Source organism: Pseudofulvimonas gallinarii (assembly GCF_004343305.1).
In the GTDB taxonomy this organism is placed as follows: domain Bacteria; phylum Pseudomonadota; class Gammaproteobacteria; order Xanthomonadales; family UBA2363; genus Pseudofulvimonas; species Pseudofulvimonas gallinarii.
In genome coordinates this window covers 112,312-168,926 of record NZ_SMAF01000001.1, presented here as the reverse complement: position 1 = coordinate 168,926, position 56,615 = coordinate 112,312, and the positions used below count along the sequence as shown (strand labels likewise).

Below are 56,615 nucleotides of genomic sequence, written 5' to 3'. Positions count from 1 at the left end.
GAAGCCATTGTCGAACGCCTGGAGCGATTCGGAGGTTGAGACACGCCGGCTGCGCCTGAACGCCGTGCGGACGGTGACACGCACTGTCGCGGTGCTTGGCTAGAATCGCCGCATGAGCCTGCGTATCGCCATTCCCGCCCGTTTCGCGTCCACGCGCCTGCCGGGCAAGCCCCTGCGCCTGATCGCCGGCAAGGCACTGATCGTGCACAGCACCGAACGGGCGCTGGCCTGCGGCGCTGACGAAGTCGTCGTCGCAACCGACCACGAAGGCATCGCCGAGGCGGTGTCCGCGCTGCCGGTGCGCGTATGCATGACCCCGGCCGATCTTGCGACCGGTTCGGACCGCCTCGCCTGGTGTGCGCGCGAGTTCGGCTGGGCGGAAGAAGACCTGGTCATCAACCTGCAGGGCGACGAGCCGCTGGTGCCGGTCGCGGCCGTCCAGCGCGTGGTCGAGACGCTGCGCCGGAGCGCGGCGCCGGTGGCAACGCTGGCGACACCGATCCACGAGGCGGCCGAGGTGTTCGATCCCAACGCGGTCAAAGTGGTGTGCGACAGCGCCGGCCATGCGCTTTATTTCAGCCGCGCGCCGATTCCGTGGCAGCGCGACGCCTTTGCGCGCGACCGCGAACGGCTGCCCGACGGAGCGGGTTTCCTGCGCCACCTTGGTCTTTACGGCTATCGGGCCGGCTTCCTCCGCGGTTTCCCGGCACTTCCGGCGAGCGCGCTGGAAACGGCCGAATCGCTTGAACAACTGCGCATCCTGGCGGCCGGATTCCGCATCGCCGTGGCGGTCGTTGCCGAACGCCTGCCACCGGGCGTCGATTCCGAAGCCGATATCGCCGCCGTGGAAGCGGCGCTGGCAGGGCAGGCGGTATGAGTCGCCGGGACGGCAACCCGTCGCCACTGCGGATCGCCTTCGTCTGCACAGGCAACATCTGCCGCTCGCCACTGGCCGAGGCCTTGGCCCGTCACCACCTCGATCGGGCCGGCATCGGCGCGCGGTTCGTCGTCGAGTCCTTCGGTACGCATGACTACCACGTCGGTGACGGCGCCGACCCACGCACGGTGGCGACGGCCGCCCGCCGTGGCATCGACCTGTCCACGCATCGCGCGCGGCAGGTCTCCGCTGCGCAGGTCGGCGCGGCCGATCTGGTCTTCGCTATGGACAGCGGTCACCTGGCTTTCCTGAAGCGGATGATCGCCATTACCGACCAGGGCCGCCTGCATCTGTTCCTGCCATGGACGGGTGCACCGGCGCGTGTCCCGGACGTGCCCGATCCCTATTACGGCAGCCAGGAAGGCTTTGACGCCGTCCACGACCTGCTTGACGGAGCGGCGGCGCGGATGGCGGCGAAGTGCGCTGCGTTCACCGGCGGCGGGCATGGCTGAGAACGGGCCGGCGCGCCTGAGCCACCAGGCCGAGAAGTTCGGCTCGCGCGACGATATCGCCGCCTTCCTACGCACGCTGCCGGTCAGTCCCGGCGTCTATCGCATGCTGGGCAACAAGGACGAGGTGCTCTACGTCGGCAAGGCGACGCGCCTGAAAAACCGCGTCGCCAGCTATTTCAGCCGGCCACGGCTCGATCCGCGCCTGGCGTCGATGATCAGCCAGATCGTCCGCATCGAGATCACCGTCACCCGCACCGAGGCCGAGGCGCTGCTGCTGGAAAACCAGCTGATCAAGTCGTTGAAGCCGCGCTACAACATCCAGCTGCGCGACGACAAGAGCCATCCCTATGTCCACCTGAGCCCGGGTGATTTCCCGCGCATCGCCTTCCACCGCGGGGCCAAGCGCGAGGGCCGCTACTTCGGGCCGTATCCCAGTGCCGGTGCCGTGCGCGAATGCCTGGACCTGATGCACAAGCTGTTCGGTCTGCGCAGCTGCCGCGACAGCGTGTTCCGGAACCGCTCGCGGCCGTGCCTGCAGTACCAGATCAAGCGCTGCAGCGCGCCCTGCGTCGGCTTGATCGACGAACGCGAATACGCCGAAAGCGTACGCCTGGCAACGCTGTTCCTCGAAGGCCGCAGTGGCGAACTGGTCGATTCGCTGGTCAGCGAGATGGAAACCGCCAGCGCGCAGCTGGCCTTTGAACGGGCGGCACGCCTGCGCGACCAGGTCGCGCTGCTGAAGAAAATGCAGGCGCGGCACTACGTCAACGCCGCCAGTGGCGACTGCGACGTGCTCGCCTGCCGTATCGACAAGGGCGTCGCCTGCGTCTACCTGCTCAGCTTCCGCGGCGGCGTCGGCATCGGTGCGCGCGCGTATTTCCCAAGCCTGCCGGCGCAGGCCGATCCCGGCGAAGTGCTGTCGGCCTTCGTGCCGCAGTACTACCTCGATCGCGTCGCGCCCGCCGAAATCCTGCTCGGCCATGCCGTCAAGGACGCGGACCTGCTGTCGAGCGTGTTCACCGAGCGGGCCGGTCGCAGGGTCGAACTGAAATCCAGTGTCCGCGCCGAGCGGGCGCGGCTGCTGGGACTGGCAGACGACAACGCGCGCGAGGCGCTGTCCATGCGCCTGGCCAGCCGCAGCAACCAGCGGCAGCGGCTGGAAGCGCTGGCGAGCCTGCTTGGCATGGACGAGCCACCGGTGCGCCTGGAGTGCTTCGACATCAGCCATACGCTGGGCGAGGCCACCGTCGCCTCCTGTGTGGTGTTCGGACCGGAAGGCCCGCTGAAGGCACTGTACCGGCGCTACAACATCACCGGCGTCGCCGCCGGCGACGACTATGCGGCCATGCACCAGGTGCTGGAGCGGCGCTTCCGCAAGGCACTGGAGGAGGGCGGCGAGCTGCCCGACGTCCTGCTGATCGATGGTGGCAAGGGCCAGGTCGCGCAGGCGCTGGCGGTACTGGCCGAACTCGGCGTCGAACAGCAGCGCATCATCGGCGTCGCCAAGGGACCGGAGCGCAAGCCGGGCGAGGAAACACTCTACCTGCCGGAAACCGGCGAGGAGATCCGGCCCGGTGCCTCTTCGCCGGCCTTGCAGCTGATCCAGCAGATCCGCGACGAGGCCCACCGCTTCGCGATCACCGGCCACCGCGGCCGTCGCGAAAAGGCACGGTCGACCAGCCGCCTGGAAGACATCCCCGGCATCGGCGCCAGTCGACGTGCCGCCCTGCTCAAGCAGTTCGGCGGCTGGCAGGGCGTGGCCGCGGCCGGCGTCGAGGAACTGATGCAGGTGAAAGGCGTTTCTCGCGAACTGGCCGAGCGCATCTACGGCAGCCTGCGCTCCACCTGAGCGCTGAACGGGCCGGGGCACAGGCGCACCACGCTGAGCTAACATCCCGGCCATGGCCATCACCTTGCCCACCTGGCTCACGTTGCTGCGCATCGCACTGGTGCCGGTACTCGTCGCCTGCTTCTACCTGCCGATGCGCGGCACCAATTTCCTGGCCGCGATGCTGTTCATCGTGATCGCTGTCACCGACTGGCTGGACGGCTGGCTGGCGCGGCGCTATGGACTGACGTCGAGCTTCGGCGCATTCCTTGATCCGGTGGCCGACAAGCTCACGGTGACCGTCGTGCTGTTCCTGCTGGTGCAGCAGAACCCGACCGCATGGATGGCGATCCTCGCGTCGATCATCGTTGGTCGGGAGATCTCGATCACCGCGTTGCGGGAGTGGATGGCGACCATCGGCCAGCGCGCGATGATCCGGGTGGCCGGCATCGGCAAGATCAAGACCATCGTGCAGATGGTGGCCTTGACGCTGCTGCTGTACAGCCACGATTTCGTCGGCCTGCCGATCTACAAGATCGGCGTCGGCATGCTGATCGCCGCTGCTGTCCTGACGCTGTGGTCGGCATGGGTGTACATGCGTGCGGCATGGCCACACATGCGTGACCGTGCCGCCGAGGAGGATTCGGCCGCGCGTGCGGCGGTCGTCGACGCGACGGCCGCAAAGAAGTTTGCATCAGGTAGTTGACATCGGCTCAGCAATCCGTAAGATGCGCGTCCTCAGGCGGGAATAGCTCAGTTGGTAGAGCACGACCTTGCCAAGGTCGGGGTCGCGAGTTCGAGTCTCGTTTCCCGCTCCAGTTTCAAGGCAAAACCCCGGTGATCGCCGGGGTTTTGTTTTTCCGGGAAGTGCCTGGACTTCCCGGATGAAGCGGAGGGCGCTAAGCTTTCCGGCCCGGCGACGTGATGTCGCTGGATGCCTCCGGCCTGGTGGCAGAGTGGTCATGCAGCGGCCTGCAAAGCCGTGTACGCCGGTTCGATTCCGACCCAGGCCTCCATCTTCAAGACGATGCACCCGCACGGCGGCGAATGCGCACGCACGTGCTCGCGGGTGCATGCACCATTTCCGATGCAACAGTCCGCTGGCCGGACGCGAGCAGATGCGCACATCGCGCGAGCAGCTGGACGATGGCGACGCATATAATCTGGATCTTTCCTGATCGGAGTCGCGACATGGGTGCAGACACGCGCGTCGACCTGGGCCGGCAGATCCGTGCGCCGCGTGGCAGCACGCTGAACTGCCGCAGTTGGCTGACGGAAGCCGCCTACCGGATGATCCAGAACAACCTCGACGGCGAGGTCGCGGAGAACCCGTCCGAACTGGTGGTCTATGGCGGCATCGGTCGCGCCGCCCGCGACTGGGCCAGCTACGACGCGATCCTCGACACACTGAAGCGACTGGGCGACGACCAGACGCTGCTGGTACAGTCCGGCAAGCCGGTCGGCGTGTTTCCGTCGCATCCGGACGCGCCACGGGTGCTGATCGCCAACTCCAATCTCGTGCCCGCCTGGGCGAACTGGGAGCACTTCCACGAGCTCGATCGCAAGGGCCTGATGATGTACGGCCAGATGACGGCCGGCTCATGGATCTACATCGGTTCGCAGGGCATCGTGCAGGGCACCTACGAAACCTTCGTGGAAATGGGACGCCAGCATTACGGCGGCGACCTCACTGGCAAATGGATCCTGACCGCCGGCCTGGGCGGCATGGGTGGCGCACAGCCACTGGCGGCATCGCTGGCCGGCGCCTGCTCGCTCAACATCGAATGCCAGCAGAGCCGCATCGACATGCGCCTGCGCACCCGCTACCTGGACGAACAGGCCACCGACCTGGATGACGCGCTGGCGCGCATTGCCGCGCACACGGCAGCCGGTCGCGCCATCAGCGTCGGCCTGCTTGGCAACGCCGCGGAGATCCTGCCGGAGCTGGTGCGCCGTGGCGTGCGGCCGGATGCGGTCACCGACCAGACCAGCGCCCACGATCCGGTCAACGGATACCTGCCGCTGGGCTGGACGGTGGAACAGTGGTTCCAGCGACGTCGCGACGATCCGGCCGGCACGGCGAAGGCGGCGAAGGCGGCCATGCGCGTGCATGTGGAAGCGATGCTGGCGTTCAAGGCGCAGGGCATCCCGACCTTCGACTATGGCAACAACATCCGCCAGGTCGCCAAGGACGAGGGCTGCGCCAACGCCTTCGATTTCCCCGGCTTCGTGCCGGCGTATGTGCGACCGCTGTTCTGCCGCGGCATCGGGCCGTTCCGCTGGGTCGCGCTGTCGGGCGATCCGGAAGACATCTACAAGACCGACGCCAAGGTCAAGGAACTGATTCCCGACGACGCGCACCTGCACAACTGGCTCGACAATGCGCGCGAGCGCATCGCCTTCCAGGGCCTGCCGGCACGCATCTGCTGGGTGGGACTGGGGCAGCGGCACCGCCTGGGCCTGGCCTTCAACGAAATGGTCCGCAACGGTGAGTTGAAGGCGCCGGTGGTGATCGGCCGCGACCACCTGGATTCCGGCTCGGTGGCGTCGCCGAACCGTGAGACGGAAGCGATGCTCGATGGCAGCGACGCCGTCAGCGACTGGCCGCTGCTCAACGCCATGCTCAACGTCGCCGGTGGCGCCACCTGGGTGTCGCTGCACCACGGCGGCGGCGTCGGCATGGGTTACAGCCAGCACAGCGGCGTCGTCATCGTCTGCGACGGCAGCGAGGCCGCCGACCGTCGCATCGCGCGCGTGCTCTGGAACGACCCCGGCACCGGCGTCATGCGCCACGCCGACTCCGGATACGACATCGCCCGCGAGTGCGCGCGCGAACAGGGCCTCGACCTGCCCATGCTGGGTCGGGAGGACTCATGAGCGAGGTCCATGTGCCGGTGTCCTTCGGCGAACTGATCGACAAGATCACGATCCTCCAGATCAAGTCGGAACGGATGAGCGATCCGGCGAAACTGGCAAACGTGCGCACCGAGCTGGCCGCGCTCGAGGCGACCTGGTCCGCGGCGCCGGAATCCACGCTGGACATCGCTGGGCTGTGGGCCGCCCTGAAGGCCGTGAACGAAAAGCTCTGGGACATCGAGGACGCCGTGCGCGCGCAGGAGGCGGCCGGAAACTTCGGCGCCGGCTTCATCGAGCTGGCGCGCTCGGTGTATATCAACAACGACGAGCGCGCGCGCATCAAGCGCGAAATCAACCAGGTGCTGGGGTCCGACCTGGTCGAGGAAAAGTCGTACCGCGACTACCGCAACAGCAACGCGTCCTGACGCCTTTCAGGCGTCCATGGCGGCCAGCACCGGACGCACGCAGTTGCGACCGCCACTCTTGGCGCTGTAGAGCGCCTCGTCGGCACGCCGCAGCGCATCGTCGGGACCGGCGATGCGGTAGGCGTCGAGTGCGTGCACACCGATGCTGACGGTCACCTTCACCAGATCCGCGCCGGCGGCGACCGGTTCGGCGGCGACGCTGGCCCGGACCTCCTCGGCTACGGCGACCGCCTGCGCGGCGTCCAGGCCGGGCAGGGCGGCCACGAATTCCTCGCCACCGAAGCGGGCCAGTACGCCGCCGTGGGCGGCGACCACCGCGCTCATGCGAGCGGCGGCGGCGCGCAGGCATTCGTCGCCGACCAGGTGACCGTAGGTGTCGTTGATGCGCTTGAAGTGGTCGAGGTCGATCATCAGCACCGCCAGGTGCTGCAGGTCCTCGCGCGCGTCATAAAGCTGCCGCTCGAGCAGCTCGTGGAAGTAGTGCCGGTTGTAGATGCCGGTGAGGCTGTCGCGCTGGTTGGATTCCTGCAGGCGCGTGTTGGCGCTGGCCAGCTGGTCCAGCGCCCGGGACAGTTCCGCAGTGCGTTCCTCGACCTTGATCTCCAGCTGCTCGTTGGCGTCCTTGACGATGCGCTCGTTCTCGTTACGCAGCGCCGCGTAGCGGTATGCCAGGGCGAAGGAAAGCAGGATCATCTCCAGCGCCGAGCCGATCTGGACGCCGTACTCGGTGAAGAAAAGCTTGGGCAGGATGCCGAAGGCGACCAGCGTGAAGGCGGTCGTGCCGGCGAGGAACATGAACCAGGCGAACAGGAACATGCGCGCAGGCTCGTAGCCGCGACGATTGGCGACCAGCGACACGGCGACAATCAGCGCCACGCTCGGCAGCACGCCGGCCGATGCAACCGGCGTCGCGATGCGGTAGGGAATGAACAGCGATGCGATGCCCCACAGCACGAAGAACACGATCATGCCCTGGCACAGCCGGTCACCGCTGCGCCAGAGGTTGCGCAGGCCGAGGAAGTCGCGGGTGAACTGCTGCATGCCGACCTGCGCGATGCAGATCGACACCGGCACGCAGCGATCCTGGAGCCAGGTCGAATTGGGCCAAAGGTATTCGAACGCCAGCCCGTTCAGGCAGAACAGCACCATGCCGAAGCCGGCGATATGGAACATGTACCAGAAATAGCTGGCGTCGCGCAGGCTGGCCCAGAGGATCAGGTTGTAGAAGAACAGCGCGAGCAGCACGCCGTAGTACAGACCGATGCCCAGCTGCGCGTCGCGCGCCTGTTCGGTGAAGGCGGCCTGCGTGAACAGGCGCAGCGGGACCTGCATCGAGCTTTCACTCTGGACCCGCACCAGCAGGTCGACCGGCTCGCCATGGGGCAGGTCGATGCGGAAATTCGGGTGCCGATAGCGGATGGCGCGATTCCGGAACGGGAGCTGGTCGCCGGACGCCTGGTGCACCCAATAGCCGCCGGTCGGGCGGACATAGATGTCGATGTGGTCGCTGAGCGGATACTCCTGCACCAGCAACCAGCGCGGCTCCATCGGGTCACCGTTCACGATGCGGACATGGAACCAGAAGGCCCCCCGGCGGAAGCCGAAGGTCGGGTTTCCGTTCGGCAGCGGGTCGAAAAGCCCTTCCGCGAGCTTCGCCATGATACTGTCGGGATCACGGCTGGCCTGGTCGTCGTGGTACCAGCGCAGCCAGGCGTCAAGCCCGTAGGAGGGCACGCCGGGATGAAGGGTCAGGGTCGACTGCGCGACGGCGGGTGCCGGCGTCCACAGAAATACCAGGCCAAACAGCAGCCACATCCATGCAGTGCGTGCAGGCATGCTCGCGATCACTCTCTCCCATTGCGCGAACCCTATCCGATGTGTCCGCCTGCGTCCAACCGTGGTGCCCCCGCAGTCAGGGCCTTGACGTGTCGGACACCCAGGCATCCAGCCGTTCGATCACGGCATCGGTTTCGATCAGGTCCATGACGCCGGGCACTTCGATCTTCCGTCCCCAGGGCAGCTGGTCGGTGCCCTTGCCCAGGAAGCGTTCGGCCGCCGCGGCATAGCGGTCCACCGTCCAGCGGCGGTCGGAATACGGCCCGCTGCGCCGGGGATCGGTGGCGGCGTACAACCCGAGCACCGGAGTGCCGACTGCGTTGGCCATGTGCACAGGGCCTGAGTCCGGACTTACCACCAGATCGGCCCGCTGCAGCAGGGCCAGTGCGCGCTTGATGGTGTCCTTGCCGATCAGGTCGACGACCGGTTCCGTGCAGTGGGCGAGGATGGCGTCGCCCATCGTCCGTTCGGCCGGGCTGGGGCCGCCGCAGAGCACTACGCGAAGGCCGTGCCGGCGGATCGCATGATCCGCGACCGCGGCATAGCGCTCCGGACGCCAGTTGCGGAGCGCGTGGCTGGCGCAGGGACTGATGACCAGGGTGCGCTGGCCATCATCGGGAATGTGGCTGCGTGCGAAGTCCACCGCCTCGTCCGGAACCGGCAACGACCACCGCGGCGGTTCGTCGGCGGGCAGTCCCAGCGGCTGCAGGAAACTGCCCAACGCGTCCAGCACATGTTGTCCGTCGCACGGCGGGATACGGCGGTTGATGAACAGGCCGTGTCCTTCCTTGCTGCGCGCTCGGTCGTACCCGACACGGACATCGGCACGAATGGCGGTCGATACCAGATTGGCGCGAAGGGCCAGCTGCATCAGCAGCAGCGCATCGAAACGCCGGCCTTTCAGGCGTCGCCTGAGCCCGGACACGCCGCGCCAGCCACTGCGCTTGTCATAGGGAATGAACTCGACGCCCTCGATGTCGCCGACCAGCCTGCTCTCGAACTGGCCGACGATCCAGGTGATGCGGGTGGCCGGCCAATGGCGCTGGACCGTCCTGACAAGGGGAACGACGTGGCTGACATCGCCGAGCGCCGAAAGACGCAGGATGCACAGGGAATCAGGTGGGGCGATCACGCGTTCGCGCAGGCTCTTGTTAGACTGGCGCAGCCTAGCAGGGAGTCCCGCCGCCGCGTGAGTGTCGCCGAACATCGCCACAGCGAAGGCCGGGGCGAAGTGCTGCTTGCCGCCGCTGCTGTCGAAGCCTACCGCCCGCAGTGGTTCGCCGCGCCGGCCGCCACCGGTCAAGGCGGACTGCAGGGCGGGCGCGGGAACGTGCGCGTAATCGATACCGACATCGGTCCACTTGTGCATCGCGGCTACCGGCGTGGGGGCCTGCCCAGGCACTTCATCCGGGACCGCTATCTCTGGCTTGGCGCCGATCGCACGCGCTCGTTCCAGGAGTTCCGGCTGATGCGGCGCCTGCATGCGCTTGGATTGCCTGTGCCGATGCCCGTGGCGGCCCGTTACCAGCGCAGCGGCCTGGCCTACACGGCGGATCTGCTGACTTGCCTGATCCCGGACGCGACGCCGCTGGCCGTCCTTCTGGCTGACGATGGCAGTGGGCAGGACAACACACTGGAAAGCGTGGCCCGGTCGATCGCGGCGATGCATGCGCGCCAGGTCTGGCACGCCGACCTCAACGCCCACAACATCCTCGTCGATCGCGAGGGCAGGGCGTGGCTGATCGATTTCGACCGTGCCCGTGAGCATGTGGAATCGCCGGTACAGCTGGCCGGCAACCTGCACCGGCTGCTACGCTCGCTGCGAAAGCTGCTGCCGCCGCAGCGCCTGGCCGACGTCGAAGCGGTCTGGCCGCGCTTCATCGATTCCTACCGGCGGGCACTGGCTACGACCTGATCGACCGGAGTCGCCATGGCATCGATTGCGCTGCAGTTCCTGGGTGTGGGTAATGCCGGCGCCGTCGACCTGGGGGAATCCTCGGCGGTCATCCTCCGCGACGGCCGGCCGATGCTGCTGATCGATTGCGGTCCGCAAGTGCCGGCCCGTTTCCGCGAAAAGTTCGGCGCGCCGCCACCCGCGCTGTTCGTGACGCATACGCATCTGGACCATGTCGGCGGATTCGAGCGACTGTTCGTCGAACAGTGGTTCGACCGCGAACGCCGTGGCCGCCTGCCGGTCTTCGTGCCGGTGTCGGTGCTGCCGCTGCTGCACCAGCGGGTCGCCGACCATCCCAATGCCCTCGCCGAGGGCGACGTCAATTTCTGGCAGGCGTTCCAGCTGGTACCGGTCAATCGCGGCTTCTGGCTGGACGGCCTGTGGTTCGACATTTTTCCCGTACGCCACCACGCCGTCGGCGCGGCCTACGCGCTCGGCCTGCGCGGCAGCTTCGTCTATACCGGCGACACCCGCCCGGTTCCCGAGATGCTGTCGCATTACGCCGCCGATGGCGAAACGGTTTTCCACGACTGTGCACTGCAGGGCAATCCCTCGCACACCGGGCTGGATGACCTGTCGCGTGAATATCCCGCGGCATTGCGTGAACGGTTCGTGCTGTATCACTTCGGCAATGAGGCCGAAGCCGACGCCCTGCGGCAGGCCGGTTATCGCGTGGCCACCCGCGACGCCGCCATCGCGGTGCCCGCGCCCATGCCGCAGTCCGCGGACGCTGCCGTCCGTCGCACGATCTCCTGACCGCGGGGCGCACGCAACCCCTGCGCACTTGCCAGCCCTGCCTTCGGCACGCCGTCATGACAGAATGGCTGTCTTCCATGTTGGCGATCTCCACCTGTGCCTGATCCGCGATTCGACATGCTTGTGGATGGCCGAGCCTGGCGCAGCGGCCCCTGGCTCGTCGATGCCGCCGCCCGCGCCCTTTACCGCAACGGCGAAGAAGTACCGGTGCCGCCGAAGGCGCTGTCGTGCCTGATCTACCTGGTCGCACACCATCATCGCGCGCTCGGTCGCGATGAACTCATCAACGCGGTCTGGGGACATGCCCACCTCAGTGATGGCGTGCTGGCGCAGACGATCTTCCAGTTGCGCGGCCTACTCGCGGGCGGTGTCAGCGACGGACCGATCCGGTCAATCCGCGGCTTCGGCTATCGCTGGATCACGCCGGTGGAAGTCTGCAGCGAGGCGGAACGTGTCCTTTCACCACCCCCATCCGGGACGACGGCAGAAGGGCCGGCGACAGGCCCTTCTGCCGCGGTGGCCGAACCGGCAAACGCGCGCCATACCGGCGCAGTGGCCGACGCGCCGGCCGGGGTGCCGCAGGCGCCCGCCAGGCGCCTTGCCGGCGCAACCTTCGCACTGGGCGCGGCTGCGCTGTTCGTGCTGATGGCGCTGGCATCCTGGCTGTTGCAGGACCAGCCCGCCCATCGCGTCATTCCGGGCACGGCGGCAAGCGATGCCGTGGTCACGGACGGCCGAGCACTGCTGGTGCTGCCCGTGGTGGCCCCGGATGGCGCCGATACGACATGGATGCGCCTGGGGCTGATGGACCTGGTCGCCGCCCGATTGCGCGCCGCTGGGGCGACGACCGTGCCGGTTGAAACCGCGCTGTTGCTCGACCGCTCGGGATCGGGCGAGGGCGACCGTTATGCGCGCTGGTCCGCGGCCACCGGCGCGCGGGTGGTGGTGACGCGCATCAGCCACGCCAACGGCGTGTGGGTCGTCCATGTCGAGGCGCTGCAGGGCGATGATGCGGATGTACGCGTCATGGCCGAATCGGCCGATGCCGTCGCCGCTGCCCGCGAGGCTGCCGATCGGCTGGCACTCGCGCTGGACCACGTGCCGGCGCCGGTGCCCGGTGAATCCACGCAGGTACTGGCGCTGCTGCAGCAGGTCGATGCCGCACTGCTCGAGCGTGACCTGGAGCGCGCCACGCGACTGATCGCTGCGGCCGCACCGGAGGTCCGCGAGCATCCGCGCCTGCGAATGGCCGACGCCATGGTCGCTTTCCATGGCATGAAGCTGGATCACGCCAGGTCCCGTTTCGAGTCGCTGGTGGAGACGCTGGACCCGGAACTTGACCGCCGTCTTTCCGCACAGGCGCTCACGACGCTGGCGAGTGTCAACGCGCTGCTGGGGCGGCCGGAAGAAACGCGACGACTGCTGGAAGGACTGGCCACCCGCCTCGACGCGGCCGTTGATACCGATCTGCTTGGCATCGTGCAAATGAACCTCGGGCTGCTGGCGCAGGAGCGTGGCGATCTTGCCGAAGCCGACCTGCATCTGGCGCGAGCGCGCCAGTTGCTTGAAGGGGTGGGCGACCTGCAACGGCAGTCCGTGCTGGCCAGCAACCTCGGCGTCCATGCGCTGCGCAGTGAACGGCTGGCGGAAGCCGGCAGCGAGCTTGACCGGGCGCTCGCCGGCTTCGAGGCGCTGGCCGACCGCTCCGGCCGTCTGCACGTGCTGGCGTCGAAACTGGAGCTGGAACTGGCCAGACTGGACGTGTCCGCCGCGACGGCGTCGGCTGCACGCCTGCAGCCGGACGGCAGTGAGAGCCTGCTGGCCCGGACCTATGCCAGGACCGCACAGGCCATGGCCCTGCTTGAACAGGGTCGCCTGCGGGAAGCGGCGGCCGCGATCGATACGCTGCATGCCGCAAGCGCGGGGCAACCGGGCCTGACCGCCTATGAAGCAGTCGAGGCCCTGCTGCGCCTGAGATGGCTGGTTGCTACCGGCGCATCGGCCGGCCAACGGGCAGTCCAGGCGGAACGTGCCCGCCAGTTGCTGGCGCCGCACCGCAATCTGCGCGCATTCCAGGCGGAAGCCTGGCACCTGCTGGTCAAGGCCACCCTGGAGAGCGGCGATGCTGCCGTCGCGAAGGACGTGTCGGGCGCCTTCCTCGACTGGGCGGAGGCGGTCGAGCTCCGGGGTGTCCGCCTGCGGGCGCTGATGGCGAACGTCGCCGTGGCCCGGCAAGCAGGGGACCATGATGCGGTCGCACGTGACATTGCACTGGCATGGACACTGCTGGACGATGCAGCCAGTCCGTGGCATTGGCTGGTGGTCGCCGAAGGCATGCTTCCGCTTCCCGCCAGCCGGCCGGACCACGAATCGCAGCTGCTCCGTCTCGCGCAGCGGCTGGCACCGTCGGCATCGCATCATTTCGGGGCGGCCTGCGCACGCGTACGCCTGCTCGATGAACTGGGTCCGGACAGTGCCCGCCCGGCGGCGGTCGCCCGGGCCCGCGCGCTCGCTGGCGAACGGGCGCTTCCGGCCGATCTGGTCCCGGCTTCCCGCCTTGGCCCAGCGCGGTCGGGCGAAATGGCAAGCGCCGACTGATCGAATCCTGATCGCCAACTGATGTGTCGCACCGTGCTCCGGCTCGGCCGCAGCGCAACCGGATATCCGGCTGGCCACTCCCGCGTCTCCTGCAAACCGGCGATGGCTGAGCGGCGCCCATGAGGGCGTGTTGCTGATCAATTCCTGATTCTTACCTGATGCAACCCTCAAGCAGTGGTGGCATGGCCGGGCCAGTCTCGTCCCGGGTTGGAGACGACACCGGAGCCATCCGGGCTGTCCCGTGATGCGACCGCAGCCGTGGGGGCTGGCTCGCACCCGGGCTCCGTGCGCCCCAACCCGCTGCCGACACCACACCGCGTAATCAGGGGGATCACGCACCATGACTCATATCCATCGTTCTACCCGGAAGGCATTGCAGTCGATCCGGCGCCAGCTGGCCGGTCTGGCGCTGGTGCTGGCGGCCACGGGCCTCGCCCATGCCGGCGACGTGATTTCGGTCGCCGACTTCAATCTTCCACCGCAGGACAGCCAGGGCTGGTCGATCCTCACGCCCTCGACAGACAGCCGCCTGGTCTACGTTGATTCCACCGGCGGCAATGACGGCAACGGACAGGTCTATTCCCCTTCGAGCCCGCAGATCGGGCCGGACCCGACGCGTCCGGTCGGTCAGGTGCAGGCGTTCCGCACGCTGTCCGCGGCCGCCCAGCATCTGCGCGACCGCGAGCCGGACTGGCTGCTCCTGCGGGCCGGTCGGGTCTGGCAGGAATCCCTGCCCACCCGTCGTGGCCGATCGCCCTCCGAGCGCATGGTCGCGACGTCTTGGGGCGAGGGGCCCAGGCCGGAACTGCGCACCGGTGCCCAACGCGGCATCACGGCACGCAATCCGGAAAACCAGGCGATCATCGGCCTGCGCTTCTGGGCCCATACCCGCGACCCGGAAGGGCCACACTTCACCGATTACGCCGGCAGCACCGGATTCGACTTCATCACCTCTGCGCCCGGGAACGCCAACCAGGTGCGCGACGTGCTGATCGAGGACTGCTTCTTCCGTTCCTATACCAACAACGTCCTGACCGGTGGGGCAGGGCGCGAACCCATCGTCCGCTTCGTCCTCCGCCGCAGCATCGTCTCCCGCAACTTCAAGCACACCGACGGCCATTCCCAGGGCCTATACCACGCCGGCGGCAGCCATGAAGGCAACACGGTGGCGACGATCCTGCTGCAGGAGAACCTGTTCGACCACAACGGCTGGCGCATCCAGTCGATCAACGCCAACAACCAGATCGATCACGGCCAGGCGACGATCTTCAACCACAACACCTACTTCTCCGAACCGCGCAACGTGCTGTTCCAGCGCAACATGTTCCTGCGTGCCTCGTCCATCGGCACCAAGTGGACGGGGGGTCCGACGCCGGATTACGTCGCCACGAACATCGTCCTCGAGGACAACCTCTACGCCGAGGGCGAGATCGGTATCAGCATGGGCGGAAACACCGCCGGTCCGCGCCGATTCAAGGACATCCACATCCATGACAACGTGTTTACCGACATCGGTCGCAGCCGTCCTACCAACCGTTCGCTGTCCTGGGGCATCGAGGCCATCGACTGGGAAAGCGGTACGATCCAGCGCAACCTGCTGATCCACCAGCGAACGCCGATCACCAACACCTGGGCGATCCAGGTGAGGTCACCGGACGAGACCGGCACGATCCTGATCCAGGACAACGTGATGGCCAACATCCGGGCCGGAACGGGCGGCGGTATCGTCCAGTTGCAGCACGGCAGCGTCATCGACGACGTGCTGTTCCAGGGCAATACCGTGCAGACACCGACCAGTTCCGCGGTGGTCTCACTGACACCTGGCGGTTATTCCTTTTCGGGCCCGAACCGCTACCACACCGCGGCTGCGGCGGACCGGGTGTTCCGCATCAACGGCACCAACACGAGCCTGGCTCAGTGGATCACGGCTACTGGCGATACCGGGGCGACCACCGCTGCGATCGAGTTCCCGGCACCGCAGCGCGACCTGGAAACCTACGTCGAACACGTCGGCATGGGCTCCGGCTTTGACGATTTCCTTGCCGCCATCTACGGACAGTCACGCGCGAACTGGAACCCGGCACTGACCGCAGGCGTGATCAACGACTGGCTGCGTGGAGGTTTCGGCATGCCGCCCGCTGGCGCAGGTGACCGTATCTTCGCGCACGGCTTCCAGCATTGATCCCGCAATGCAGTGCCTTCGGGCTCTGCATTTCCGCGAAAACTTCGTGCGAGGAAAGCACAATGACCAGCAAGACATCGTCCATGCCGGAACGGGTCCGGGCGCCTCTTGGCCCGCAGCCGGCGCGTGCCGTACGCCATCTGCTTGCCCTGTTCTTCGGTCTCTTCGTCCTGTCCGCTGGCACGGCCTGGGCCGGAGGCGGGGAGCTGACCGCTGCCGACTTCAACCTGCCGCCGCAGGACGCGCAGGGCTGGTCCGTCCTCACGCCCTCGGTCGACAGCCGGCTGATCTACGTCGATTCCACGAACGGCAGCGATGGCAACGGCCAGGTCTACAGCCCTTCCAGCCCGCAGATCGGACCGGATCCGACCCGGCCGGTGGGCCAGGTGCAGGCGTTCCGGACACTTTCCGCGGCGATCCAGCAGGTTCGCAACGGGCAGCCGGACTGGATGCTCCTGCGTGCCGGCCGGGTCTGGCAGGAGTCCCTGCCCATCCGGCGGGGCCGCTCTCCAGCCGAACGCTCGGTAATCACATCCTGGGGCGACGGGGCGCGTCCTGAACTGCGGACAGGAACGGGGCGGGGCATCAGCGGCAATTACCCGGAGAACCTGGCCATCATCGGTCTCCGGTTCTGGGCGCACACCCGCGACCCTGAGGGCCCGTTCTTCACCAGCTATGACGGCAGCGACGGATTCAGTTTCATCAGTACGCCGCCCGGCCAGAGTGGCAAGGTGCGCAATGTGCTGATCGAGGACTGCTTCTTCCGTTCGTATGAGAGCAACGGCATCAACGGCGCACTGCCGCGTGAACCGGTCGAGCGCATCGTGATCCGACGCAGCATCATCTCGCGCAACTTCAAATCCGCGGGAGAGGGGCATTCGCAGGGGCTGTACCACACCGGCCGTGGCCAGACGACCGCGGTACCCGTCCTCATGCTGCAGGAAAACCTGTTCGACCATAATGGCTGGCGCATCCAGTCGACCAGCAACAACGGCAAGGAAGATGGGCAGGCCACCATCTTCAACCACAACACCTACTTCTCCAGCACCCGGAACATCCTCTTCCAGCGCAACCTGTTCCTGCGCGCCTCATCCATCGGCAACAAGTGGACGGCCTACCACGATGACGGCTCCCTGAGCGAAAACATCGTCATCGAGGACAACCTCTATGCCGAAGGTGAAATCGGCATCAGTATCGGCGGCAATGAGGACGAACCCTTCCGCTTCGATCGCATCGGCATCCGCAACAACGTGTTCACCGACATTGGCCGGACACGACCGACCAATCGCTCGCTGTCCTGGAGCGTCGAGGCCAAGGACTGGCATACCGGCGAGATCACCGGCAATCTGTTCATCCACCAGCGCGCGGCGATGAGCAACGTCTACGGCCTGGCCGTGGTGGCCATCGGCCAGGCCGGAACCATCCTGGTGGAGAACAACGTCTTCGGAAACATGCGCGGGGGTAGCGACGGCATCGTCCGCCTGCTCAACGGCAACAACGTCGAAAACGTGCTGTTCCACAACAACGTCGTGCAGTCACCCACGGCCACGCCGCTCGTGGCACTGCAGCCGGGCGGCTATGTGTTCAGTGGCAACAACCTCTACCACTCCACTTCCGACGAGGAGCGCATGTTCCGTGTGAATGGCGACCGCGTCGGCCTTCCGGAGTGGATCGCTGCCAGCGGGGACACCGGCGCGACAGTCGCCCCGATCGGATTTCCGGCCCCTGAGCGCGATCTGGAAACCTACGTGGCCCATGTCGGACTGGGATCCGGATTCGAGGATTTCCTGACGGCGGTGTATGGCCAGTCGCGGTCGAGCTGGAATCCGGCCCTGACCGCCGGCGTCATCAACGACTGGCTGCGCGCTGGGTTCGGCATGCCGCAGACGGGCGGTGACGTGATCTTCGCGGACGGCTTCCAGCCTTGAACCACCCGAATCGACCTTGAGCGTTCGCCACGGCCCAGTGGCGAACGCTTCCGCGCTGGACCGTGTCCTGTAAAGGACGCAGGAACAGGCAGGGTCCTGAATCTGGCGTGGAATCGTTGGCCGGACTGTTGGCGGCTGCAGGCCGGTCTTTCATCTGCAAGCTGCGAATCGCTCGACCTGGACGCTGCGGCGCCCGATCAGTGGCCGGTCCGGCCGGTCTTTCGCAACGGGCACGAAAAGGAACCTGATCTCATGTTTGCCATTGTTCGCAATGCCGGCGAGGCTTCACCCACCCCAGGTGGTCGATCCCTCGTCGCCCTCGTGCTTGCCTTGTCTGGCCTGGCCAGCGGCAATGCCCTCGCCGTGTCGGTCGCCGACTTCCATCTGCCAGACCAGGACAGTGAAGGCTGGTCGATCCTGGTCCCCGCGTCCGACAGTCGCCTCATCTACGTCGATTCGACAGCGGGCAACGATGCCACCGGCGAGTACCACCTGCCATCCAGTCCCCTCGTCGGTCCGGATCCGACGCGGCCGGCCGGAAATGTCCGTGCCTTCCGTACGCTGGCCGCTGCCCAGGCGCAGCTGCGCCAGGATGCGCCGGATTGGCTGCTGCTGCGGGCTGGCGGGGTCTGGGAGGAATCATTGCCCACACGTCGCGGACGATCGCCCTCCGAACGCATGGTCGCCACGGCATGGGACGAGGGGCCGCGGCCCGAGCTGCGAACGGGCGCCAACAGGGGACTGGCCACTTACCAGCCGGTGAACCAGGCGGTTGTCGGCCTGAAATTCTGGGCACATACGCGCGATACCGATGGCGCGTTCTTTACCGGTTACGAAGGATCGTCGGGCTTCTCCTTCACCACCTCGTTCGCCGGCGATCCGCGCCAGGTGCGCGACCTCCTGATCGAAGACTGTGTATTCCGAAGCTATGCCGTCAACGACATCAATGGCAACGCGCCGAACGAGCCGGCGGTGCGCGTGGTGATCCGCCGCAGCATCATCTCCGGCAACTACAAGTCTTCGGGCCACTCGCAGGGCCTCTGGTTCAAGAGCTCCGGACATGCGCCGCACAATCTGGGCGGCATACTGCTGCAGGAAAACCTGTTCGATCACAACGGCTGGCGGATCCAGTCGCAATCCGGCAACGATGATCCGGAAGGGGGACAGGCGACCATCTACAACCACAACACCTATTTCGGCGGCTCGCGGAACGTCGTCTTCCAGCGCAACCTTTTCCTGCGTCCCTCCTCGATCGGCAACAAGTGGACGGCGGAGGACGCGCCGGAAAGGATGTCGACATCGCTGCTGGTCGAAGACAACCTGTTTGCCGACAGCGAGCAGGCCATCAGCCTGGGGGGCAATGCGCCATTCGGTCCGAAGCGGTTCGCGGATGTCACGCTGCGCGACAACGTGATCATCGACCCCGGCCGGTCGAGGCCGACGAACCGTTCCCTGGCCTGGGGGATCGAAGTGATCGACTGGCACAGCGGCAGCATCAGCCGAAACTTGATGATCCACCAGCGTACGCCGATCACCAATACATGGATGCTCAAGGTGCACACGGCCGACGCCATCGGCACCATCCTTGTCTATGGCAACGTGATCGCCAACATCCGCAGCGGAAGCTCGCCCTTGATCGACTTCCGCAACGGCGGTGCCGTCGACGATGTCCTGTTCGCCGGGAATATCGTGCAGTCACCCACGGCTACGCCACTGGTCAGCCTGTCTACCGGTGGCTACGGCTTTGCAGGACGGAACCGCTACCACTCGCTGGCGCCGGCGAACGCCTTGTTCCGCATCAATGGCGCCAATGCCAGCCTCGCGCAGTGGATCGCCGGTAGCGGCGACAGCCAGGCCAGTGTCGAACTGCCCCAGTTCCCGGAACCCGGCCGCGATATCGAAGGCTACGTGCAGCACCTCGGCCTGGGAACGGATTTCGACGACTTCCTGACGGCGGTCCACGGTCAGTCGCGCGCAAACTGGAATCCCGCCCTGACCGCGGGCGCGATCAACGACTGGCTCCGCGCCGGATTCGGGATGGCGCCTGCGGGCGCTGGTGACCGGATTTTCGCCGACGATTTCGAACCCTGACCCCGTGGCGCGTACTGGAGCCGGGCCGGAGGATCCCCCACCGGTCCCGTCGTGCCGCCAGGCCCGGCAAGGCATCGCGGACCCACGTGGCCCGGTCCGGCGTTGCCGAGGCGAGGCACGAGCCGGGCCGGGCAACAGCCAGGTCCGGAAGGATCGGGGCGGGAAGGGTGGCAGCCTCCGCCGACGGATCCCGTCGCCCGAATCGATGATTACGGTTGCTTCCTTCCGGACCTGGCCGAGTTCACCATCTATCGCCGCGGGGGCCGACGGAGGCCACCATAGAGCATTGCAGGCCGGGCGCGTTGGACGTCGCGCGATGCGGAACTGCGGAATCTGGCGGAGAGAGAGGGATTCGAACCCTCGATACGGTGTTAAGCCGTATACACACTTTCCAGGCGTGCGCCTTCAACCACTCGGCCATCTCTCCGGGTCACGCGGCACAAGGCGGTGAAGCCTTCGCAGCGAGCGCGCAAGCATACCGGAGGGCAGGGCATACCGACAAGCCAAACCGCGACGGCGCCCCATCCGCGGGCCAGTTCGCCCGCAGTCTGGCAGAATCGACCTCCCCCGTGATGCGCCGAAAGGCGACATCCGCGCACAGGACCGATCCCGCCCATGAGTTATCTCGCCCTGGCCCGCAAATGGCGGCCGCGGACATTCACCGAACTGGTTGGCCAGGAACACGTGGTCAAGGCCTTGCGCAACGCGCTCGACACCGGCCGCGTGCACCATGCCTTCCTGTTCACCGGTACGCGCGGCGTCGGCAAGACGACGATCGCGCGCATCTTCGCCAAGTCGCTGAACTGCGAGAGCGGGGTGTCCAGCGAACCCTGCGGCCAGTGTCCGGTCTGCCTGGAAGTCGATGCCGGCCGCTTCGTCGACCTGATCGAGATCGACGCTGCTTCGCACACCGGCGTCGACGACGTGCGCGAGCTGATCGACAGCGCGCAGTACGCGCCGTCGCGCGGCCGCTACAAGGTCTTCCTGATCGACGAAGTGCACATGCTGTCGAAGAACGCCTTCAACGCGCTGTTGAAGACGCTGGAAGAGCCGCCCGAACACGTCCGTTTCCTGCTTGCGACGACGGACCCGCAGAAGCTGCCGGTCACCGTCCTGTCGCGCTGCCTGCAGTTCAGCCTGCGGCGCCTGCGCGAGGATGAAATCGCCGGCCAGTTCGCGCACATCCTGGCCGCCGAAGGCATCGCATCGGAACCGTCATCGCTGGCGCTGATCGCGCACGCCGCCGACGGCAGCCTGCGCGACGGCCTGAGCCTGCTTGACCAGGCGATCGCCCATGGCGGTGGACAGCTGGCCGAATCGGAAGTCCGCGCCATGCTGGGCACGCTCGACCAGGACATCGTGCTGCGCCTGCTCGAAGCGGTTGCCGACGGCGACGCGGCGGCACTTTACGCGGCGGTCGAAGCGGTGGCCGGCTTCGTTGTCGACTACGGCAGCGTTCTTGGCGACATGGCAGTCGCGCTGCATCGGGTGCAGGTCTGCCAGTTGCTGCCAGCGGCGGGTGAGGCGGCCGACCGCTTCGATGTCGCGCGCACCCGGACGCTGGCGGAACGCCTGGCGCCCGAGGATGTGCAGCTGTACTACCAGATCGCCACGCAGGGCGCCCGCGACCTGTCGCTGGCACCGTCGCCGCGCATCGGTTTCGAGATGAGCCTGCTGCGCATGCTGGCCTTCAGGCCCGAGGCTGAACCGGGCGGCGACAGCGGTTCACAGGCACAGCGCAGTGCGGTGACCACCGCGGCGGCGGTCCCGGCGGCGCGTTCGGCGTCTGCAGGGCCGGCACCACGCATCGCCGCGCCTTCTGCCAAGGTGGCCGCACCGACTACGACGGCGCCGGCCGCGCCTTCGATGCCGGCGCGTGCCGTCGCGGCGCCGGGTGTTCCTGATCCGATCCCGGCGCGTATCCCGGCGAGCGAGCACGTCATCCCCGATCCGATCGCGCTGCCCGCCGATACCTCGAGCTGGATGTCGGCGATCGAACAGATGGGCCTGCGCGCCTCGACGCGGCAGGTGGCCGATCACTGCACTGTGCTCGGCTGCGAAGGTGATGCCCTTCGCCTCGGTCTGCCGCGCGCCCTCGATGCCCTGTGCACGCCAGGCATCCGCCAGGAACTTGAGCAGGCGCTGTCGGCGGCGGTCGCCCGGCCGGTGCGCATCGCCATCGAATTCGTTGCCGAAGCGGGCGACACGCCCGCGCAACGAAGCGCTGCGCAGCAGCAGGCCCGGCAGCAGCAGGCGAGCAACGACTTTTCCACGCATCCGGGTGTGCAGGCGGCGATGGCCGCCTTCGATGCCGAGCTGGCACCCGGATCGGTGCGGCCGCTCTGAGGCCATTTCCACCCACTCCCAGGAACCCGACATGTTCAAGAACCAGATCGCCGGCCTGATGCAGAAAGTGCAGAAGGCCCAGGAAGACATCCAGAAAGCGCAGGAGCAGCTGGCGCAAACCGAGGTCACCGGCAGTGCCGGCGGCGGCATGGTCGAAGTGGTGATGACCGGCAAGCACCAGGTACGTCGCGTGCGCATCGACCGGCAGATCCTCGCCGACGATCCGGACATGGCCGAGGACCTGGTCGCCGCGGCGGTCAATGATGCCGTCAACAAGGTGACGGCATTGACCGAAAAGAGCATGGCGGAAGCCACTCAGGGCATGCCGATTCCTCCCGGCATGAAGATCCCGGGCCTGTTCTGAGCGCGTCCCGGAACGGTCCGCGACGATGAGTGCCCTGCTCAGGCGCCTGATCGACGACCTGCGCTGCCTGCCGGGGGTCGGCCCGAAGTCGGCGCAACGCATGGCCTACCAGCTGCTGGAGCGTGACCGTGACGGCGGCCGGCGGCTGGCGGCGACGCTGGCCGAGGCGATGACAGGCATCGGGCATTGCCGGCGCTGCCGTGACTATAGCGAGAACGAGCTGTGTGCGATCTGCCTGGGCGGCAATCGCGACCAGCAGCTGCTGTGCATCGTCGAAAGCCCGATCGACCTGGCCGCCATCGAGCAGGCCACCGGCTACCGCGGCAACTATTTCGTGATGCATGGCCGGCTCAGTGCCATCGACGGCCGCGGCCCGCGTGAACTGGGCCTGGACTTGCTGGCCAACAGGCTGCTGGAGGAAGGCGTCCAGGAGCTGATCATCGCCACCAATGCCACCGTCGAAGGCGAGGCCACCGCGCACTACCTGGCCGAACTGGCGCGCAGCGCCGATGTGCGTGCCACGCGCCTGGCGCACGGCGTCCCGTTGGGCGGCGAACTGGAGTTCGTCGATCGCGGCACGCTGGCGCTGGCCTTCGGCAGCCGGCAATCCCTCTGATTCCATGACGCACAGGACGAACCCGATGTCCGACACCCTGTTCACCAAGATCATCCGCCGCGAGATTCCCGCAGACATCGTCTACGAGGACGACGACGTGCTGGCGTTCCGTGACATCAACCCGCAGGCGCCGGTGCATGTGCTGTTCATTCCGAAACAGCCGATCGAGACGCTCGACGACGCTACCGACAAGCACGCCGGGCTGCTCGGCCAGCTGATGCTGGCGGCTGCGCGCTATGCACGCGAGCAGGGCTTCGCGGAAAACGGCTACCGGGTGGTGATGAACTGCCGTGACGATGGCGGGCAGAGCGTGTACCACATCCACCTGCACCTGCTGGCGGGACGCCGTCTGGCCTGGCCGCCAGGCTGAGCGGCAGGCGAGGGCAAGCGCGGGCAGGTGGGGCCCGCTGGCTATTGCACGGTCGCGAGGCTGCGACCGAGCAGTCGCTGGGCCGTTTCCACCAGCCGGCCGCGGCGCAGGATGAGATGCCAGCCCTTGCCGCCCAGCTGTCGCCAGAGGCTGGCGCTGCGCAGTGCCGCCAACAGGCAGGCGCGGATCTGTGCGATATTTGACGGCTCTTTCAATATCAATGGGTTGCCGGGTATTTTTACCCGCGGCGTGAGCGTTGAAATCGTTGCCAGATAGGCGGCGGCCAGCCCGGTGACCGCCTCCGGCGAAGACGCGTCGTCGGGACCGTGAAGGTTCGCCAGGGTCAGCAGCCGCCGGCGCAGCTCGCCCTGCATGGCGTCATGGCGGCTGTAGCGGCGTTCGACCTGGAGCACGGTACCGGCCACGCGCAGCAGGTCGGCATCGCGCTGCTCGCCGCGCAGCTGGCTGACCAGCAGGCGGAGCCCGCTGCGCACGCCGCCCAGTCCGCCATAGACCGCGTCGGGCGAATCCACCGACAGGCGCAGGATGCTGGCCAGGCTGGCGTCGCGGGGTTCAGGTTCCGCTTCGCCGCGACGGGCGACGAGCAGCGCCTGGTGGACGGCCTGGACGACACCGGCCAGCGCCAGGGTCTGGGCTTCGAAACGGTCCAGCGCACGATCCATGCTCAGTGCTCTCCTAATCTGTCTTTGAGTCCGCCGTAGGCGGCGTTGGTGGCCTCGATGACGCCGCCACCGAGGCAACGCTCGCCCTGGTAGAACACCACCGATTGCCCCGGAGTCACGGCGCGCTGCGGCTGCGCGAACCGCACGCTGCAGCGACCGCCCCCGAGCATCGTGACCGTGCAGGCCTGGTCGGGCTGGCGGTAGCGGGTCTTCGCGGTGCACTCGAAAGCGGCAGCCGGGACGGCACCCGCCACCCAGCTGAGCTGGCAGGCTTCGAGGCGATCGGAATACAGCAGGGGGCTGTCGCCCTGGTCGACCCAGACGGTGTTCGAGGCTGGATCCTTGCCGACCACGAACCACGGCTCGCCGTTGCCATCCGCCCGTCCTCCGATGCCCAGACCCTGGCGTTGTCCCAGCGTGAAGAAGTGCACGCCCGGATGTTCGCCCAGCTTCGTGCCGCGGACGCTGCGGATCTCGCCGCTGCACGGCGGCAGGTAGCGCGCAAGGAAGCCGGCGAAATCGCGTTCGCCGATGAAGCAGATCCCGGTCGAGTCCTTCTTCCGCGCCGTTGCCAGGCCGGCACCCGTGGCCAGTTCGCGCACCTGTGGTTTCGGCAGGTCGCCGATCGGGAACTCGGTGACCGCCAGTTGCGCCTGGCCCAACGTGTACAGGAAGTAGGTCTGGTCCTTGTTCTGGTCGGCGGCGCGAAGCAGCAGCCATTGGCCGTCGGCAGCGCGGCCGACGCGGGCGTAGTGACCCGTCGCGATCCGGGCAGCGCCGAGGTCGTGGGCGTGGTCGAGGAAGGTTTTGAACTTGATTTCGCGGTTGCAGAGCACGTCGGGATTCGGCGTGCGACCGGCCCGGTGTTCGGCGAGGAACTGCTCGAACACGCCGTCCCAGTATTCGGCGGCAAAGTTGCGCGTGTGCAGGACCATGCCGAGATGGTCGGCGACCGCCTGTGCATCGGCCGCGTCGGCTTCGGCGGAGCAGGTACCGCTGACGTCGTCCTCCTCCCAGTTCTTCATGAACAGGGCGGCGACATCGCGGCCGGACTGGCGCAGGCGCAGCGCGGCGACCGACGAATCGACGCCGCCCGAAAGGCCGATGATGATCGGATCCGGAGTCATGGACAGTTGATGGGGACGTTCAGCCGCCAATCGACGGCAGCAATGACAGCGGCGCAGGCTGTCCATTCAGGAAATCATGCAGGCTGCGGGCGACCAGCGGGCTGCGCAGCCTGTGCCCGCCGCCAAGCAGCTCGTCCTGGCGCAGCCATACGGCGCGCACGATACCCGTGTCGAGCGGGCGACCAGGATCGTGGGAGAGGGGGCGTGCGGCGAAGGTGAAACGCAGGACGGGCTTGCGGTCAGGGGGATCCGGCCAGTGGTACACCGCCACCAGACCGGTCACTTCGACCTGCCAGCCGGTTTCCTCCAGTGTTTCGCGGACGGCTGCCTCGACCAGGGTTTCTCCCGGCTCGAGGTGGCCGGCGGGCTGGTTGATCACGAGCGCACCGGCGACCGACTCCTCCACGTACAGGAAGCGGTCGCCATCGGGGACGACGGCGGCGACGGTGATGCGGGGCAGGGCGGAGACGTCCGGACGCGGGACGGGGGCAATCGAATCCTTCATCGGGCCGCATGTTACCGCGTGGACGCGCCCTGATCGCGGCGCGCCTTGCGCGGCCAGGGCGACGGCTCCGCGCAGGACAGCGTAAAATCGCGGCATTGCAGCCAGATTCTTCCTTCACGATGGCAACCCACCCGGACAAGGACCCTGACCACGGCGTCGCCGTGGAAACCGCACCGCCCGAGGTCGCCCGACCGCCGATGTACCAGGTGGTGCTGCTCAACGACGACTACACACCCATGGATTTCGTGGTCAGCGTGCTGCAGCTGTTCTTCTCGATGAACCGGGAACGCGCCACCCAGGTCATGCTGCACGTGCATACCCGGGGCAAGGGCATCTGCGGCGTCTTTACGCGGGAAGTGGCGGAAACCAAGGTCACCCAGGTCAACGAGTTCTCGCGCAAGCACCAGCACCCGCTCCTGTGTACGCTGGAGAGGATCAGCGACGGCTGAACCGCCGTCGGCGACGGATTGAAAACTGCCCGCCCCGGACGCATAGTCAGGTCAACGCCAGGAACCCACATGTTCAGCAAAGACCTCGAACTCACCATCGGCCAGTGCTACAAGAGCGCCCGCGAACAGCGTCACGAGTTCATGACCGTGGAGCATCTGCTGCTGGCGCTGGTCGACAATCCGTCGGCAGCGCCGGTTCTGCAGGCCTGCGGCGGTGATCTCAAGCGGCTGGCCAGCGACCTGCGCGGCGTCATCAGCGAAACCGTGCCCGTCCTGCCCGAGAGTGACACCCGCGACACGCAGCCGACGCTGGCCTTCCAGCGCGTCCTGCAGCGGGCCGTGTACCACGTGCAGTCGTCGGGCCGGAAGGAAGTGACCGGCGCCAACGTGCTGGTGGCGATCTTCGGCGAAAAGGACTCGCACGCCGTCTACTTCCTCAACCAGCAGGATGTCGGCCGCCTCGACGTGGTCAACTACCTGTCGCACGGTGTCGCCAAGATCGGCCATGAGCCGGCCGAGACTCCTGATGCGAAGCAGGAAGGCGAGGCCGGCGACGGCGAGTCCCGCCGTGACCCGCTGGCGGAATTTGCCAGCAACCTCAATGAACTCGCCGAGTCTGGCCGGATCGATCCTCTGATTGGCCGTGCCGCCGAGATCGAGCGGACCGTGCAGGTGCTGTGCCGGCGCCGCAAGAACAATCCCTTGTACGTCGGTGACGCCGGCGTCGGCAAGACCGCGCTGGCCGAGGGCCTGGCGATGCGCATCGTCGCCGGCGAGGTGCCGGACGTGCTCGCCGATGCGGTGATCTATTCGCTCGACCTCGGCGCGCTGGTCGCCGGGACCAAGTATCGCGGCGATTTCGAGAAGCGCCTGAAGGGCGTGCTCGCCGAGCTGAAGAAGCGCCCGAACGCGATCCTGTTCATCGACGAGATCCACACGGTGATCGGCGCCGGCTCCGCCTCCGGTGGCACCATGGATGCCTCCAACCTCATCAAGCCGGTGCTGTCGAACGGCGAACTGCGCTGCATCGGGTCGACCACGTTCCAGGAATACCGCGCGGTCTTCGAGAAGGACCGGGCGCTGGCGCGTCGTTTCCAGAAGATCGACGTCGTCGAGCCGTCGGTGGCCGAGGCCGTGGAGATCCTCAAGGGCCTGAAGGGCAAGTTCGAGGAACACCATCAGGTCGAATACAGCCCCGATGCGCTGCAGGCGGCGGTGGATCTGTCCGTCCGGCACATCGGCGACCGCCTGTTGCCGGACAAGGCCATCGATGTCATCGACGAGGCGGGTGCCCGGCAGCGCCTGCTGCCTGAAGCCGAACGCGACGGAAAGGTCGACGTCGACGACATCGAATACGTCGTGGCGCGCATGGCGCGCATTCCCGAGAAGCAGGTCTCGGCATCGGACCGCGACGTGCTGCGCAACCTCGACCGCAACCTGAAGATGGTGGTGTTCGGGCAGGACCCGGCCATCGACACCTTGGCGGCCGCGATCAAGATGGCGCGTTCGGGTCTGGGCAATCCGGCCAAACCGATCGGCAGCTTCCTGTTCGCCGGGCCGACCGGCGTCGGCAAGACCGAGGTGACGCGCCAGCTGGCGATGCAGCTCGGCATCGAGCTGATCCGCTTCGACATGTCCGAGTACATGGAACCGCATTCGGTATCGCGCCTGATCGGCGCGCCGCCGGGCTACGTCGGCTTCGACCAGGGCGGGCAGCTCACCGAAGCGGTGACCAAGCATCCACACGCTGTGATCCTGCTGGACGAGATCGAGAAGGCGCATCCGGATGTGTACAACATCCTGCTGCAGATCATGGACCGTGGCGCGCTCACCGACAGCAACGGTCGCGAAGCCAACTTCCGCAACGTGGTGCTGGTCATGACCACGAACGCGGGTGCGGCGATCGCGGCACGGCGCAGCATCGGCTTCATCGACCAGAACCACGCCACCGACGCGATGGAAGTCATCCGCCGGGTGTTCACGCCGGAGTTCCGCAACCGCCTGGATGCGATCATCCAGTTCGCCCCGCTGGATTTCGAACACATCCTGCGCGTGGTCGACAAGTTCATCATCGAGCTGGAAGCACAGCTGGCCGAGCGCCAGGTGGTGCTGACCGTGACCCCGGATGCCCGCCGCTGGCTGGCCGAGCATGGCTTTGATCCGCAGATGGGTGCGCGACCGATGTCGCGGATCATCCAGGACCATGTCAAGCGCGCGCTGGCGGACGAACTGCTGTTCGGCCGTCTGGTGAACGGCGGCAAGGTGCTGGTGGACGTGGTCGACGGGACCCTGAAAGTCGACGTCGAGGAAGAGGTGCCGGCCGAGCCGGTCGGCGTCTGACGCCAACGCAACCGGATGCGTCACTGCCGCAGCATGCGCCCATCAGGGCGCATGATGCGTTCTGGTCATCCCTGTGTTCGGTCCGTCCAGGTTGTTCGGCGCTGCCATTCAGTGGTGCTGCGAAGGCTGTATCACTTCGAGGCTGATGTCGTCCAGCCACAGCGTGCCGGCACCAAGGAGCATGACGCCGATTTCCACGCGGGTTTTCTGATCGGGAACATCAAACTCGTGGTGCAACTCCTGCCAATCGAACGAGGCGCCCAGATTGCTGAATACGTGATCCACAGGCATGGCCATCGTGTCCTTGAATACGACAATGAACTGAACACCCTCGACCAGCCCGGTCCCCTTGGCCCAGGCAGTCAGGCGCATTCGTTTGCCGGCCAGATCACCACTTCCGGCATTCTGGATGATACCGCCCCAAGGCTCGCGTCCGTCGCCCTGGATCTTGAGCGTGTGTCTTCCACTACGGATGGCATCCGTGACAATTTGAAAGTCGTAGGATTGCGGGTTGGCATGAATGGCTGTGCCCCATGGCTCGATCGTTCCAGATTCGAATCCTGGATTCTGGATGAGCGCGGCGCTGTCGGTGGAGGGTGGCGATGAGGTTTCCTCGGGCGTGCGTTCAGCGCGCTGGGTGCATGCACAGAGTATCCAGACACAGAATGTCACGGTAATGAAATGCTTCATGATCTATCCCTTTGTTCGTGCAAATTGACGAGGCGGATCAACCCTTCCTGCGCGGTGGATGCCACCAGCGCACCGTCACGGCTGTAGATGCTGCCGCGCGCCAGGCCACGCGCACCCTGAGCGCTCGGGCTGTCGCAGGAATACAGCAGCCATTCGTCGGCTCGGAACGGGCGATGGAACCAGATGGCGTGGTCGAGACTGGCCATCTGCACGTTCGGATGCAGATAGGAAATGCCGTGCGGCAGGGTGGCGGTACCGATGAGATGGAAGTCGGAGGCGTAGGCCAGCAGGCTGCGGTGCAGCACCGGATCATCCTCGACCGGATGCGTGAGCCGGAACCACACATGCTGCAGCGGCGGCCGCTTCGGCGGATTGACCTCGTCCCGCGGCCAGACGTGGCGGAATTCGAACGGACCGGCGCGCATCAGCCAGCGACGCAGCTTGACCGGCACGTTGGCCAGCGCCTGTTCCGACAGCGGCTCCGGCGGAGAGAGGTCTTCGGGACGCGGCACCTCGGGCATCGCGACCTGGTGTTCGGCGCCCCCTTCGTCGATCTGGAACGACACCGTGGAGACGAAGATCGGCTTGCCGTGCTGGACGGCCGTGATGCGGCGGACCGAGAAGCTGCCGCCGTCGCGGGTGTGGTCGACCGTGTAGACGATCGGGCGCTCGTTGTCGCCGGCGCGCAGGAAGTAGGCATGCATCGAATGTGCGAAGCGCGGGCCATCGATGGTCTGCTGCGCAGCGGACAGTGCCTGGCCGAGCACCTGTCCGCCAAACACGTATTTCGTGCCGATGTCGCGGCTCTGGCCGCGGAACAGGTTGTCTTCCAGTCGCTCCAGGCGCAGCAGTTCGGTGAGTTCGGAAACGACAGCCTGGTTCATTCGTCGGACTTTGCAGGAAATGGGAGCGGGGAATCAGGGTCCAGGCGCGCCAGCCCGGAGGCCGCAACCACGCGCGGCCACGGAAAGCCGGGACCCGGATCGATCTTGCGCCGGACGGACTGGTCCGGCGCGTCACTGGCGGCAACCTGTTCGCGGTCGAGATCATCGTGGCCCGCGATCCAGCGCAAGGACGGCAGCGACTCGCGCAGGCCCCGGAGCAACGCGGTCAGCGCATCGATCTGGACGTCGGGGTAGGGCTCGGTGGGCACCTGCCGGCGCGAATGGTACCAGTCCGGCCAACGGCCCGTGTGCACCAGTTCGATGCCGATGCTGCGCGTGTTCCAGCCGCGGACATGGTGCGCGACGTGATCCTCGGGAACCCAGCGCTCGATGCGGCCGTCGCGGTCGATGTAGTAGTGGCCGCTGTTGCCGGTGCCGCTGTCGTAATGTACCCGCTCGCCGAACTCGCGTGCCGTCGCCAGGTCGGGCAACTCCGTGCAATGGATGACCGCCAGGTCGATGTCGGACGTCGCGCGCGTGGCCAGTTTCTGCGCGTAGGGGAGCCGACGGTCGATGACCGGGCTCAACGTGGGATTCGGGGGGGCGTGCGACATGGACGAATGCTAACAGCCGGCTGGCCGGCGGGTCTGCGCATCATGCGTCGTCTGATAGCATGGCCGGCTGCAGAAACGCGATGGTCGACAATGAAGGGACAGGTACTGCTTTCGCACGGGATGGAGTCCGGCCCGCAGGCGAACAAGGTGAGTGCCCTGGCGGCCGTTGCGGAGGCGCGTGGCTGGCGCAGCAGCCGTCCCGATTTCCGCGATCTTGATGCGACACGCGATGTCCGCCGGCTTGAATCGCGCATCGAACGCCTGCTGGCGTCGGTCGAGCCGGGCCAACCGCTGGTGCTGGCCGGATCCAGCCTGGGTGCCTTCTGTTCGGCGCGGGCCTCGCTGAGCGTTCCCTGCAGGGGCGTCTTCCTGATCGCGCCGCCGCTGGGCATCCCCGGCTTCCCGCTGTCGCTGGACCTTCCCGCTGTCCGCGCCGAGATCGTGCATGCCTGGGGTGATGAATTGATCCCGGCCGCTGACGTCGTCGCCTTCGCTTCGCGGCGGCGCCTGCCGCTGCACCTGCTCGATGACAACCATCGTCTAGAAGCCCATGTCGATGTGATCGCCGCGCTGTTCGACCGCTTCCTGGGATCCTGCGAGTGAGCGCGGTCCGTTATTTCGCGACCTGCGCGAAGGGCCTGGAATACCTGCTCGTCGACGAGCTGAAATCCATTGGCGCCGTCGACGCACACGAGGCGCTGGCCGGCGTCCATTTCTCCGGTGCCGGGGATCTGGGGCTTCGCGCCTGTCTTTGGTCGCGGCTGGCCAGCCGCGTGCTCCTGCCGCTGGCGGAGTTCGATGCCGACGGTCCGGACGCGCTGTACGAGGGCGTCATGGCGGTGGACTGGTCGCGCCACCTCGACGCCGGCCGCAGTTTCGCCATCGACGCCACGGCGCGCGCCTCGACGATCAACCAGGGCATGTTCGCCGGCCAGCGCGCCAAGGACGCGATCGTCGACCAGCTGCGCGCGCGCGACGGACACCGCCCGGACGTCGATCCGGACAACCCCGACGTGCGCCTCAATCTCAGGCTGGTGAAGAACAGGGCCGTCCTTGGCCTGGACCTTTCCGGCGAGCCCCTGCACCGGCGCGGCTGGCGACAGGGGCAGGGCGAGGCACCGCTCAAGGAAACCCTCGCCGCCGCCATGCTCCTTCGCGCCGGGTGGCCCGCCGACGCGGCGTCAGGCGCACACCTGCTTGACCCGTTCTGCGGCATTGGAACCATCGCCATCGAAGCGGCCTGGATGGCGGCGGACATCGCGCCCGGCATCCTTCGTGCGCTTCCCGGTTGCGCCGGCTGGCCCGGGTTCGATGCCGCGGCGTGGAACGCGCTGCGCGAGGAGGCGTTCCAGCGGCGCGAAAAGGGACTGGCCGCAACCACCGTCGCCATAGAAGGCGTCGATCTCGACCCGCGCGTCGTCGATCTGGCGAAACGGCACGCGCAGACCGCCGGCGTCGGAGAGCTGGTGAGCTTCCGCCACGGCAATGCGCTGGCGCGGCCCACGCCTTCGCCCCGTCCGCCGTTGCTGGTGTCGAACCTGCCTTATGGCGCGCGTCTGGGTGATGACCGTTCGACCCGAGATCTGTACCAGCGGTTTGGCCAGAGCGTGCGCGAACATTTCCCGGACAGCCGACTTGCGCTGCTGACCCTGGCGGATGGCCGCGGCCGCGCACTGGGCCTGCGCGCCCGCAAACGCTACGCGCTGAGCAACGGCCGACTGGCCTGCGAACTGCTGCTGATCGAGCCGGTGCGGGAAGCCGAACGGGCACCGGTCGTCGAAGCACCCCTGAGCGCCGGCGCGCAGATGGTCGCCAACCGGCTGCGAAAGAACCAGGACCGGATGCGCAAGCGCCTGCAGCGCGAGGGCATCACCTGTTACCGCCTGTACGACGCGGACCTGCCGGAATACGCCGCGGCCGTCGACATCTACGAGGACCATGCCGTCGTCCAGGAATACCAGGCGCCGGCACAGATTCCCGCGGAAACCGCGCGTCGAAGGCTGGGTGAACTGATCCGTGCCGTGCGCGACGTCCTGGCCATGCCGCGTGAGCGCGTCACCGTGAAGACACGGCGGCGCCAGCACCAGGACCAGGGCGACCAGTACCTGCCCACCGGACGGGGTGACACGGTGCTCATCGCGCAGGAGCAGGGCCTGCGCTTCGAAGTCCGTCTGCGCGATTACCTCGACACCGGCCTGTACCTGGATCATCGGCCCGTGCGTGCCTGGTTGCGCGACCATGCGCGCGACCGCGACATGCTCAACCTGTTCTGCTACACCGGCGCCGGCACCGTCCACGCCGCCGCCGGCGGTGCCCGCACCACGACCAGCGTCGACCTGTCGACGACCTACCTGGCCTGGGCGCAACGCAATCTCGAGCTCAACGGCTTCACCGGTCCGCGGCACCGGCTGGTGCAGGCGGACGTGATGCGCTGGCTGGACGCGCGGCCGGGACGCTATGACCTGGTCTATGTCGATCCGCCGACCTTCTCGAATTCCAAGGGCGCCGACGATTTCGACGTACAGCGCCAGCACGTCGAACTGCTGCATGCCTGCGGGAACCTGCTGACGCCTGGTGGCGAGATCGTGTTCTCGAACCATTTCCGGCGTTTCCGCCTGGACCACGACGCATTGGCATCGCGGTTCCACATCGAGGATCGCAGTGCGGCGATGCTGCCATTCGACTTCGCCCGCGACCCCCGCATCCATCAGGTCTTTCTGCTGCGTCCACGTCGCGACTGACCCCCGGGACGGCCCAAACCACCGGCAAAAGCGCACTGTTTTGCTCAGCCGTAATTCAGTGGCACGGTGGCAGAGTAGGCGCCGTCAGACGGGCAATCCGCCTGACAGCAGATCACGATCCCTCCCTCATCGTGGTCTCGACCGCCCCGCGACGGCCCTCCCTCCGACGCGGGGCTTTTTTTTTGCACCGGGTAACCCCGAGCACGGCGCGTCGACAACTTGCCGTGGCAAGGAGTCTCTGGATGCGCCGGTCTAGGCCTGATGGCATATCGCCAGTGGACCCGCGGCTGGCTATGATCGGTCCCTGCCTGACAGGGATGTTCCGTGGAAGCCAAGAGTCCGACTTCAACCAGCCGATCCAACCGTGCCGAGCTGTGGATGTTCTTCCGCCAGTGGTTGCGTCGGCCGTTGAGCATCGCCGCGATTTCGCCGAGCAGCCGTTTCCTGGCGCGCCGGATCATCGAGGCGCTGCCGGCCGGAACCAGACGGGTCATCGAACTGGGTCCGGGGACTGGCGCCTTCACCCGGGCGATGCTGGAGCATGGCATCGCCGGCAACGACCTGCTGGCACTGGAGTACAACCCGGAACTGCAGTCCTATCTCCGCGAACAGCTGCCATCGATCCGGGTGGTGCTGGGCGATGCGCGCGACCTGCCGGGCAATCCCGAGGTCCGACGCTTCCTGGACGAAGGCGCGGTCCATGCCATCGTCAGTGGACTCGGCCTGCTGGCCATGGACCGGGAGACGCAGCAAGCGATCCTTGCAGGCGCGTTCGAGTTGATGGGTGAGGACGGCGCGTTCGTGCAGTTCACCTACGGTCCGAAAGTCCCCGTGCATCCTGACGTGATGGCGGAGCTCGGCCTGCAGGGCGAGCGCTCGGGTTTCACGCTGCGCAATCTGCCGCCGGCATCGGTGTACGTGCTGCGCAAACGCGGCAAGGCCGCCTGAGCCCCCGCGCAGCGCCGCTCAGGCGCTGCGCTCGACCACGCGCGTGAGGCGTTCGCCGAAACGCCGGCGATCCTCTGCGTCCACGCCGGCAAGATCACGCCACCGCGCCAGCAGCCCGGCCAGGTCGACGACCCCCGCGCCGCCGCCCAGGCGGGCCTGCAGTCGCTCAAGCTGCCACTGCCTGCGGGCTTCGCGCTCGTCGTCAGGCGGATCGATGCCGGCCAGTGATTCGGCCTCGAACACCAGCGCCCGTGCCGCAACACGACCTTCGTCGGTACCGCTGCCTGCGGCCGGCGCCTGCTCGATCAGGGCCAGCAGCTGTTCGCGCTGCTGGCGTGCCTTTACCCGTTCCAGCGCCAGGCGGTGGCGGGTCATGGCGTCGTCGTAGCGTTTACCCAGCGCCGCATCCCGGATGTTCATGGCCTGCCACCGCTCGCGCAGTTCGCGCACGCGGGCAGCCGCGTCGGCGGCCTGTTCTTCGCTGCCTGCCACAGCCTCCTCGATGGCTGCGACCAACGCCTCGGCCTGCGCGTGCAGGGCCTCGGCCGCGGCCGCATTCTCGCGCCGGGCCGCATCGAGGTTGGCGAAGGCCTGGTCAAGCGCGGCGCGGAAACGGCGCCATTGCTGCTGGTCGCGGCCGCGGCGGCCCTTGCCGAGTGCCTGCCAGCGCTGGTTCAGGCTGCGCGCCTCGACGCCCAGACGCTTGCCGTTCGTTTCGCCGGAGAGGCGCGTGGCCGCCTCGATCAGCCGGTCGCGCTCTTTTTCGACGCTGGCAAAGCGCGATTCGAGAACGGGCCTGATGCGATCGAGCAGCCCGCGGAGACGATCGGCCGCTTCGCGGCGGTCGCCGGGAGCAAGCCGGTCCAGCTGCCGGAGATGACCCGTGGCATCGGACTGCAGGGCGAGCAGGCGCTCCGTTTCGATCTCGCCGGCGCTTGTGGCGTCGTTTCCTTCCACGTCGCCAGCTGGGCGTGCTGCACCCAGGGCACCATGGGCGTCGGCGAAGAAGCGGTCCAGCGTCTGCCGGTAACCGTCACGCAGGGCGTCTCGTTTTTCGAAGAACCCGCGCGCCGGTTTCAGTACACGCGTGCAGGCGGCGTGGAAGCGCCGGTCGAGCCCATCGGTACCGTCGACATGGATCTGTCGCCACTGCTGTTGCAGTTCCCGCACGCGTGTCGCAAGCGCATCCGGATGCAACCCACGACCTTCGAGCGCCTCGACGTCTTCGCACAGGCGTTGCCTGGCACCCTGGCTGGCCCAGCGTTGCCACGCGCGCAGTTCGCGCAACCGGGGCTGCAGGGATTGCCACTGGCGCTGGTCGGACTGCGCCAGCAGGGCAGGGTCGATATCGGCCAGCGACTTGCCTGCGGCGGCCATGTCGCCATCGTCGAGGGCCTTTTCGAGCGACTGCAGGAGCGCGTGCTGCCCGGCGCGCCGTTCGGCCACACGCTTCTGCTGCGCTTCCTGCTCGGCCTTCTCACGGGCGCGCTGTTCGGCCAGGGCGGCGAGTTCGGCCTGCAGGCGCGTCTGTGCGGCGATCTCCTCCAGGCTTGGCGGAGGCGGCTCTTCAACGACGCCGGGCCCGGACTCCTCCGGACTGTGGTCACCGGCGGCTTCCGGCGAGGGCGCAGGCGGCGGCTGCAACTGCGCCAGGATCACCTCGCGCGCACCGGCGAAGCGGGCATGCAGTTCGGACGACAGCGCTTCGGCATCCAGCGACCGCCACTCCTCCTCGTGGCTGGCCAGGCGGGCGCGACGCGCGTCCAGCTCCATCGGTTCACGCATCACCTGTTCGAGTGACTGGCACAGGGCGAGAGCGCGGCGAGCCTGCGCAGCGTTGTCGCCGGAGGCCAGGCGCAGCGCGTCCGCGCGATCGCGGGCCGCACGCGCCAGGCGCTTGTCGAAGCGGCGTGCCTTGTCGGCGATCCGCTCCAGCACCGCCACCGTGTCGATGCGCTCGACAAGTGCCAGGCGGATACCCGCATCGGGATCGGCGAGCGCGCGCTCGTTGATGAAGCCCTGCCGGTTGATCCGCTGCAGCAGCCGCTGGCGCAGTGCAGCCGATCCATGCCGGATGGCCAGCTGTTCTAGTTCGTCACCCTCAAGCAGCGACAGGACGCCGTCGTCGGCTTCGATCCGGCCATCGGAAACCGCCGCCAGCCAGCGTTCGCGCGCCCAGTGCCGGATGCCGCCATCGCCGTCGTTCTTCATCGCGCTGGCGAACAGCGCCAAATCGTCGCAACGGCGCAGGGCTTCACGTCGGATGGATGCATCCGGGTCTTCCAACGCAAGGCGCGGCAGCGCGGCGCGGAGGTCGGGATCATTGCCGGCGGAAACGGCGGCCAGCCTGCGCGCGGGATTGGAGGACTGCCAGGCGGGTTTACGGAACGCGGAGAACAGACTCATGCGGAAAACAACGCCTTGATCATTTTGGCGCCGGCCAGCCAGACGCCGATGGCCGTGCCAAGCGAAGTGAGGAAGAAATTGACGAGGACGCGTGCGACACGATTGCGCCACCAGCCTCGCCACCCTTTCAGATCATGGCGCAATTGCCCGAAATCGGCCACGGTGGGTTTGCGTGCCCACAGTTCGACGGCAGCACTGATGGTGCCGGAGCCCAGGGCGGGATGCAGTGGCGTCAGTGGCGAGGCAACGAAGGCGGCGGCCACGCTCGCCGGGTGGCCGCCAGCGGCGATGCAGCCGATGGCGCCGAGGCCGCCGGTGGCCAGCACCCAGAAGATCAGCAATTCGGCGCCGACGTCACGTCCCTGGCTGAAACCCCAGGCGAAGCCGCCGAGCAGGAAGGCGACGAGGCCATAACCCAGCCACTTCGGCCATCGACGGGGCGGTGGTGGGCGCTGAAGTTCCGCGACCTGTTCGACGGGCGAACCGGTCTGTCCGGCCAATGCCCGGCCCAGGCCCTGCAGGTGGCCGGCACCGATGACGACCAGGACTTCGCGCGGCCTGGCATCCTGCCCGACCTGCTGGCGCAGCCGCGCAGCCATGAAGGCATCACGCTCGGCGATCAGCGCCGTGTACAGCGGCTGCGACTGCATGGCGAATTCGCGGAAGGCGCTGTCCAGCATGTCCCCTTCCTTGAGCTTCTCGATCTCGTCCTCACCGATGTGGTCGTTGCTGAGCAGGCTCGCGATCAGGCCACTCGCCAGGCCCATGCGCTGCCAGAACCCCACGGAACGGTAGGCGCGCCCGACCGTCACGCCGATCTCGCGATCGATCAGCCAGACCGGCAGCCCACGCTCACCGGCGTCCTTGACCGCAGTCCTGAGCTCGGCGCCGGGTTCGATGCCGAGCTGCTCGGCAAGTCGCGCCTGGTAGGAGGCCAGCAGCAGCTGCGCGGCCACCATGCCGGCCTTGCCATCCCTGAGGACCTGGAAGAGGTCGAGCTGCTGCAGGCGCTCGGGCGCGATCAGCGCCTGGTGCCGGCTGTCGCACAGCTCGACGGCAACGGCATCGAAACGCCCGGACGCGATGGCTGCGCGCACTGCTTCGACACTGGCATGCGAGACATGTGCGGTACCCAGCAGCGTGAAGCGCACGCCATCCCGTTCGACGGTTTCGACGGGTTGGCCTTCAAGGGCGGGGAGATCGACAGGGAGAGTCGCTGCGGTGGTCATTGGACAGGCGGGATGGGGATGCGCCGGCAGCCGCGTCGCGACGGCCGCCCCGCCACGCCTGCCGGAGTTTTGCAGGAGGGGCGGTCAGTCGCGGTAGCGCTTGACGAGGTCACCGTAGGCGTCGATGCGACGATCCCTCAGGAACGGCCAGATACGTCGCACGGCGTCGGTGCGTGCGCGGTCGATGCGCACCAGCAGGACTTCGGGATCCGCTTCTCCGGCGCGGGCCAGGAACTCGCCCTGCGGTCCGGCGATGAAGCTTGATCCCCAGAACTGCGCGCCCTTGCCGACGCCGCTCGGATCGGCTTCGAAGCCGACGCGGTTGCAGGACAGCACGGGCAATCCGTTCGCCACGGCGTGTCCGCGCTGCACGGTGATCCAGGCTTCGCGCTGGCGTTCCTGCTCGGCCCGTTCATCGCCGGGGTCCCAGCCGATCGCCGTCGGATAGATCAGCAGCTCGGCACCGGCCAGCGCCATCAGGCGCGCGGCTTCCGGATACCACTGGTCCCAGCAGACGAGGACGCCGAGGCGGCCGACCGAGGTGTCGACGGGTTCGAAGCCGAGGTCACCGGGCGTGAAGTAGAACTTCTCGTAGTAACCCGGATCATCCGGGATGTGCATCTTGCGATAACGGCCGGCGATGCTGCCGTCGCGTTCGAACACCACTGCAGTGTTGTGGTACAGGCCGGGCGCGCGCCGTTCGAACAGCGACGACACCAGCACCACGCCGGTTTCGCGGGCGAGCGCGGACAGCCGTTCCGTGCTCGGACCGGGAATCGGTTCGGCCAGGTCGAACTCGTCCGCCGCTTCACGCTGGCAGAAATACGGACCGTTGTGCAGCTCCTGCAGGACGACAAGCTGCGCGCCGGCTGCGGCAGCCTCGCGCACGCGGGTTTCGATCACCGCCAGATTCGCCGACGCATCGCCGTGGTTGCGTTCCTGGATGAGGGCGACGACAAGCTCAGACATCGGCAAGCACTCCTCTTGGCAACTGCATGGTGATGCAATGCAGGCTGCCGTTCTGTTCGATCAACGGGCGGCAGGGGACGATCTCCACGTCCAGGCCGGATGCTTCCTGCAGGACACGCGCGGCAGCCGCGTCGGCCTGGTCGCCATAGCCCGGCATCAGGATGGCGCCGTTGACGATCAGGAAATTGGCATAGGACGCGGCAAGGCGACGGCCTTCGGCGGCATGGATGGGCTGTGCCCAAGGCAGGGCGAACAGCCGGTAGGGCTGGCCATCCGGACGCCGCAGACTCGCCAGCTCGTCCGCCATGGCCGCCAGCCCGGCGTGATGCGGATCCATCGGGTCGTCGCAACCCTGGAAGACGATGGTGTCGGGGCTGACGAAGCGCGCCAGCGTGTCGATGTGCGCGTCGGTATCGTCACCCTGCAGCGCACCGTTCTCCAGCCACAGGAAGCGCTGGATGCGCAGCTGCCGGGCCAGCACCTTCTCGACCTGCTCGCGCGTCTTGTCGGGATGACGCGTCGCCAGGCAGTGCCAGGTGGACAGCAGGCTGCCCTGGCCATCGGTTTCGACGGCGCCACCCTCGAGGGCGAAATCCACCGATTCGTGCCGGCAGGCGAGGCTGAAGACGCCGCGTTCGAACAGACCGGTGACCAGGGCGTCGTCGCGGCTGGCCTCGAACTTGCCGCCCCAGCCGGTGAAGCGGAAATCGAGCAGCAGGAAACCGTTGCCGTCGACCAGGCTGATCGGCCCGCTATCGCGCAGCCAGGTGTCGTCATAGTCGATGCGGACGGCCTGGATCCGGTCCAGGTCGGCCCCGGCGGCGGTCGCAAGCTGCCGCATCCGCGCCTCGACCTCGCCATCGGCGACGCAGATGAGCAGACGCTGGCGGCGGCTGATGGCCGTCGCCAGCGCGGCATACGTACGCTCGACATCGGCGAGGTTGTCGGCCCAGTCGGTGCCGGCGTGGGGCCAGGCGATCAAGACGCCGTCCTGGGCCGCCCATTCCGCCGGCCAGAACGGAGAAGCTTTCATCGTTCGGCGTTGGCTCAGTCGGTGCGCGCGACCGGTGTCGGTGAGTTGAGCACCGCATTGATCACGCGCTGGTTTTCGAAGTACACGGTGTAGCCGGGATAACGCCAGCGCGTGATCGCCGGGTGTTGCGGTTTGTTGCCGGCGACCGGGGCCAGTTCCTGCTCCGGAATGCCGAATTCGGCGCGTACCTGGTTCATGGTCTGGCCGTTCTTCGGCAGCGAAGCCCGCTGCGCCTGTTCAGCACGTTCGATCAGCAGCACGTCCGCCGCTGCCATCGTCGGAACCACCATGGCCAGCGCAGCCGCCAGCATCATGCTCGACTTGGACATTGCCCACCCCCTGTTGGATAGCAGGCCAGTTTTAGCAGATGCGAGATGCGGATGCCATGGCTGCGCGCTTCGAGGCCCGGAAACGGTCGAGGCCGGCATGGAAGCCGGCCTCGAGTGATCACCAGGACAACCTGATCCTCAGCGCTGGCGCGCCTTGAACTTCGGGTTGCTCTTGCAGATCACGAAAACCTTGCCACGACGACGCACGACCTTGCAGTCGCGATGCCGGGTCTTGGCGGACTTGAGCGAAGAAAGAACCTTCATGACACGAAACCTCTGGCCGGGGGCGAGCAAAGCGCAGTAGTTTAAGGGCTTGTCCCGGAAAAGGAAACCCCCTGCATGAACCGGATTGCCGATGGTGCCGGGTAGGGCGGGTCGGGCCTGTTCAGGGTAGCCGCACGGGTCCGGCATCGGCAAGCCGGAAGGCGATGCGGGCATCCGGCCCCGGAACCGGCCCTGCGGGCAGATCGGCGTCCACCAGCTCGCCGCCGTCCAGCCGCAGCCGGCAGACGTGGCCTGGACCCACGAAGCGGCTCATTACCACCGTCGCAGGAATGGGTCCCGACGGATCGACCACTACCTGTTCCGGGCGCAGGAGCACAAAGCCGTCGCCGTCCAGCTTCAAGGCGGCCGCGGGCAGGACGCTGCCGCGCCCGACGAAAGCGGCGACAGCGCGGTCGGCAGGTCGCCGGTAGAGGACCTCGGCGCGATCCCACTGGCGGATGCGGCCGTCGACCATGACGCCGACCGAGTCCGCCATCGCGAAGGCCTCGCCCTGGTCATGCGTCACCATCAGCGCGGTCGTGCCGGTTTCCCTGAGCAGGGCGCGCACTTCGCCGGCCAGGTGTTCACGCGTGCCGGCATCGAGGTTCGAGAACGGTTCGTCGAGCAGCAGCAGGCGAGGCGAGGGCGCCAACGCCCGGGCGAGCGCGATGCGCTGCTGCTGGCCGCCGGACAGTTCGTGCGGATAGGCCGATCCCGACGTCGGCAGGCCGACCAGTTCAAGCATGCGGGCCACGCGCTGCCGGCGCTGTTCCTTCGCCAGGTCGCGCAGGCCGAAGGCGACGTTGGCGCTGACGTCGAGATGCGGGAACAGCGCGTAATCCTGGAACATCAGGCCGATGCGCCGCCGTTCCGGCGGAATCGATTTCCCCGGTGAGACCAGGCACTCGCCCTGCACGCGGATCGTTCCGCCGCGTACCGGCTCGAAACCGGCGACCGCCCGCAGGACCGTGCTCTTGCCGCATCCCGAAGCACCAAGAAGACAGCCGATCTCCCCCGGCGCCAGCGCCAGCGACAGGTCGCGGACCACCGTACGCAGTTCGCCGCGTACCACATACCCCAGGTGCAGGGCGGTCAGTTCCAGCGCCGGTGTGCTCATGCCGGAACCTCGACGACCGCGCCGCGTCGCGTGCGTGCAAGCAGGATGACCGGAAGCAGGCCGACCAGGACGATCAGCAGCGCGGCCATCGCGCCATCCTCGTAGGCGCCACGAGCGGCATCGGCATAAAGCCAGGTGGCCAGGGTTTCGAAATTCATCGGTCGCAGCAGCAATGTCGCAGGCAGTTCCTTCATGGTATCGACGAACACCAGCAGCGCGCCCCCCGCCAGCGCCGGTCGCAGCAGCGGCCAATGCACGCGGCGCAGGATCGCGCCGGGGGTGTGACCCAGACTGCCTGCCGCGTGGTCCATCGAAACCGGGACGCGCCCGAAGCCGGCATCGATGCCACCCGCCGTGATCGCCAGGAATCGCAGTGTGTAGGCCAGCACCAGCGCGCCTCCGGATGCCATCAGGACCATGCCGGAGTCCAGTCCGATCGCGCCGGCCACGCGGGCGACGCCGGCATCAAACCACGCCATCGGCGTCAGCAACCCGATGGCGAGGACGGTCCCCGGCAGCGCGTAGCCCAGGCTGCCGACGCGCAGTGTCACGGCAGCGAAGCGCTCGCCGGTACCGCGGTACTGCGCCAGTCGGAGCGACCATGCCAACAGCAGTCCGGCGGCGACGGTGACCCCGGTGGCGATCACTGCGATCGTGAAGGTATTCCAGGTCGCATCCAGTACTGCGGCCGGAATGCCGTGCGCGCCCATCCGCTTCCAGCTTTCCCAGGCAAGGAAGGCGAAAGGTGCGACGAAACCCAGAAGCACTGGCAGGCTGACCAGTGCGGTCGCCAGCCAGGCCTTGCCGCCACGCAGCCGGGCGGGCGGCAGCGGACGTGACCGGGCGGAACTGGCGTACCGCTGGCGGCGGCGGCTGTAGCGCTCGAGCACGACCAGCAGGACCACGAGCACCAGCATCGACAGCGCGATCTGCGCCGCGCCGGCCAGATCGCTGCGCGTGACCCAGGTGGTATAGACCGATACGGTCAGCGTCTGGATGCCGAGGAACTGCGAGGCGCCGATGTCGTTGAGCGTCTCCAGCAGTGCGAGCGACATGCCCACTGCGATGGCCGGACGCGCCAGCGGCAGTGCAACGCGCGTGAACACGGCGACCGGGCCGGCGCCGAGGCTGCGCGCGGATTCCAGCACGCTGGCCGCCTGCGTCGCGAACATCGCGCGAACCGTCGCATACACATACGGATAGAGGACCAGGCCGAGGAGGCCTATGCAACCCGCCAGCGAGCGGATGTCCGGCAGCCGGAACTGGCGCGGGCTGTCATAGCCGAGCAGGTCGCGGACCAGTGATTGCACCGGCCCCAGCGGATGCAGCAGGTCAAGATAGGCATAGGCGACCACATACGTGGGCACGGCCAGCGGCAGCAGCAACGCCCATGACAGCCAGCGCCGGCCGGGGAATTCATACGCGCTGACCAGCCAGGCGCAGCCGGTGCCGATGACGCCGACAACAATGCCGACGCCCAACAGCAGCCACAAAGTGTTCAGGCTGGCCTGCGGCAGCACGTGGCGGCCGACATGGGACCAGAGCCCTTCGCTGCCCTGTGCCGCGGTCGCGGCCAGCACGATGACCGGCAGGATCACCACCGCGGCGAGCAGTGCCGCGAGGGACAGCCAGGGAAGGGGCAGGCGCACGCGCTGGCGCAGGGTCAGTGCGTGCGCCGCCACGTCGGATCAGTTGTCGAATCCGACGCGGTCGACCAGTTCGCTGGCCTGCTTGCGGAAGCGGGCGATCTCGGTCATCGGAAGGGGATCGACCTTGAGCGCGCCGAAGCTGGCGACCACCGGATCGAGCTCGACGCCGGCCTTGACCGGGTATTCGTAGTTCGCCTTCGCGTACAGGCTCTGGGCCTGGTCACCGACCAGATATTCCAGCAGGCGGACCGCGTTGCCACGGTTCGGTGCGTGGCGCGCGACTGCCGCACCGCTGATGTTGACGTGCGTGCCGCCTTCGCTCCCGTAGGCGAAATGCGGACGGATCACCTTGATCGCGTCGCCCCACCGGCGCTGCTCCGAACCTGCCGGCTCGTTTTTCATGCGGCCGACGTAATAGGCATTGGCCAGCCCAAGGTCACAGATGCCGGCGAGGATGTCGCGGGCCACGTCGCGATCGCCGCCCGCGGCCTTGCGCGCCAGGTTGGCCTTGACACCACGCAGCCAGTTTTCCGTGGCCTCGACGCCGTCGTGGGCGATCATCGCGGCGATCAGGCTGATGTTGTACGGATGCTGGCCGGAACGGATGCAAACCTTGCCTTTCCACTTCGGATCGGCAAGGTCCTCGTAGTTGAAGCTGTCCAGTTCCAGGTCCTTGTGCGCGTACAGAACACGGTCGCGCAGCGACAGCGTGAACCAGCTGCCATCGGCGCCACGCAGGTGTGCCGGCACGACGGACTCCAGCGTCGCCGATTCGATGCCCTGTGTCAGGCCATTACCGACCAGGTCGAGCAGGTTGCCGGAGTCCACCGTCATCAACACGTCCGCCGGCGAACGCCCGCCCTCGGCGCGGACGCGCTCGAGCAGGCCGTCGGCAACGAAAACGGTGTTGACCTTGATGCCCGTATCGCGGCTGAAACTGTCCAGCAGCGGCTGGATCAGGCCCGGCTCGCGCGTGGTGTAGAGGTTGACTTCGTCGGCGGCCAGGGCGGGCACAGCGGCCAGGGCAAGGCTGGCCAGGAACGGCCACTTGATGAGTGCGGAAACGCGCATCGGGATCTCCTCGTGGAAGGCTGGGAAGTCCCACTCGTGCCTGTTCGGGCGACGGCTGGATCAAGACGGGAGCAGGGCGGCATATTGTAACCGGGAATCACACGCATTCGCGGTAGCCTGCGGCACCCTAACCTTGATGCTGGTTGGCCGGCTGTTCATCCGGCGGCGCGATCTGAGAAGCGGAAACGGAAGCGTTCGCATCACGCCACGCCGGCGTCCAATCAGGCAAACTCCAGCGCAGACATGGTCCGGAGCCAAGGCAAGTGAAAGGTCACCCTGAAGTCGTCGACTACCTGAATTTCCTGCTTCGCGGTGAGCTGGCGGCGCGCGACCAGTACTTCATCCATTCGCGCCGCTACGAAGACCTCGGTCTGGACGCGCTTTACCAGCGGATCAACCACGAGATGGAAGAGGAAACCCAGCACGCCGACGCGTTGGTGCGCCGCATCCTTGTCCTCGAAGGGGTCCCCGACATGCGCCCCAACGTCTTCGAGGCCGGCCGGACGGTCGAGGAGATGCTGCGACGCGACCTGGACCTGGAATGCGCGGTGCGGGGCCATCTCGCCAAAGGCATCGCCCTGTGCGAACAGCACGGCGACTATGTCACGCGCGACATCCTCGTCGCGCAGCTGAAGGACACCGAGGAAGACCATACGCACTGGCTGGAGCAGCAGTTCAAGCTGATCCGGATGATCGGGATCGAACGCTACCAGCAGAGCCGAATGGGCGACGCTTCGTCCTCGTAATGGCGGCGACCCGATGCGGTGCCCGTCGGAGAGCGCCTGCCGTCCCCCGGTGCAGGCCATCTGGTCCGTTCTCCGTGCTCGCCCGGGCGGGCGCAATGACGACGGACATTCACTGCGCCGATGGGCGATGATCTGATCACGGTCTGGCAGCTACCGGTGCTGCCCAGCCTGACGCTGGCCATTCTGCTGCTGTTCCTTGGCAAGGCGCTGACGCGCCGCAGTCGCTGGCTGCAGCGGAACAGCATTCCCGACGCCCTGACCGGCGGCGCGCTCTGCGCCATGTTCGTGGCCCTGCTTCACCTGGTCACGGACATCCAGGTCAGCCTGAGCCTGCAGGCGCGCGACATCCTGCTGTTGTACTTCTTCGCGGCCATTGGACTGAACACGCGCGTGCGCACGCTCGCCAACGGCGGCCGACCCATGCTCGTGCTGCTGGTGCTGGCCACGGTATTCATGCTGCTGCAGAACGGGCTGGGAATGGGCGTCGCCGGACTCTGGGGCATGGACGCGCGCGCCGGACTGATGACAGGCTCGATCGCGCTGACCGGCGGTGTCGGTACGACACTGGCCTGGACACCGCATTTCGTCGATACGCTCGGCATCACCCAGGCGGCGGAACTGGGGCTGGCCGCGAACATGCTGGGCCTGCTCGCCGCCTGCAGTATCGGCGGCCCCATCGCCCGCTGGCTGATCGTCCAGCGTCGGGTGCCGCCATCGCGTGACCGCGAACTGGAAATCGGCGCGACGCACCGGCAGGAGCTGCGATTGCAGCTGGATTACTGGGGCGTACTGCTTGCCTTGTTCTGGCTCAACCTGGCGCTGATGCTGGGCGAGGGAGTGTCGTGGCTGATCTCGCTGGGCGGCCTCAACCTGCCGCAGTTCGTCGGCGTGTTGATGGCCGGCATCATCATCCGGGGCCTCGCCGATGTCTTCGATACGCCGGCCGGTCATGTCTGGCACTGGGCGAGCATGCAGCCGGGCATCGCGCTGCTGTCCGACATTGCACTTGGACTGTTCCTCGTGATGGCGCTGATGGGCCTGCAGTTGTGGATGCTGGACGGACACCTGCTCTTCCTGCTGACGGTGATCGGCCTGCAGGTGCTGATGGTCGTCCTCTACACCGTTTACATCGTGTTCCCGGCGATGGGACGCGACTACGAGGCGGTGGTGGTGTGTGCTGGATTCGGCGGCATCACGCTGGGTTCGACGGCGACGGCCGTGGCCAACATGACGGCCGTCAGTCGCGCCTGGGGCAATGCCCCCAGGGCATTCATCATCGTGCCCCTGGTCTGCGGTTTCTTCATCGACCTGGTCAATGCGCTGGTGATCGGGCTGCTCGCAGGCTGAAAGCCCGGAAGTTTCCGCCTTCCATGCCGGGTCACAGATGAAGGCTCAGCATGCTGCCGCTCCAGCCGCCGTTTCGAGCACGGCGAGAGCATGGCGGGCGGCGATCCATTCCTCGTTGGTCGGTTCGACACCAACGCGGACGCGACTGCCCGGGACCGAAATCACGGCCGCATTGGCGTCGTTCGCCGCAACATCCAGATCGATGCCCAGCCATGCCAGGTGGTTGCAAACCCTTTCGCGCACGAAGGCGTTGTGTTCGCCGACGCCGGCGGTGAACACCAACAGGTCCAGCCCGCCGAGCACGGCCGCCAGTGCACCGATTTCGCGCACGACGCGGCGCACGAACAGCGCCAGTGCCATCCGCGCGCGATCGCCCGACTCACCCTGGTCGTTCTCATGACGCACGATCACCCGCGGTTCCGACGAAATCCCGGACACGCCCAGCAGGCCGGAGCGATGGTAAAGGAGCTGCCCGACCTCCTGCAGGGACAGCTTCTCGATCTCCATCAGGTACAACACCGCGCCCGGGTCGAGCGCACCGGTGCGCGTACCCATCATCAGGCCGTCCAATGCGGAGAATCCCATCGTCGTCGCCACGCTGCGCAGATCCTGCATGGCGCAGAGGCTGGCGCCGCTGCCCAGGTGCGCGACGATGGTCCGCCCGCGCGCGAGATCGCCGTATCGTTCCTGGAGGGCGACCGACATGTAGTCGTAGGACAGGCCATGGAACCCGTAGCGGCGCAGTCCGCGCTGCCAGGCATCCCAGGGCAGCGGCAGGATCTGCTCGACATCGGGAATCGTGTGGTGGAAGCCGGTGTCGAAACAGGCGATCTGCGGCAGGTCAGGGCGGTCGCGCAGCAGGATGTCGATGGCTTCCAGCGCGAACGGCTGGTGCAACGGGGCCAGCGGAATGTAGCCCTTGAGGTCGGCCAGGATCCCGGCGTCGATGCGCACCGGTTCGAAATAGCGGTTGCCGCCATGGACGACGCGGTGCGCCACCGCCGCCAGTCGGCGTCCGCCCAGTCGCGCGACCACGCCCAGGCGGATGCGCGCCAGCGCGGCGCGGTAGGGGTGTCCGGCATCCAGTTCCACGCGCTCCGGCGTCATGCCCGTTTCGCCATAAGTCGGCTCCGGCCCGCCGATACCCTGCACCTTGCCGTTCCACACCGGCGCCTTCGGCAGCGGCACCTGGCCGGCATCGAACAGGGCGAACTTGATGCTCGACGAACCGCAGTTCAGCACGAGGACCAGATCGCCGCGGGTGTGGTAACGGTCTGTGGCCACCAAGCTCATGGCGGCGACTGTCGATAGTGGTGCGCCAGCATCAGCGCGATGGCGCAGGAGGCGATGCGCGATTGCCGCGAATCGGCGCGGCTGGTGAGGATCACCGGCACCCTGGCGCCCAGCACGATGCCGGCACTGGCCGCTTCGCCCATGTAGATCAGCTGTTTGGCCAGCATGTTGCCGCTTTCCAGGTCGGGCACGACAAGAATGTCGGCCTGGCCCGCCACGGGCGAGTCGATGCCCTTGGTGCGTGCCGCGGCCATCGATACCGCGTTGTCGAAGGCCAGCGGGCCATCGAGCACGCCGCCGGTGATCTGGCCGCGGTCGGCCATCTTGCACAGCGCGGCGGCATCCAGCGTCGCCGGCATCGCCGGGCTGATGGTTTCGACTGCGGCAAGGATGGCCACCTTCGGTTCGGCGACACCGATCACGTGTGCCAGATCGATGGCGTTGCGGATGATGTCGGCCTTCTGCTGCAGATCCGGCGCCAGGTTGATCGCGGCGTCGGTGACGATGAACGGACGCGGGTAGTGCGGTGTCTGCAGCACGAAGCAATGGCTGACGCGGCGTTTGGTGCGCAGGCCGGCGGACGCGGCGATCACCGCCGACACCAGTTCGTCGGTGTGCAGGCTGCCCTTCATCAACGCCTCGACATGGCCGTCGCGGGCCAGTCCGGCGGCGTGTGCGGCGGCGGCATGGCTGTGCGGCGCATCGATGATCTCGATGCCGTCCAGCGACACGCCAGCCTCGTCGGCGGCAGCGCGCAGCCTGGCCAGCGGTGCCACCAGTACCGGGATGATCAGGCCGGCATCGCGGGCGTCGATCGCTGCCGACAGGCTGGCGACATCGCAGGAATGCACCACCGCCACGCGCACCGCCTCCAGCGGCCGCACATGTGCCAGCAGGCGCTCCAGGCCATTGTCGCCGCCGTTGTCGACACTGATGTCGGGCAGGGCGCTGCGCGGCCGCTCGATGCGTTCGCTGGGCGCGATGACATCTGCTTCGCCTTCGATCACCGTCTCGCCGTTCTGGTTGATGCCGGTGCAGGCCAGCACCACCGCCTGCGTGTCGGCATTCTTGCTGCGCACCTGGACGCGGATGCTCAACCGGTCACCCAGCCGCACCGGGGCAAGAAATCGCAGTGTCTGGCCCTGGTAGACCGTTCCCGGGCCGGGCAGGCGGGTTCCCAGCAATGCCGAGATCAACGCGCCGCCCCACATGCCGTGCGCGATCACGCCGTGGAAGCGTGTCGAGGCGGCGAATTCCGGGTCCAGGTGCTGCGGATTGAGGTCGCCGGACATCACCGCGAACAACTGGATGTCCTGCGCCGTCAGCGTGCGCTCCATGCTGGCGCATTCGCCGATCGCCAGTTCGTCGAAGGTGCGGTTGCGCAGGATGGAGAGATCGTCGGTGGCGCTGTCTGGGCTCATGGTCGTTCCGGCTCGCGGATGATTCCGCCGGATCGGGAGCATAACGCCTGCACCGCGAAAGACTGCACCGCTGCCGCATCATTGGGACGATTCGCGCGGATGGGCGCAGCGAACCCGGGACAGACTGTGGCGGTGGCGCTTTTCGCTTTGGCAGCTGCGTAGATTGCTGCGCGCGCACTTTGCCGATGCGGGGCTGTTGCCGGCGGCCAACCAATCACCGTCACACCCGCGAAGGCGGGTATCCCGTGATCGTGCCACGAGGTATCCGGATTTCTGGATGCCCGCCTTCGCGGGCATGAGGGGTTGGGGTTGTGCGGCGATGCCGACAAGCGGCCTGGCGGCCGCAGGGGGCAGCAAGCTACCCGCCTACAAGACCGCGGGGATGGGGATGGTGCGGTGGCGACAGCGCTCGCGGCGGCGTTCAGCAGTTCTGGTACTTCCAGTGCCGCGACTTGCCTTCCTGGATCCATTCCACCGCCTGCGCGACGCGCCGGGCACGGGTGTCTTCGGTCCTGGCGCTGGTGATCCAGTCACTGTATTCGCGCTGCTTGCCTGGCGTGAATGCCTTCCAGGCGACGAGGGCAGGCTTGTTGCCACGCATCGCCTTGCCCAGATCAGCGGGCAGTTCCGGCGGCGGTTTCGGCGTGCGTCCGCTGGCCGCGGTGGCGCCACCTTCGATCAGCGCCATGTCGGCGCGCACATGTTGCGTGGTCTCGCGCTTGCCGGGCAGGTCCTTCAGCGTTTCTAGTCGTCCGTACTGGCCCATGCCTTCCTGCGCGGCCGCATCGGCATCCACCACCTGCTTGCCATGCCAGAGATTGAACGCGGCGTGCTGCTTGAACCCGGCCATCACGCCCAGCAGCTTGCCCTGGTAGGTGAAGGCCGGGGCGCCCCACTTGATCGTCTCATCGACCTGCGGACAGGCGCTGTGAACGCGCCGTCGCAGTTCTTCCAGGATGGGCCGGGCGAATGCCGCCTGGCGTTCGATGTAGGCATCGATGCGTGGCTCGTGGCTGCTCATGCGTCATCTCCGGCAGGGCACCGGGCAGAACCGGCAAGCGCAGGATAACGTCGTTGCATTCCAGCAGAAACCGGTCGGCTTTCGTCACGCAGGCGTGGGCGGAAAGTCCGATCGGGCGGGCAGCCACTGCGCAGCCACACGATTGGGGGCATGGGTGCCGGACCGGTTGCCGGCCGGCGGCTGCGTGCGCTGGATCGCCTTGTGCGGAATCCGCCACAGATCGGCAGGCGAATAGTAGGACGGCCCGCGTGTCCAGCGCGCATGGCCGCTCTTGGCCTTCTCGGGAATGGGCAGGCGGTCCAGCCCGCGAGTGACATGCATCGGCGTCCACAGGCCTTCGCGCGCGTCGGTGAACAGGCACAGGAAAAAGTGCTCGGCGGTGACCGCATCATCGGCAACGGAAGTATGGCTGGCGCCAAAACGCAACAGTTCGGCCGGGTACAGGTGGAGCACCAGCCCAGGTTCATTGACACGTGACATCAGTCGATCCTTGTGGTCGGTGGAAGTGCGTGCAGGGGGGACAGCCAGGCGTTGTGCGTCGCCTGGCCGTGGACATCCAGAGCCACCATCGGCGGCTGCTTATTCCACGCGCAAGGGAATGTTGCGCGGTCGTCAGGGGCGTAGTACATGCGGCGGGTTTCGCGGCAGTAGGGGCCATTCATGACGAAGCGTCGGCAGACCGATGGCCGTTCGTTGTAGATCGAGCAGCACATGCGTGCCGCGTCGAGGGCCACGCACCAGCCGTCTTCGCCACGGGCCATCTGCTCGACACCGTGCTCATCGAACGTGGTCAGATGCGCAGGAATGCGGTCCTCGCGTTGCAGGACAACGGTCAGGCGACAGCACACCGCATCGCAGCGCGCACAATCGGCCTTTCCGGCAGGGCGGGCAGGGCGGCTGGTGACCGGCGCGTCACCGGCATCGAGCGTGTTGATGGATGATCTCCGTGCGGACACCGGGTCCGCTGTTGCCGTGCAGCCGGCCGACACTGTCGGCTGCCGGGATGACGGGTCGGCCGTCGAAGGCGCGACGCGCGTGGACGAAACGGCGGCGGGGGTCCGGCCAGACGCCTCACGAAACTGCGTGGTCCCGGCATCTTAGCGCCTGTGGCGGCGCAGGATTTGATTTTTCGTTCGGCGCTCGCCGAAGGTGATGCGAACATCGCACGCGCAAGGCAAGTACCTGACCTCAATCATCTTGTGCGGGTAGGCAGGGTGACTTGCGTTCACCGTGACTACTGTGCATACTGTGAAGACACAGTAGGTTCACAGGAATGCCACCCACACTCTTTCTCTCCGCCAGCGATCCGACACCGATGTACCAGCAGGTCATCGATCAGATCGTGGCAAAGGTCCTGGCCGGCGATTGGCCGCCCGGAACGGCCCTGCCGTCCATCCGCGAGCTGGCCAGCGAAAGCAGCATCAGCGTGATCACCGTCAAGCGCGCCTACCAGGAACTGGAGCGTGACGGCGTCATCGTCACCCGGCAGGGCAAGGGCTCGTTTGTCTCGGAATCCATCGAGGCGCCGCGGGCGCTGTTGCTGGCGGAACTGGAGTCGCACCTGTCTGACGCCATGCGCTGCGCCGGCCGCCTGGGCCTGACGCGCAAGGCCTTGCACGAACTTCTCGACGCCGCTGCCGCGTCGCCCGACAACCCCCTTGAAGGATCCGCTACATGACTGCCGCATTTTCCGTTTCCGGTCTCGGCAAGCGCTATCCGCATTTCGAGTTGCACGACATCGATCTGGCACTTGCCGAAGGCGAGATCATGGGTCTGGTCGGCGTCAACGGCGCCGGCAAAACCACGCTGCTGCGCATTCTCGCCGGCATCAGCTCACCGGACAGCGGCACGGTCGAAGTGCTCGGCCATTCGCTTCCGCGCGAGCAGGTGGCCGCAAAGCGACAGCTCGGCTTCGCCTCGGAGGACATGCGCCTGTACCGCAAGCGCAGCTTGCGCTGGCACATGGACCTGATTGCCAGGGCGTATCCGGACTGGGACGAAAGCTATGCCGGCATCCTGCTGAAGCGCTTCGCGCTGCGCGCGGAGCAGCTGCTCGACGGCTTTTCGCACGGCCAGCGCGTGAAGGCGCTGTTGTTGCTCAACCTCGCGCGACGCCCGCGCCTGTTGCTGCTGGACGAGCCGACGACCGGCCTCGATCCGGTGGCGCGGGTGGAAGTTCTCGAGGCCCTTTCCGACGTTCTGCGCGACGGGGATCGCAGCGTCGTGTTTTCCTCGCACAACACCCATGACATCGAGCAGCTCGCCGATACCATTACCTTCCTGCACGAAGGTCGCATGCTGGCGTCCTGCGACAAGGAGTCGTTCATCGATCGCTGGCGGCGCATGGTCTGCCAGGGCGACTGGACACCGGACCTCGCGCATTGGCCGCAGATTGCCGCGCTGCGCCGCAGTGGCTCTGTACTCGAACTCAAGATCCGGGATTTCAGTGACGACCTGGCCGGACGCCTGAAAGGGCAGGGCCTGGACGTGCGCACCGTGCACCCGATGAGCCTGGAAGACATTTTCATTACCACCGTGCGGGCAGGAGAGACGGCATGAACCGGTTCGACATCAACGTTCCCCTGGTCAAGCTGCTGGTCGCCAAGGACTGGCAGCTGTTCGAGAAGCAGCTGGCCCTGTATGTCGCCGGCGGCATCGTCGCGCTGTGCCTGCTGGGCATGGCGCAACGCTGGAGTTTCTACGTCGGTTCGTTGGTGCTCATCATCGTGCTGGTCAGCACCGCCTGCTTCGCGATCTCCAACTCGCTGATCGTCGAACGCAAGGAACGCACCCTGGCATTCGTGATGAGCCTGCCGGTTACACCGATGGACTTCCATGTCGCCAAGCTGATCGGGAATCTGGTGACCTTCGGCGTGCCGTTCCTCATCATCGCCGGCGGCGCCATCGCTGTTGTCCTGCTGACGCCGCTGCCGGATGGTCTGGTCGTTTACGGGTTGCTGATATTCGGGTACATCTTTCTTGCCTATTGCGTGTCCCTTTCGATTGCCACGGTCGTGGAATCCGAGGGCTGGAACACGTTCGCGATGATCTCCAGCATGGTGCTGATCAATCCCTTCATGATGGTGCTCGGGCAGATTCCGTCGATCGCGGACAACATATCCAGGGATGCGGTTGTCTGGACCACGCCGGCGGTCGCCATCCTTGCGGTGCAGGTGGTGGTCGGCATCGGGGTCCTCGCGTACACGACCATCGCCCACTGCCGCAAGCCGACGTTCTACTGATCCCACACCGCCCACTGGCGGCCGCACGATGTGCTGCCGCACGGCTCCGCTTGTCCCGAGGAAAGGCCCATGCAGTCCAACCAGCGCCTCCATTCCATGGACAATCTGCGCGCCCTGGCCATGCTGGCGGGCGTGTTCTTCCATGCCGCGCTCGCATACAGCCCGATTGCGCAGGCGTTCTTTCCCACGGCCGACCGCTCCAACTCGGCCTGGGTCGACCTGCCGATCTGGTTCCTGCACCTGTTCCGGATGCCGCTGTTCTTCGTGGTGGCCGGCTTCTTCACGGCGCTGCAGGTGCAGCGGAAGGGGATCGGCGGGATGCTGCGCAGCCGCTGGGTCCGGGTCGGCATTCCGTTCCTGCTATTTCTCCCGATCGTGCACATGGCGATCAGCGCCGACACCTTGCACGCGGCGCGGACCGTGGCGCATCCCTCGCCGCTGCTCGGCTTCATCCGCGACCTGCTGGCCATGGGACCTTTGCCGTCGATGCCGCCGGGAACCGGTCACCTCTGGTTCCTTTACTACCTGCTGCTGTTCTGCGTTCTCACCTGGGTGGCGCGCGCACTCGGCCCCGGTGGCTTGATGGCCAGGTTGGCGGCAGTGCCGCCGCTATGGCTGCTGGTCGGCATGCCGTTGATCGTGCTGCCGTCGCTGGCCGCCATGCCGGTTCCGCACCCGGCGCCGGAAAGCCTGCTGCCGCAGTTCTGGGCGATCGGCTACTTCGGCGCGTTCTTCCTGCTCGGCGCAGTGATACAGCAGCATCCGCTGCTGATCGAAAGAATGCAGCGCCATGTCGTCTGGCTGCTGCCAGCCAGTCTGGTCCTGTATGCGACCTTCGTGTGGATACTGGATGGATCGGGCAGGGTGGCGACGCTCAGCGCCGGCCACCTGTTCCTCGCGTTTCTTGAAGCAACGATCAGCGTGTGGATGACGGTGGCCTGCGTGGCACTGGGGCGAATGTTGCTTGAGCGGTCGAACCGCGTCATGCGCTATCTGGCCGGCGCCTCCTACTGGATCTATCTCGCCCATCTTCCTGTCCTGCTCGCCATCCAGTACCGGTTGATGGATCTGCCCTGGCACTGGTCGGCGAAACTGGCCCTATCGATCGTGGCGACGCTCGCGCTGTGCGTGCTGGCTTTCGAACTGCTGGTGCAGCGCACGGTGCTTCGTCGGCTGGTGGGGACTTCGCGGCACGACAATTCACCCGAAGGGCTTGTCGGGTTCGCGCCGCCATGATCGCAATTCACTGTTCTGGCATGTGCAACGGCAGGCAATGCACGCCGCACGGGTGATCAACTAGACGACGCAACGGCGCGTCGGCGCACAAAGGCAGTGGACCGAGAGGTAGCGTCGCAGGCGCGCCGCTGATCGGGCGTTGAAGCCAGGCCAGCGCTGCTTGTCCGGCAAGTTGATCTACCAGATTGAGGGCGGTTGGGCGGACGATCCGTCGCAGGACTGGAAGTGCCAGCCGCCGTCAGCCCGGTAACGGAGATCCGGGCACAGCCGGTGTGAAAGGGCCTTCAGCAATGCTTGATCTTGTAGGGCCATTTGCGGACCACACGACTTCGCATAATGTTTATTATGTTATCGAACACATGACAGCCCTTCAATCGCTGTCCCACCTTGACGGATGTGATCGCGCGAAGGTTCCCGGACCACCCGCCAGCACTTCCGGAACGTTCACCGATCAAGCGCTAGTGTTAGGGTATTCACGCTTTCCATGCGTGCACAGCAGAAGGAGTTCGGCAGTGAAACGACTTCAGGACAAGATCGCCATCATCACCGGTGGCAGCGGCGGCATTGGCAAGACCACGGCGCGGCGGTTCCTCGACGAGGGCGCATCGGTGGTGCTGGTGGATATCGACCAGGAGGCGCTGGACGCGACGCAACGAGAGCTGGACGGCGGCGACCGGGTCCTGGTGGTACGTGCCGATGTCAGCGACGACGCACAGGTGGAAAATTACGTGAAGGCGACCATCCAGCGTTTCGGCCGGATCGACGTGTTCTTCAACAACGCCGGCATCGAGGGCGATGTCGCACCGCTGGAGCAGCAGAAGCTCTCCATGTTCGACAAGGTGATCGCCATCAATGTCCGCGGCACGTACCTGGGCCTGCGCCACGTGTTGCCGCACATGTACAGGCAGCGTTCGGGCAGTGTCATCAACACCTCGTCGGTGGCCGGCCTGGATGGCAGCGCCGGCGTGCTTCCGTACGTGACCTCCAAGCACGCGTTGTCGGGCATGACCAAGGTGGCGGCGCTGGAAGCGGCGGCGCACAACGTGCGCGTCAACTCCGTGCACCCTTCGCCGGTCAATACGCGCATGATGCGCTCGCTGGAAGCGGGCTTCGATCCGAAGGATGCCGCGGCGGCGAAGGCGCAGCTGGAGAAGGCGATTCCGCTGGGTCGCTATGGTGAGTCGACAGACATCGCCAATCTGGTGCTGTTCCTGGCCAGTGACGAAAGCAGCTTCATTACCGGTGCGCAGTACCGCATTGATGGCGGCATGGGCGCGGACTGACCGGCGGTGACGCGGCGCCGGTGGTTCACGCTATGGTAGTCGGGCCAATCCCCGCATCCATGCATCAAGGAGTCGTCTTGAACGCGCACCGAAATCTGTTGGCCGCCGCCATCACCCTGGGGTTGCTGGCCGCGTGCTCGAAGGCGCCGGATCCGGCTCCGGCAGCACCGGCAACAACGCCGGAGGCAGTGCCGGCCCCTGCCCCGGCCGCTCCTGCTGCCGACGCCACGGCCACCCCACCCGCCCGGACCGACGCCTTCGATATCGCCCAGGTGACGAGGTTCGACTCGCCCTGGGCGATGACCTTCCTGCCCGATGGCCGCATGCTGGTCACCGAGATGGCCGGCACGCTGCATCTGTACGACCCGGCCAGCGATACCCGCGGCAGCATCGTCGGCGTTCCCGAAGTAGCGCATGTCGCCCAGGGTGGGCTGGGTGA

At 66.9% G+C, this 56,615-nt stretch carries 51 protein-coding genes, 3 tRNA genes, 1 other RNA gene and 1 pseudogene (2 of these 56 only partly in view); 32 read left to right on the top strand and 24 right to left on the bottom strand.

Features of this window, described 5'->3' with window-relative positions:
- From lpxK to EDC25_RS00800, 9 genes are all read left to right on the top strand, one after another.
- Window positions 1-39, top strand: the final stretch of a protein-coding gene (gene lpxK, locus EDC25_RS00840; RefSeq protein WP_123521923.1) for a tetraacyldisaccharide 4'-kinase. The gene continues 945 nt to the left of window position 1, outside the view; only the last 39 of its 984 coding nucleotides appear in the window; its start codon lies off the left edge, out of view; its stop codon occupies window positions 37-39.
- Window positions 40-112: 73 nt separating this feature from the next.
- Window positions 113-877, top strand: a complete 765-nt coding sequence (gene kdsB, locus EDC25_RS00835; protein ID WP_123521780.1) for a 3-deoxy-manno-octulosonate cytidylyltransferase — start codon at window positions 113-115, stop codon at window positions 875-877.
- The gene (locus tag EDC25_RS00830) at window positions 874-1,389 is read left to right on the top strand and encodes a low molecular weight protein-tyrosine-phosphatase (protein ID WP_123521781.1); all 516 of its coding nucleotides are present in this window, start codon (window positions 874-876) and stop codon (window positions 1,387-1,389) included. Before kdsB ends, EDC25_RS00830 begins: the two co-directional genes overlap by 4 nt.
- Window positions 1,382-3,238, top strand: coding sequence for an excinuclease ABC subunit UvrC (gene uvrC, locus EDC25_RS00825; protein WP_123521782.1), 1,857 nt, complete (start codon window positions 1,382-1,384; stop codon window positions 3,236-3,238). The genes EDC25_RS00830 and uvrC overlap by 8 nt, the downstream gene beginning before the upstream one ends.
- Before the next feature lie 52 nt (window positions 3,239-3,290).
- Window positions 3,291-3,923: a CDP-diacylglycerol--glycerol-3-phosphate 3-phosphatidyltransferase gene (gene pgsA, locus EDC25_RS00820; RefSeq protein ID WP_123521783.1), complete on the top strand. Its 633-nt coding sequence runs from the start codon at window positions 3,291-3,293 to the stop codon at window positions 3,921-3,923.
- Window positions 3,924-3,959: 36 nt separating this feature from the next.
- Window positions 3,960-4,035, top strand: a tRNA-Gly gene (locus tag EDC25_RS00815).
- A 124-nt stretch (window positions 4,036-4,159) separates the two neighbouring features.
- A tRNA-Cys gene (locus tag EDC25_RS00810) sits at window positions 4,160-4,233 on the top strand.
- 175 nt (window positions 4,234-4,408) lie between these two features.
- Entirely contained in the window at window positions 4,409-6,094 is a 1,686-nt protein-coding gene (hutU, locus tag EDC25_RS00805; RefSeq protein ID WP_123521784.1) for a urocanate hydratase, read from the top strand.
- Window positions 6,091-6,498, top strand: coding sequence for a DUF6165 family protein (locus tag EDC25_RS00800; RefSeq protein WP_123521785.1), 408 nt, complete (start codon window positions 6,091-6,093; stop codon window positions 6,496-6,498). The genes hutU and EDC25_RS00800 overlap by 4 nt, the downstream gene beginning before the upstream one ends.
- A gap of 6 nt (window positions 6,499-6,504) precedes the next feature.
- On the opposite strand, the gene EDC25_RS00795 is transcribed toward EDC25_RS00800, so the two are convergent.
- Together EDC25_RS00795 and EDC25_RS00790 are read right to left on the bottom strand one after the other, a co-directional pair.
- Window positions 6,505-8,334, bottom strand: coding sequence for a sensor domain-containing diguanylate cyclase (locus tag EDC25_RS00795; protein WP_164484002.1), 1,830 nt, complete (start codon window positions 8,332-8,334; stop codon window positions 6,505-6,507).
- Window positions 8,335-8,410: 76 nt separating this feature from the next.
- On the bottom strand, window positions 8,411-9,463 hold the full coding sequence (locus EDC25_RS00790) for a glycosyltransferase family 9 protein (RefSeq protein ID WP_123521924.1): 1,053 nt from the start codon (window positions 9,461-9,463) through the stop codon (window positions 8,411-8,413).
- A 60-nt stretch (window positions 9,464-9,523) separates the two neighbouring features.
- Between EDC25_RS00790 and EDC25_RS00785 the strand changes: the two genes are divergently transcribed.
- From EDC25_RS00785 to EDC25_RS00760, 6 genes are all read left to right on the top strand, one after another.
- Entirely contained in the window at window positions 9,524-10,249 is a 726-nt protein-coding gene (locus EDC25_RS00785) for a 3-deoxy-D-manno-octulosonic acid kinase (RefSeq protein ID WP_164484003.1), read from the top strand.
- A gap of 15 nt (window positions 10,250-10,264) precedes the next feature.
- On the top strand, window positions 10,265-11,044 hold the full coding sequence (locus EDC25_RS00780) for an MBL fold metallo-hydrolase (protein ID WP_123521787.1): 780 nt from the start codon (window positions 10,265-10,267) through the stop codon (window positions 11,042-11,044).
- 117 nt (window positions 11,045-11,161) lie between these two features.
- Complete coding sequence (locus tag EDC25_RS00775) at window positions 11,162-13,642, top strand: winged helix-turn-helix domain-containing protein (RefSeq protein ID WP_132577160.1); 2,481 nt, start codon at window positions 11,162-11,164, stop codon at window positions 13,640-13,642.
- Between the two features lie 340 nt (window positions 13,643-13,982).
- A complete protein-coding gene (locus EDC25_RS00770) occupies window positions 13,983-15,824 on the top strand; it encodes a hypothetical protein (protein ID WP_132577159.1) in 1,842 nt (613 codons plus the stop codon).
- A 62-nt stretch (window positions 15,825-15,886) separates the two neighbouring features.
- On the top strand, window positions 15,887-17,752 hold the full coding sequence (locus tag EDC25_RS00765; protein WP_123521790.1) for a hypothetical protein: 1,866 nt from the start codon (window positions 15,887-15,889) through the stop codon (window positions 17,750-17,752).
- Between the two features lie 252 nt (window positions 17,753-18,004).
- Entirely contained in the window at window positions 18,005-19,843 is a 1,839-nt protein-coding gene (locus EDC25_RS00760) for a hypothetical protein (protein ID WP_132577158.1), read from the top strand.
- 173 nt (window positions 19,844-20,016) lie between these two features.
- On the opposite strand, the gene ffs is transcribed toward EDC25_RS00760, so the two are convergent.
- Window positions 20,017-20,114, bottom strand: an RNA gene (gene ffs, locus EDC25_RS00755) — signal recognition particle sRNA small type.
- A 63-nt stretch (window positions 20,115-20,177) separates the two neighbouring features.
- A tRNA-Ser gene (locus tag EDC25_RS00750) sits at window positions 20,178-20,270 on the bottom strand.
- Window positions 20,271-20,458: 188 nt separating this feature from the next.
- Between EDC25_RS00750 and dnaX the strand changes: the two genes are divergently transcribed.
- Genes dnaX through EDC25_RS00730 form a run of 4 tightly spaced genes read left to right on the top strand, consistent with a single transcriptional unit; the run spans window position 20,459 to window position 23,539 of the window.
- Window positions 20,459-22,189, top strand: coding sequence for a DNA polymerase III subunit gamma/tau (gene dnaX, locus EDC25_RS00745; protein WP_123521792.1), 1,731 nt, complete (start codon window positions 20,459-20,461; stop codon window positions 22,187-22,189).
- 31 nt (window positions 22,190-22,220) lie between these two features.
- Complete coding sequence (locus EDC25_RS00740) at window positions 22,221-22,553, top strand: YbaB/EbfC family nucleoid-associated protein (protein ID WP_123521793.1); 333 nt, start codon at window positions 22,221-22,223, stop codon at window positions 22,551-22,553.
- Between the two features lie 25 nt (window positions 22,554-22,578).
- Window positions 22,579-23,169 carry a recombination mediator RecR gene (gene recR, locus EDC25_RS00735; protein WP_123521794.1) on the top strand — a complete coding sequence of 197 codons (591 nt, stop codon included), beginning with the start codon at window positions 22,579-22,581 and terminating at the stop codon, window positions 23,167-23,169.
- A gap of 25 nt (window positions 23,170-23,194) precedes the next feature.
- Window positions 23,195-23,539 carry a histidine triad nucleotide-binding protein gene (locus tag EDC25_RS00730; RefSeq protein ID WP_123521795.1) on the top strand — a complete coding sequence of 115 codons (345 nt, stop codon included), beginning with the start codon at window positions 23,195-23,197 and terminating at the stop codon, window positions 23,537-23,539.
- 41 nt (window positions 23,540-23,580) lie between these two features.
- Here the strand turns inward: EDC25_RS00730 and EDC25_RS00725 are convergent, their stop codons facing one another.
- From EDC25_RS00725 to EDC25_RS00715, 3 genes are read right to left on the bottom strand one after another with little or no spacing between them, the layout of a single operon-like run.
- Window positions 23,581-24,222, bottom strand: a complete 642-nt coding sequence (locus EDC25_RS00725; RefSeq protein WP_123521796.1) for a lysogenization protein HflD — start codon at window positions 24,220-24,222, stop codon at window positions 23,581-23,583.
- A 2-nt stretch (window positions 24,223-24,224) separates the two neighbouring features.
- A complete protein-coding gene (gene mnmA, locus EDC25_RS00720; RefSeq protein ID WP_123521797.1) occupies window positions 24,225-25,349 on the bottom strand; it encodes a tRNA 2-thiouridine(34) synthase MnmA in 1,125 nt (374 codons plus the stop codon).
- Between the two features lie 19 nt (window positions 25,350-25,368).
- Window positions 25,369-25,854: an NUDIX hydrolase gene (locus EDC25_RS00715; RefSeq protein WP_123521798.1), complete on the bottom strand. Its 486-nt coding sequence runs from the start codon at window positions 25,852-25,854 to the stop codon at window positions 25,369-25,371.
- A 119-nt stretch (window positions 25,855-25,973) separates the two neighbouring features.
- Here EDC25_RS00715 and clpS point away from each other — a divergent pair, with 119 nt between their 5' ends.
- Both clpS and clpA read left to right on the top strand, forming a co-directional pair.
- Window positions 25,974-26,303: an ATP-dependent Clp protease adapter ClpS gene (clpS, locus tag EDC25_RS00710; protein WP_123521799.1), complete on the top strand. Its 330-nt coding sequence runs from the start codon at window positions 25,974-25,976 to the stop codon at window positions 26,301-26,303.
- A 69-nt stretch (window positions 26,304-26,372) separates the two neighbouring features.
- Window positions 26,373-28,643, top strand: coding sequence for an ATP-dependent Clp protease ATP-binding subunit ClpA (gene clpA / locus EDC25_RS00705; protein ID WP_123521800.1), 2,271 nt, complete (start codon window positions 26,373-26,375; stop codon window positions 28,641-28,643).
- 108 nt (window positions 28,644-28,751) lie between these two features.
- On the opposite strand, the gene EDC25_RS00700 is transcribed toward clpA, so the two are convergent.
- Genes EDC25_RS00700 through EDC25_RS00690 form a run of 3 tightly spaced genes read right to left on the bottom strand, consistent with a single transcriptional unit; the run spans window position 28,752 to window position 30,831 of the window.
- Entirely contained in the window at window positions 28,752-29,333 is a 582-nt protein-coding gene (locus tag EDC25_RS00700; protein WP_123521801.1) for a carbohydrate binding domain-containing protein, read from the bottom strand.
- Window positions 29,330-30,217 carry an acyl-CoA thioesterase II gene (tesB, locus tag EDC25_RS00695; RefSeq protein WP_123521802.1) on the bottom strand — a complete coding sequence of 296 codons (888 nt, stop codon included), beginning with the start codon at window positions 30,215-30,217 and terminating at the stop codon, window positions 29,330-29,332. The genes EDC25_RS00700 and tesB overlap by 4 nt, the downstream gene beginning before the upstream one ends.
- On the bottom strand, window positions 30,214-30,831 hold the full coding sequence (locus EDC25_RS00690; RefSeq protein ID WP_123521803.1) for an N-acetylmuramoyl-L-alanine amidase: 618 nt from the start codon (window positions 30,829-30,831) through the stop codon (window positions 30,214-30,216). The genes tesB and EDC25_RS00690 overlap by 4 nt, the downstream gene beginning before the upstream one ends.
- Window positions 30,832-30,921: 90 nt before the next feature.
- Here EDC25_RS00690 and EDC25_RS00685 point away from each other — a divergent pair, with 90 nt between their 5' ends.
- From EDC25_RS00685 to EDC25_RS00675, 3 genes are all read left to right on the top strand, one after another.
- Window positions 30,922-31,434 carry an alpha/beta fold hydrolase gene (locus EDC25_RS00685; protein ID WP_123521804.1) on the top strand — a complete coding sequence of 171 codons (513 nt, stop codon included), beginning with the start codon at window positions 30,922-30,924 and terminating at the stop codon, window positions 31,432-31,434.
- Window positions 31,431-33,572, top strand: a complete 2,142-nt coding sequence (gene rlmKL / locus EDC25_RS00680) for a bifunctional 23S rRNA (guanine(2069)-N(7))-methyltransferase RlmK/23S rRNA (guanine(2445)-N(2))-methyltransferase RlmL (RefSeq protein WP_123521805.1) — start codon at window positions 31,431-31,433, stop codon at window positions 33,570-33,572. Before EDC25_RS00685 ends, rlmKL begins: the two co-directional genes overlap by 4 nt.
- A 324-nt stretch (window positions 33,573-33,896) precedes the next feature.
- Window positions 33,897-34,520 (top strand): class I SAM-dependent methyltransferase, encoded by a 624-nt coding sequence (locus EDC25_RS00675; RefSeq protein ID WP_132577157.1) that lies wholly within the window; start codon window positions 33,897-33,899, stop codon window positions 34,518-34,520.
- Between the two features lie 18 nt (window positions 34,521-34,538).
- Here the strand turns inward: EDC25_RS00675 and EDC25_RS00670 are convergent, their stop codons facing one another.
- From EDC25_RS00670 to EDC25_RS00630, 9 genes are all read right to left on the bottom strand, one after another.
- The gene (locus EDC25_RS00670; RefSeq protein ID WP_123521807.1) at window positions 34,539-36,926 is read right to left on the bottom strand and encodes a DUF349 domain-containing protein; all 2,388 of its coding nucleotides are present in this window, start codon (window positions 36,924-36,926) and stop codon (window positions 34,539-34,541) included.
- Window positions 36,923-38,155, bottom strand: coding sequence for a TraB/GumN family protein (locus tag EDC25_RS00665; RefSeq protein WP_123521808.1), 1,233 nt, complete (start codon window positions 38,153-38,155; stop codon window positions 36,923-36,925). Before EDC25_RS00665 ends, EDC25_RS00670 begins: the two co-directional genes overlap by 4 nt.
- 84 nt (window positions 38,156-38,239) lie before the next feature.
- Window positions 38,240-39,124, bottom strand: a complete 885-nt coding sequence (locus EDC25_RS00660; RefSeq protein ID WP_123521809.1) for a carbon-nitrogen hydrolase — start codon at window positions 39,122-39,124, stop codon at window positions 38,240-38,242.
- Window positions 39,117-40,157 (bottom strand): agmatine deiminase family protein, encoded by a 1,041-nt coding sequence (locus tag EDC25_RS00655; RefSeq protein WP_123521810.1) that lies wholly within the window; start codon window positions 40,155-40,157, stop codon window positions 39,117-39,119. Before EDC25_RS00655 ends, EDC25_RS00660 begins: the two co-directional genes overlap by 8 nt.
- Window positions 40,158-40,171: 14 nt before the next feature.
- Window positions 40,172-40,486 (bottom strand): hypothetical protein, encoded by a 315-nt coding sequence (locus EDC25_RS00650; protein ID WP_123521811.1) that lies wholly within the window; start codon window positions 40,484-40,486, stop codon window positions 40,172-40,174.
- 138 nt (window positions 40,487-40,624) lie between these two features.
- Window positions 40,625-40,750: a type B 50S ribosomal protein L36 gene (gene ykgO, locus EDC25_RS00645; protein ID WP_123521812.1), complete on the bottom strand. Its 126-nt coding sequence runs from the start codon at window positions 40,748-40,750 to the stop codon at window positions 40,625-40,627.
- 121 nt (window positions 40,751-40,871) lie between these two features.
- Entirely contained in the window at window positions 40,872-41,867 is a 996-nt protein-coding gene (locus tag EDC25_RS00640) for an ABC transporter ATP-binding protein (RefSeq protein ID WP_205984939.1), read from the bottom strand.
- A complete protein-coding gene (locus tag EDC25_RS00635; RefSeq protein ID WP_123521813.1) occupies window positions 41,864-43,549 on the bottom strand; it encodes an ABC transporter permease in 1,686 nt (561 codons plus the stop codon). The genes EDC25_RS00640 and EDC25_RS00635 overlap by 4 nt, the downstream gene beginning before the upstream one ends.
- Before the next feature lie 6 nt (window positions 43,550-43,555).
- Window positions 43,556-44,587: a Fe(3+) ABC transporter substrate-binding protein gene (locus EDC25_RS00630; protein ID WP_205984940.1), complete on the bottom strand. Its 1,032-nt coding sequence runs from the start codon at window positions 44,585-44,587 to the stop codon at window positions 43,556-43,558.
- A gap of 263 nt (window positions 44,588-44,850) precedes the next feature.
- Between EDC25_RS00630 and bfr the strand changes: the two genes are divergently transcribed.
- The gene (gene bfr, locus EDC25_RS00625) at window positions 44,851-45,333 is read left to right on the top strand and encodes a bacterioferritin (RefSeq protein ID WP_123521815.1); all 483 of its coding nucleotides are present in this window, start codon (window positions 44,851-44,853) and stop codon (window positions 45,331-45,333) included.
- A 120-nt stretch (window positions 45,334-45,453) separates the two neighbouring features.
- Window positions 45,454-46,680, top strand: a complete 1,227-nt coding sequence (gltS, locus tag EDC25_RS00620; RefSeq protein WP_123521816.1) for a sodium/glutamate symporter — start codon at window positions 45,454-45,456, stop codon at window positions 46,678-46,680.
- A 45-nt stretch (window positions 46,681-46,725) separates the two neighbouring features.
- Here the strand turns inward: gltS and EDC25_RS00615 are convergent, their stop codons facing one another.
- The 5 genes and pseudogenes from EDC25_RS00615 to EDC25_RS14950 form a co-directional block, all read right to left on the bottom strand.
- Window positions 46,726-47,973 (bottom strand): acetate/propionate family kinase, encoded by a 1,248-nt coding sequence (locus tag EDC25_RS00615; RefSeq protein WP_123521817.1) that lies wholly within the window; start codon window positions 47,971-47,973, stop codon window positions 46,726-46,728.
- On the bottom strand, window positions 47,970-49,394 hold the full coding sequence (locus tag EDC25_RS00610; protein WP_123521818.1) for a bifunctional enoyl-CoA hydratase/phosphate acetyltransferase: 1,425 nt from the start codon (window positions 49,392-49,394) through the stop codon (window positions 47,970-47,972). The genes EDC25_RS00615 and EDC25_RS00610 overlap by 4 nt, the downstream gene beginning before the upstream one ends.
- A gap of 421 nt (window positions 49,395-49,815) precedes the next feature.
- Window positions 49,816-50,415, bottom strand: coding sequence for a YdeI/OmpD-associated family protein (locus EDC25_RS00605; RefSeq protein ID WP_123521819.1), 600 nt, complete (start codon window positions 50,413-50,415; stop codon window positions 49,816-49,818).
- Between the two features lie 84 nt (window positions 50,416-50,499).
- Complete coding sequence (locus tag EDC25_RS00600) at window positions 50,500-50,895, bottom strand: hypothetical protein (protein WP_123521820.1); 396 nt, start codon at window positions 50,893-50,895, stop codon at window positions 50,500-50,502.
- A 143-nt stretch (window positions 50,896-51,038) separates the two neighbouring features.
- Window positions 51,039-51,350 (bottom strand): annotated as a pseudogene (locus EDC25_RS14950) (YkgJ family cysteine cluster protein); the annotation flags it as partial.
- Window positions 51,351-51,688: 338 nt separating this feature from the next.
- Between EDC25_RS14950 and EDC25_RS00590 the strand changes: the two are divergent.
- The 6 genes from EDC25_RS00590 to EDC25_RS00565 all read left to right on the top strand — a co-directional run.
- A complete protein-coding gene (locus tag EDC25_RS00590; protein ID WP_205984942.1) occupies window positions 51,689-52,093 on the top strand; it encodes a GntR family transcriptional regulator in 405 nt (134 codons plus the stop codon).
- Window positions 52,090-52,974 (top strand): ABC transporter ATP-binding protein, encoded by an 885-nt coding sequence (locus tag EDC25_RS00585; RefSeq protein ID WP_123521822.1) that lies wholly within the window; start codon window positions 52,090-52,092, stop codon window positions 52,972-52,974. The genes EDC25_RS00590 and EDC25_RS00585 overlap by 4 nt, the downstream gene beginning before the upstream one ends.
- A complete protein-coding gene (locus tag EDC25_RS00580) occupies window positions 52,971-53,657 on the top strand; it encodes a hypothetical protein (RefSeq protein WP_123521823.1) in 687 nt (228 codons plus the stop codon). Before EDC25_RS00585 ends, EDC25_RS00580 begins: the two co-directional genes overlap by 4 nt.
- Before the next feature lie 69 nt (window positions 53,658-53,726).
- Window positions 53,727-54,893 carry an acyltransferase family protein gene (locus EDC25_RS00575; protein WP_123521824.1) on the top strand — a complete coding sequence of 389 codons (1,167 nt, stop codon included), beginning with the start codon at window positions 53,727-53,729 and terminating at the stop codon, window positions 54,891-54,893.
- 512 nt (window positions 54,894-55,405) lie between these two features.
- Window positions 55,406-56,176 (top strand): SDR family NAD(P)-dependent oxidoreductase, encoded by a 771-nt coding sequence (locus EDC25_RS00570; RefSeq protein WP_123521825.1) that lies wholly within the window; start codon window positions 55,406-55,408, stop codon window positions 56,174-56,176.
- 77 nt (window positions 56,177-56,253) lie between these two features.
- Window positions 56,254-56,615, top strand: the 5' end (the start) of a protein-coding gene (locus EDC25_RS00565; protein ID WP_243695088.1) for a PQQ-dependent sugar dehydrogenase. 853 nt of this gene lie beyond the right edge of the window; only the first 362 of its 1,215 coding nucleotides appear in the window; the start codon lies at window positions 56,254-56,256; the stop codon falls past the right edge of the window.

Excerpts from the sequence above, each read along its gene's own strand:
- kdsB (WP_123521780.1), top strand. The coding sequence starts at position 113 with ATGAGCCTGCGTATCGCCATTCCCGCCCGTTTCGCGTCCACGCGCCTG.
- EDC25_RS00830 (WP_123521781.1), top strand. The coding sequence starts at position 874 with ATGAGTCGCCGGGACGGCAACCCGTCGCCACTGCGGATCGCCTTCGTC.
- uvrC (WP_123521782.1), top strand. The coding sequence starts at position 1,382 with ATGGCTGAGAACGGGCCGGCGCGCCTGAGCCACCAGGCCGAGAAGTTC.
- pgsA (WP_123521783.1), top strand. The coding sequence starts at position 3,291 with ATGGCCATCACCTTGCCCACCTGGCTCACGTTGCTGCGCATCGCACTG.
- hutU (WP_123521784.1), top strand. The coding sequence starts at position 4,409 with ATGGGTGCAGACACGCGCGTCGACCTGGGCCGGCAGATCCGTGCGCCG.
- EDC25_RS00800 (WP_123521785.1), top strand. The coding sequence starts at position 6,091 with ATGAGCGAGGTCCATGTGCCGGTGTCCTTCGGCGAACTGATCGACAAG.
- EDC25_RS00795 (WP_164484002.1), bottom strand. The coding sequence starts at position 8,334 with ATGCCTGCACGCACTGCATGGATGTGGCTGCTGTTTGGCCTGGTATTT.
- EDC25_RS00780 (WP_123521787.1), top strand. The coding sequence starts at position 10,265 with ATGGCATCGATTGCGCTGCAGTTCCTGGGTGTGGGTAATGCCGGCGCC.
- EDC25_RS00775 (WP_132577160.1), top strand. The coding sequence starts at position 11,162 with ATGCTTGTGGATGGCCGAGCCTGGCGCAGCGGCCCCTGGCTCGTCGAT.
- EDC25_RS00770 (WP_132577159.1), top strand. The coding sequence starts at position 13,983 with ATGACTCATATCCATCGTTCTACCCGGAAGGCATTGCAGTCGATCCGG.
- EDC25_RS00765 (WP_123521790.1), top strand. The coding sequence starts at position 15,887 with ATGACCAGCAAGACATCGTCCATGCCGGAACGGGTCCGGGCGCCTCTT.
- EDC25_RS00760 (WP_132577158.1), top strand. The coding sequence starts at position 18,005 with ATGTTTGCCATTGTTCGCAATGCCGGCGAGGCTTCACCCACCCCAGGT.
- dnaX (WP_123521792.1), top strand. The coding sequence starts at position 20,459 with ATGAGTTATCTCGCCCTGGCCCGCAAATGGCGGCCGCGGACATTCACC.
- EDC25_RS00740 (WP_123521793.1), top strand. The coding sequence starts at position 22,221 with ATGTTCAAGAACCAGATCGCCGGCCTGATGCAGAAAGTGCAGAAGGCC.
- recR (WP_123521794.1), top strand. The coding sequence starts at position 22,579 with ATGAGTGCCCTGCTCAGGCGCCTGATCGACGACCTGCGCTGCCTGCCG.
- EDC25_RS00730 (WP_123521795.1), top strand. The coding sequence starts at position 23,195 with ATGTCCGACACCCTGTTCACCAAGATCATCCGCCGCGAGATTCCCGCA.
- EDC25_RS00725 (WP_123521796.1), bottom strand. The coding sequence starts at position 24,222 with ATGGATCGTGCGCTGGACCGTTTCGAAGCCCAGACCCTGGCGCTGGCC.
- mnmA (WP_123521797.1), bottom strand. The coding sequence starts at position 25,349 with ATGACTCCGGATCCGATCATCATCGGCCTTTCGGGCGGCGTCGATTCG.
- EDC25_RS00715 (WP_123521798.1), bottom strand. The coding sequence starts at position 25,854 with ATGAAGGATTCGATTGCCCCCGTCCCGCGTCCGGACGTCTCCGCCCTG.
- clpS (WP_123521799.1), top strand. The coding sequence starts at position 25,974 with ATGGCAACCCACCCGGACAAGGACCCTGACCACGGCGTCGCCGTGGAA.
- clpA (WP_123521800.1), top strand. The coding sequence starts at position 26,373 with ATGTTCAGCAAAGACCTCGAACTCACCATCGGCCAGTGCTACAAGAGC.
- EDC25_RS00700 (WP_123521801.1), bottom strand. The coding sequence starts at position 29,333 with ATGAAGCATTTCATTACCGTGACATTCTGTGTCTGGATACTCTGTGCA.
- tesB (WP_123521802.1), bottom strand. The coding sequence starts at position 30,217 with ATGAACCAGGCTGTCGTTTCCGAACTCACCGAACTGCTGCGCCTGGAG.
- EDC25_RS00690 (WP_123521803.1), bottom strand. The coding sequence starts at position 30,831 with ATGTCGCACGCCCCCCCGAATCCCACGTTGAGCCCGGTCATCGACCGT.
- EDC25_RS00685 (WP_123521804.1), top strand. The coding sequence starts at position 30,922 with ATGAAGGGACAGGTACTGCTTTCGCACGGGATGGAGTCCGGCCCGCAG.
- EDC25_RS00670 (WP_123521807.1), bottom strand. The coding sequence starts at position 36,926 with ATGAGTCTGTTCTCCGCGTTCCGTAAACCCGCCTGGCAGTCCTCCAAT.
- EDC25_RS00665 (WP_123521808.1), bottom strand. The coding sequence starts at position 38,155 with ATGACCACCGCAGCGACTCTCCCTGTCGATCTCCCCGCCCTTGAAGGC.
- EDC25_RS00660 (WP_123521809.1), bottom strand. The coding sequence starts at position 39,124 with ATGTCTGAGCTTGTCGTCGCCCTCATCCAGGAACGCAACCACGGCGAT.
- EDC25_RS00655 (WP_123521810.1), bottom strand. The coding sequence starts at position 40,157 with ATGAAAGCTTCTCCGTTCTGGCCGGCGGAATGGGCGGCCCAGGACGGC.
- EDC25_RS00650 (WP_123521811.1), bottom strand. The coding sequence starts at position 40,486 with ATGTCCAAGTCGAGCATGATGCTGGCGGCTGCGCTGGCCATGGTGGTT.
- ykgO (WP_123521812.1), bottom strand. The coding sequence starts at position 40,750 with ATGAAGGTTCTTTCTTCGCTCAAGTCCGCCAAGACCCGGCATCGCGAC.
- EDC25_RS00640 (WP_205984939.1), bottom strand. The coding sequence starts at position 41,867 with ATGAGCACACCGGCGCTGGAACTGACCGCCCTGCACCTGGGGTATGTG.
- EDC25_RS00630 (WP_205984940.1), bottom strand. The coding sequence starts at position 44,587 with ATGCGCGTTTCCGCACTCATCAAGTGGCCGTTCCTGGCCAGCCTTGCC.
- gltS (WP_123521816.1), top strand. The coding sequence starts at position 45,454 with ATGGGCGATGATCTGATCACGGTCTGGCAGCTACCGGTGCTGCCCAGC.
- EDC25_RS00615 (WP_123521817.1), bottom strand. The coding sequence starts at position 47,973 with ATGAGCTTGGTGGCCACAGACCGTTACCACACCCGCGGCGATCTGGTC.
- EDC25_RS00610 (WP_123521818.1), bottom strand. The coding sequence starts at position 49,394 with ATGAGCCCAGACAGCGCCACCGACGATCTCTCCATCCTGCGCAACCGC.
- EDC25_RS00605 (WP_123521819.1), bottom strand. The coding sequence starts at position 50,415 with ATGAGCAGCCACGAGCCACGCATCGATGCCTACATCGAACGCCAGGCG.
- EDC25_RS00600 (WP_123521820.1), bottom strand. The coding sequence starts at position 50,895 with ATGTCACGTGTCAATGAACCTGGGCTGGTGCTCCACCTGTACCCGGCC.
- EDC25_RS00590 (WP_205984942.1), top strand. The coding sequence starts at position 51,689 with ATGCCACCCACACTCTTTCTCTCCGCCAGCGATCCGACACCGATGTAC.
- EDC25_RS00585 (WP_123521822.1), top strand. The coding sequence starts at position 52,090 with ATGACTGCCGCATTTTCCGTTTCCGGTCTCGGCAAGCGCTATCCGCAT.
- EDC25_RS00580 (WP_123521823.1), top strand. The coding sequence starts at position 52,971 with ATGAACCGGTTCGACATCAACGTTCCCCTGGTCAAGCTGCTGGTCGCC.
- EDC25_RS00575 (WP_123521824.1), top strand. The coding sequence starts at position 53,727 with ATGCAGTCCAACCAGCGCCTCCATTCCATGGACAATCTGCGCGCCCTG.